This window comes from Pseudomonas sp. xss_2, assembly GCF_043104195.1.
Classification (GTDB): domain Bacteria; phylum Pseudomonadota; class Gammaproteobacteria; order Pseudomonadales; family Pseudomonadaceae; genus Aquipseudomonas; species Aquipseudomonas urmiensis.
Window position 1 is genome coordinate 273,596 of the sequence record NZ_JBICKL010000045.1, and the last position, 40,535, is coordinate 314,130.

Below are 40,535 nucleotides of genomic sequence, written 5' to 3' on the forward strand. Positions count from 1 at the left end.
CAGTACACCGCGCGGGACTCCACCGATCGCCAGGACATTCGCGTTCATTGCAAGAACAAGCGCTATGCCTGCGATATCGAAGCCGATCACTTTGACCTGGCGGGCCTGGACTATCGCTTCAACGACCGCCTGAGCGCGCAATACCAGGTGGCCAAGCTTGAAAACATCTACCGCCAGCACTTCCTCGGTGTGGTTGCCAGCCAGCCGCTGGCGATGGGTAGCCTGTCGGCCGACCTGCGCCTGATCAAGAGTGACGACATCGGTAACGCTCGCGCCGGCGAGATCGATCATCGTGCCTTCAGCGGCATGCTCGGCTACAGCCTGGGTGGCCACAAAGTCAGCGCAGGCTGGCAGCGCATGTATGGCGAAAGTGCCATGCCTTACCTCGATGGCAGCAACCCGTACCTGGTCAACTACGCCCAGGTCAACGACTTCGCTGCCGCCCAGGAGCGCTCCTGGCAGCTGCGCTATGACTATGACTTCAAGGCGCTGGGCGTGCCGGGCTTGAGCTTCTTCACCCGCTACATCAACGGCGACCATATCAAGGTCCCGGGCAGCCGCGACGAGGGCAAGGAATGGGAGCGCGACACCGAGCTCAAGTATCAAGTGCAGAGCGGCACTTTCAAGGACGTCAGCGTGCGCCTGCGTAACTCCACCTATCGTAGCAACTATGAGAAGTGGGCACGCGACATGGACGAAACCCGGGTCATTGTCAGCTACAACTTCTCGATCCTGTAAGTCGCTTTGCCAAAGCCCTGTAGCCAGCGCGACAATGGCCGCAGGTTCCCAGACGGGCAGAGCGATGAAGCAGCTGTTACTGATCGGCATCGGGCCTGGCGATCCACGCCAGGTCACCTACGAGGCTGTGGATGCACTCAAGCGTGCCACGGTGTTCTTCGTGCTCGACAAGGGCACCGACAAAGACGACTTGCTGCACCTGCGCAAGGCCATCCTTGAGCGTTACCGGCCGCAGGGCGGCTACCGCCTGGTGCAGGTCGAAGACCCGCTGCGCGATGGCCAGGCGGCCGATTACGTCGGCGCCGTGCGCGACTGGCACCAGCAGCGCGCGGCACTGTATGCGCGTTTGCTCGACGAGCAGTTGCGGCCCGGTGATGTCGGCGCCTTCCTGCTTTGGGGAGAGCCTGGTTTGTATGACAGCACCCTGCGCATCCTTGACCTGGTGCGTGAACAGGGTGTGCTGCTTGAGCTGCAGGTGATCCCAGGCATCAGCAGTGTCCAGGCCCTTGCCGCGCGCCACCAGATCCCCCTCAATCGCATTGGCGAGCCACTGACGGTGTTGCCTGGTCGGCGCCTGGTCGAACAGGGGCGAATCGACAATGTGGTGGTGATGCTCGATGGTCAGTGCGCGTTCGCCGGATTGGACGATCCACAGCTGCACATTTACTGGGGCGCGTATTTAGGGACGGCGGATGAGATGCTGATCGCCGGGCCGCTGCAGGAGGTCAAGGCGAGGATCGTGCAGGTGCGAGCGCAGGCTCGCCGGCGCAAGGGGTGGATCATGGATACCTACTTGTTGCGCCGGATAATCTAGAGGGATTTTGCCTGTTGCGGCCTGATCGCGAGTAACTGCGCGGCTACACAGTCATCACCCAGATCGCACGCTTAGGGTGCGCCGAGAATCCCTACCACCTTGTCGCGTAGCTGATCGATGCTAAAAGGCTTACCGATCATGTGCATGCCCTCAGGCACGTTGAAGCTGTCGGCATAGCCGCTGGCAAACAACACCGGCAGCAACGGGCGGATTTCCCGCGCTTTGCCCGCCAGCTCTTCGCCGCGCATGTCCGGCAAGCCAACGTCGGTCATCAGCAGGTCCAGGGGCTGGTCGGGGTTCTCGAGAATCCGCAGGGCAGCGGTGGCGGTGTCCGCTTCGATGGCCGTATAGCCCAGCTCGTCGAGCACTTCGACCATCAGCATGCGAACGATGTCGTCGTCTTCGACTACCAGAAGGTGCATTGATCGGGATCCTGTACAAAAGAAGTGTCTCTACTCTGTGCCCAGAGCAGTGGCAGAAGTTCCCCAGCATAACGTTGCTGGTAATTCGATGGAACGATTGACGCACGCTGTTCTCAAATACTGGCTAAATGCCCCTGCCAGATGCGGCAAAGCTGGTTAGACTTTGCGCTTGAACCAGTCAGCGCAGCAGCGGGCACCACGCTACCAAGGGTGTTTCCGCCACATGTATTCAACGGACTTTTTTCGCTCGGGCGTTTTCAGATGATTCAAGCAGCCTCGATGGACCAGCAAAGCTTTCGCAAGCTGTTGAGCCGCAACATCGGCTTGCCTTTGGGGGTGGGCCTGTTAGGCGCCGTGGCTTTCGTCGCGGTGATCAACTACCTGCTCTCGGCCATGCAGTGGGTCGAGCACACCGACCGGGTGATCGGCAATGCCAATGAAACGGTCAAGCTGTCGATCGATATGGAAACCGGCATGCGCGGTTTTCTGATCACCGGTGATGAACGCTTCCTCGATCCTTATGAGGTGGCTAAACCGCGGATCTTCAGCAGCCTGGAAAGCCTGCGCGACATGGTCGCGGACAACCCGACCCAGGTTGAGCGGGTCAATCGGCTGATCGCCCTGCAAAGAGCCTGGAATGATTTTGGCCATGAGATGATTGTCCTGCGTCGCACCCAGGGCGACTACCAACTGGCCCTTGGTAATGGTCGCGGCAAGCGTATCACCGACGAAATTCGTAAAGAATTCGACGCCTTGGTTGCAGCTGAACAGCAGCTGCGCCAGGCGCGTAACGAAACGGTCAACACTGTCACCGTGACCGCCATAAGCGCGTTCGTGCTGTTCATCGTTGCCTTGAGCGGCTTGTTGGCCTACCTGGGCCGTCGTGATCTGTTGGCGCTGTCTGATAGCTATACCGAGAACCTGCAAGCCCAGCAGCGCTCGGCTGAGCGCCTGGAACACCAGGCCTGGTTGCGCAACGGCCAGACGCAGCTGGCCGAACAGGTGCTGGGCCAGCTGACCCTGCCCATGCTCGGGGAAAACATCCTGCGCTTCTTCGCCACTTATCTGGGCAGTGTGGTGGGCGCTCTGTATGTGCGTGACGAGCATGGCCAACTGCTGCGGGTGGCCAGTTATGGCCTTAACGCCGAAGAGCAGGCCCGCACCCAGAACCTCGGCTCGCATGACGGCCTGCTGGGTGAAGCTGTACGCCAGGCGCGCATCGTGCGCCTGGAGCAACTGCCCGAAGACTATTTCCATCTCAGTTCAGGGCTTGGCAGCGGCTTGCCGCGCAGCGCGCTGTTGATGCCCAGCCGCGATGATGGGCAGATCAACGGCGTGCTCGAACTGGGCTTCCTGCGTCCGCTCAGCGAGCGCGACCAGGAGATGCTGGAGCGGGTCGCGGAAAACGTCGGCATGTCGATCGAGAGCGCCCGCTATCGCCAGCGCCTGCAAGAAGTGCTGGCCGAGACGCAGCAGCTCAATGAAGAGTTGCAGGTCCAGCAGGAGGAACTCAAGACCGCCAACGAAGAATTGGAAGAACAATCGCGAGTGCTCAAGGAGTCCCAGGCGCATCTGGAAACCCAGCAAGCCGAGCTTGAACAGACCAACGAGCAACTGTCCGAGCGCACCGACGCCCTGGATCGCAAGAACAGCGAGCTCAACCAGGCCCAGCAAGAGCTGCAAGCGCGCGCCGAAGACCTGCAGCGCTCGAGCAAGTACAAGTCCGAGTTCCTCGCCAACATGTCGCATGAGCTGCGCACGCCGCTCAACAGCTCGCTGATCCTGGCCAAGCTGTTGGCTGAGAATGGCGAAGGCAACCTCAGCGAGGAGCAGGTCAAGTTTGCCGATTCGATCTATTCGGCCGGCAACGACCTGCTCAACCTGATCAATGACATCCTCGACATCGCCAAGGTCGAGGCCGGCAAACTCGAAGTGCGCCCCGAGACCACTCAGGTCGAGCGTCTGGTCGAGGGCCTGCGCGGCATGTTCCAGCCGCTGGCAGCCGACAAGGGCCTGGACTTCCAGGTGCAACTCGAGCATCCGTTGCCGGCGACCCTGTTCACCGACCGCCAGCGCCTGGAGCAGATTCTCAAGAACCTGCTGTCCAACGCCATCAAGTTCACCGAGCGCGGCCAAGTCAGCATGACCATCAGCCAGCAGGCCGGACTAGGCATTGTGTTCGCCGTACGCGACAGCGGCATTGGCATTGCTGCCGATCAACAGCAAGCGATCTTCGGCGCCTTCCACCAGGTCGACGGCACCAGCAACCGCCGCTATGGCGGCACGGGCCTGGGCCTGTCGATCTCGCGCGACTTGGCGCACCTGCTCGGTGGCCAGATCAGTGTCGACAGTAGCCCCGGCCAAGGCAGCGTGTTCAGCCTGATCCTGCCCGAGCGCTATGAATCGGCCGCTGAGCAGGTCGAAGTGCAAACCCTGCGTCCGGCCGTGGATCAACTGCCGCCGGTGCCACAGGTGGCGGCGCCGGCGCCGGTGGCTCGGCATAGCTTTACCGACGATCGTGAGCTTGCGCCCTTTAGCAATCGCTGCATCCTGGTGATCGAAGACGAGCCGAATTTTGCCCGCATCCTGTTCGACCTGGCTCATGAGCTGGGCTACAGCTGCCTGGCCGCCCAGGGCGCCGACGAAGGCTTCCAGCTCGCCGCGCAGTACTTGCCGGACGCGATCCTGCTGGACATGCGCCTGCCCGATCACTCCGGGCTTACCGTGCTGCAGCGTCTGAAGGAACAAGCCAGCACCCGCCACATCCCGGTGCACATCATTTCGGTCGAAGACCGCATCGAAGCGGCCATGCACATGGGCGCAGTCGGCTATGCAGTCAAGCCCACCAGCCGCGAGCAGCTCAAGGAAGTCTTCGCCCGCCTGGAAGCCAAGCTGACGCAGAAACTCAAGCACATCCTGCTGGTCGAAGACGACGACCTGCAACGCGAGAGCATTGCCCGCCTGATCGGCGACGACGATATCGAGATCACCGCCGTGGCCATGGCCCAGGACGCCCTTGAGCTGCTGCGCGAGAACATCTATGACTGCATGATCATCGACCTGAAGCTGCCAGACATGCTCGGCAACGAGCTGCTCAAGCGCATGACCGCCGAAGATATCCGCAGCTTCCCGCCAGTGATCGTCTACACCGGGCGCAACCTCACCCGGGAAGAAGAGACCGACCTGCTCAAGTACTCGCGCTCGATCATCATCAAAGGCGCACGCTCACCTGAGCGTCTGCTCGATGAGGTCACGCTGTTCTTGCACAAGGTCGAATCGCAGCTGTCCAACGAGCGCCAGCGCATGCTCAAGACGGCGCGCAGCCGCGACAAGGTGTTCGAGGGGCGCAAGATCCTCCTGGTCGATGACGATGTACGGAATATCTTCGCCCTGACCAGCGCCCTGGAGCACAAGGGCGCCATCGTCGAGATTGGCCGCAACGGGCGCGAAGCGCTCGAGCAATTGGACAAGCACGACGACATCGACCTGGTGCTGATGGATGTGATGATGCCGGAGATGGACGGCTACGAGGCGACCCGGCTGATCCGCCAGCAACCGCGCTGGCGCAAACTGCCGATCATCGCCGTGACCGCCAAGGCGATGAAGGACGACCAGCAGCGCTGCCTGCAAGCAGGCGCCAATGACTACCTGGCCAAACCGATCGATCTGGACCGACTGTTCTCCCTGATCCGCGTCTGGCTGCCGCAACTGGAGCGAATTTGACTAGCGAGCGCAACACCGACATCGAGATCCGGCTGCTGATCGAGGCGATCTACCTCAAGTACAGCTACGATTTTCGCAATTACTCCGGCGCTTCGATCAAGCGTCGGATCCTTCACGCCCTGCGCCAGTTCGACTGTCGCACGGTGTCGGCGCTGCAAGAGCGGGTGCTGCACGACCCCGGCATGTTCATGCAGTTGCTGCAGTTCCTGACCATTCCGGTCAGCGAGATGTTTCGCGATCCCGGCCATTTCCTTGCCTTGCGTGAGGAAGTGGTGCCGCTGCTGCGCACCTGGCCCTCGATCAAGATCTGGATCGCCGGCTGCAGCACGGGCGAGGAGGTCTACTCCATGGCCATCCTGCTGCGCGAGGAAGGGCTGCTGGAGCGCACCATCCTCTATGCCACCGACATCAATCCGCACTCGCTGGAAAAAGCCAAGCAGGGCATCTACTCGATGCAGAGCATGCACGGTTACGAAGAAAACTACCGCAAGGCGGGCGGGCGGCGCGACTTCAATGAGTACTACACCGCCGCCTACGGCAACGCCATCATGGACAGCAGCCTGCGCGACAACGTCACCTTCGCTGACCACAGCCTGGCCACCGACAGCGTGTTTTCCGAAACCCAGCTGGTGTCGTGCCGCAATGTGCTGATCTATTTCAACAAGGACCTGCAGGATCGCGCCTTGGGCCTGTTTCACGAATCGTTGTGTCACCGCGGCTTTTTGCTGCTCGGAAGCAAAGAGTCGGTAGACTTCTCCGCCTACAGCGACCGTTTCGAGGCGTTGGTCAAGCCTGAACGGATCTTTCGCAAATCATGAACGGCGTCGATGCGGTAGTCATCGGCGCCTCGGCCGGCGGTGTCGCTGCGCTGTTCAAAGTGCTCGGCGGGTTGCCACAGGGCTTTGCCATCCCGGTGCTGTGCGTGCTGCACCTGCCCGACGATCGCCACAGCCAGTTGGCCGAAGTGCTGCAGCGCAAGATTGGCCGCCCGGTGCGTGAGGCGCTAGACAAGGCGACGATCGAGCCGGGGCTGATCTACGTCGCCGGCCCCAGTTATCACCTGTCGGTGGAGGGCGATTTCAGCCTGTCGCTGAGCCAGGAGGCGCCGGTGCATTTCTCCCGCCCGGCGATCGATTTTCTGTTCACCTCCGCGGCTGATGCCTACCGCGCGGGGCTACTTGGCGTGCTCCTGACCGGTGCCAACGAAGACGGCGCCCAGGGCCTTGCCTACATCAAACAATGCGGAGGCCGGACGGTGGTCCAGGACCCAGAAGATGCACAGGTCGCGCTGATGCCGGAGGCCGCGCTGGCCCTGCACAGCCCAGACCATATACTTTCTCTGAGCGGTATCGGGCAGTTGCTCGCCACCCTGGAAGCTCGCGCATGCTAAGCCAAATCATCGCCAAACTGCTGATCGTCGACGACCTGCCGGAAAACCTGCTGGCCCTCGACGCCCTGATCCACGGCGAGGATCGTGAGGTGCATCAGGCGCAATCGGCCGAGCAGGCCTTGTCGCTGCTGCTCGAACATGAGTTCGCCCTGGCCATTCTCGATGTGCAGATGCCGGGCATGAATGGCTTCGAGCTGGCCGAACTGATGCGTGGCACGGAAAAGACCAAGAACATCCCTATCGTTTTCGTCAGCGCCGCCGGGCGCGAAATGAACTACGCCTTCAAAGGCTATGAAAGCGGCGCGGTGGACTTTTTGCACAAGCCGCTCGATACCCTGGCGGTGAAGAGCAAGGTCTCGGTGTTCGTCGACCTGTATCGCCAGCGCAAAGTCCTCGATCGCCAATTGCAGGCGTTGGAGCGCAGCCGCCAGGAGCAAGAGCTGCTGCTCAGCCAACTGCAGGTGGCCCGCGGCGAGCTGGAGCACGCGGTGCGTATGCGCGATGACTTCATGTCGATCGTCTCGCACGAAGTGCGCACCCCGCTCAACGGCCTGATCCTTGAAGCCCAGCTGCGCAAGATGCACCTGGCACGGGGTAATCTGGCCGCGTTCAGCGAGGACAAGCTGCAGGCCATGGTCGAGCGCGACGAGCGGCAGATCAACAGCCTGATCCGCCTGGTCGAAGACATGCTCGACGTCTCGCGCATCCGCACCGGCAAGTTGTCGCTGCGGCCCAAACCGTTCGATCTCGCCCAGTTGGTGCGCGGCCTGCTGGAGAATTTCGGCGCCCAGGCTAGCGCGCTGGACACGCGCATCGAGCTGGAGCAGTGCCAGGCCCTGGCCGGCGAGTGGGATGAATTTCGGATTGAACAAGTGCTGGCCAACCTGTTGTCCAATGCCTTGCGCTACGGGCAACGACGACCGGTCAAGGTGCGGGTGTTCGCCCAGGACGGCATGGCCTGGGTGCAAGTCCAGGACCAGGGCATTGGCATCAGCGCCGCCAACCAGCAGCGGATATTCCAGCAGTTCGAGCGGGTGGCGGCCCAGCAGGCCAGCGGTGGCCTGGGCCTGGGGCTGTATATTTCCGAGCAGATCGTCCAGGCCCATGGCGGGCGCATTCAGGTCGACAGTGAGGAGGGCAAGGGCTCGACATTCAGCGTGCTGCTGCCGCTGCCGGCGCTGTCGCAACAAACCGACCAGGCGCAGGCAACCTCTGCGTAAGCCTGGGGTCAGATGGCCAACTTATTGAATTTCAAGGCGTTGTCATGAGCGAAGATGCACAAGACGTGGTACTGGTGGTCGAGGATGAACCGGCGATTCGGATGATCCTGCGTGATTACCTGTCCGGTGAGGGCTACCACGTGCTGGTGGCCGAGGATGGCCAGCAGGCGTTTGACATTCTGGCGAGAAAACCGCACCTGGATCTGATCGTCACCGACTTTCGCTTGCCGGGCGGCATTTCTGGGGTGCAGATCGCCGAGCCTGCCGTGAAGCTGCGACCGGATCTGAAGGTGATCTTCATCAGCGGTTATCCGGCGGAGATCCTCGAATCCGGCAGCCCGATCGCGCGCAAGGCACCGATTCTGGCCAAGCCGTTTGATCTGGATACCCTGCACGAGCAAATCCAGATGCTGCTGCGCTGATCATTCAAGGCCTCATCGCACGGGGCAAGCCGCTGCCGCCTTGCCCGCGATCAAGCCCCTACCGGCGAGCCGTCACTGCTGGTAATCGCGCCCTTCGCGATCGAGCTGACGGATCAGTGCATCCCAATGGCGCTGGATGCCTTCTCCAAGCCCATCGGAAAAGCGTTTGGACTGCTCGTGCACCTTGGCAATCGCCGCCGCTGAGGCGTGCAGCAACTCGGCATTGCCGCCCGCCTGCGCCGCCACCTGGATGTTGCAGGCACGTTCCAGCCCGTGCAGTTCACGGAACGCGTGCTCGACGCTGATGCCGCCGGTCAGCAGGCCATGATTGCGCAGGATGAGAATGTTGCTCTGACCCAGATTGGCCACCAAGCGTTGCTGCTCGTCCAGATCCAGCGCCACGCCTTCGTAGTCGTGATAGACCACGCGGCTGTAATAGGCCAAGCCATGCTGGGAAATCGGCAGCAAGCCGTGGCGCTGTGCCGACACCGCCGCACCATCGCGGGTATGGGTGTGCAGCACGGCTTTCAGATCCGGGCGAGCGCGGTGGATAGCACTGTGAATGACATAGCCGGCCTGGTTGATGCCCAGCCCCAGCGGATCATCGATGATGCTGCCATCGACGTCGACCTTGACCAGGTTGGAGGCGGTGATCTCGTCGAACAGCAGGCCGAAGGCGTTGATCAAGAAGTGCTCGTCCGGGCCTGGCACGCGGGCCGAGAAGTGCGTGTAGATATGGTCGGTCCAGCGAAACAGCGCCGCCAGGCGATAGGCGGCGGCCAGCTTGACCCGCACCTCCCACTCCTGGCTGCTGACTCGCTGGCGCACCGAGCGGGTGGCATCGGTGACGATAGACAATGAACGCATGACAATCTCCGCTAGAGGGGGTTATGCACTGGCCTGCGCCAGCGCTGCACGACCAACCTGGCCGAGGACTACGTCGTCTTGTGGGGTGTGGATGCGGCTGCACAGCACGTCGCGATAATGCCGCTGCAGCGGGTTACGCCGGGACAGCCCGGGATTGCCAGCGGCTTCGATAGCCAGTTCGACCGCGCTGATGGCGTTGCTGCTGACCAGGTGCTTGATCTGCCCGGCCTGCCGCGCATCGACCCGCCCGGCGGCCGCAGAATCGAGCAGGGTGCGGTTGGCGAACAGCAGCGTGTCGATACGCCCGAGCACTTCCTGGAACCGCGCAAGGCTCGCCAGCGGCGCGCCGAGGTTGCTGGGTGTGCGCGATTGCAGGAACTGCACCAGCCAGTCGCGTGCGGCCTGGGCCACGCCGTCGTACAGCGCCGGCAGCAGCACCGACATCCACAGCTGGCCTTCGCCATCGAGCTCCGGGCGTGGCGCGCTGGCCGGGCTGACGTTGACCGCATGATCAAGTGGGATCAGTACATCGTCGAAGCGCACTTCATGGCTGCAGGTGGCGCGCATGCCCAAGTGATCCCAGTCATCGATGATGCGGATGCCGGGGCTGTCCTTGTGCACCAGGAAGCCGCCGATCAGAGGATCGCTGTCGTCACTGCGTGCCCACACCAGGTACCAGGTCAGGCCGTGGCTGCCGGTGGAGTAGATCTTGCGCCCAGACACTCGCCAGCCTTCAGCGGTGCGCCGCGCCACGGTCGCAGGCAGGCCACCGCGCGTCGGCGTGCCCAGGTCTGGCTCGACCCGAAAGGCATTGATCAGCGCGCCGTTGTCCACGGCATCGCGAGCCACCCGCAGGCGCAGGTGCTCGGGCCAGCGGCCTTGCTCTTGCAAGCGCACGTGTTGCAGATACTGCATCGCCAGGATCAGCGCAGTGGACGGGTCGCCCTTGCCGACGGCGGCAATCACCCGCCGCGCGGTAGCCAAGTCCGCACCGCCGCCGCCCAGGGCACTGGGTACGGTCAGCCCGAGCAGGCGGTATTGGTGCAGCAGGGTGAAATTGTCGTGAGGGAACTGACCACTGCGGTCATAGCGCTCGGCGTTGGCAGCCAGGGCTTGAGTGAGCTCGGCCAAGGCGCGATCGGAAGGTGGGTGACTCATGGGTATTCATCCCTGGAACACGGTAGATTTGTTAAGACCGTATTCGTCTGGATCAGGGCTGTAAAAGTCTTTTTGGATCTATGCTAATTATTTGTTTTGAGAATTTAATTTATCCTGCTTTATGCATTTATTTCATTTGCAGTCTGGAGTGACGCCTTGATCCGCAGCCAAGGGTACAGCGAGGCCTAGCTGCGCAACCGCGCCCCGGCAATTTCGCCAAACAGCTCCACCGGCTCCTGCAAATTGCCCAGGTAGCGCGGATGGAACAGCCACAGATCCACCTGCGGCTTGAAATCACTGACGTTGACCTCCTCCAGTTGATCCCTGTGACGACTGGCCAACAGCAGCGGTTCAGGCACCAGCCCCAGGCCCTGGCCACTGGCGACCAGGCCCAACTGCAAGTCCGTACCAAAGGTCTCCAGGTTGATCGACAGCGACAAACCCTGCTCACTGAGCGCCCGTTGCAGACCTGCGCGGAACCCGCAACCATCAGGGTTGAGCACCCAGCCTCGGGTATAGCAGTCCTTGAGCTTGTAGCTGCGCTTGCTGGCACTGCCCTTGGCTGCCACCACGCGCAGCGGCATGCGCCCGATCGACTGGCTGGCGATGCCTTCGGGGAAGATCTTGCCGGGCGGGAACAGTGCGGCTGCAGCATCGAGCTCGCCGTTTTCCATGCGCGTGATCAAGCTGCTGCCCCAGCCGCTGCTGACCTGGGTGCGCAACACCGGATAGGCCTCGCGAATCTTCGCCAGGGCATCGAGCAAGACCACATCGCCCAAGGTTTGCGGCACGCCCAGGCGCAGGGTGCCGGAGGGGGCGCCATCGTTGGCTACCAGCTCGCGCAGGGCATCGATTTCACGCAGGATCGCCTTGCACTGCTCATACACCCGCAAGCCCATCGGCGTGGGTTTGAGAGGTTTGGTATTGCGGTCGAGCAGGGTGGCGCCCAGGTCTTGCTCGAAGTTCTGCAGGCGCCGCGTGATGGCCGGCTGGGTCAGTTGCAGGGCTTCGGCGGCAAGGTTGGTCGACTGGCAACGGATAACCGCCACGAAGGCGTCCATGTCATCGATTTTCATATTCGGCGCTCACATATTGAGACGGGGAAACATACCTCTCAAGAATAATCTGGGTTGGCCCGCTTGTCACAGTTTGGCTTGCAGCGGGCAAACTCAGCGTTGATCGTGTAGGAGCGGGCTTGCCCCGCGCATCGGACCCTGCTAACGCCCTCTACCCGTGGGCGAACGCCGCCAGCCGCTCACCTTCCAACCGATAACGCACCCACTCATCCTGCGCCTGCGCCCCGAGCGACTGGTAAAAACCAATCGCCGGCTCATTCCAGTCCAGCACGCTCCATTCCAGCCGTCCGCACTGGTTGGCCAGCGCTTCCCGAGCAATAAAGCGCAGTAACTGGCGCCCGGCGCCATCGCCGCGTTGCTCTGGGGTGATGTACAGATCCTCCAGGTAGATGCCGTTGCGCCCCAGCCAGGTCGAGTAGCTGTAGAAGTACACGGCAAAACCAATCGCCTGGCCATCGCGTTCACAGATCAAGCTGCTCACCGTGCTGTCTTCGTCGAACAGGCTGCGCTCGATATCAGCCAGGCTGGCCACCACCTCATGGCGGGCCCGTTCGTAGTCGGCAAGCTCGGTGATGAAGGCCAGGATCTGCGCGGCATCGCTGCGCACGGCGGGGCGGATGGTCAGGCTCATGCTAGGGTTTCCTTGGGTTGGAGATGCTCATCTTACGCGGCAAGGGCAGGGCTTGCCGAGATGTAAAGGTAGCTTGACATGGCGTGCGCGATCGCCTTCAATGTCAAGCACACTTTACATCGAGGGTCCGACCATGGCGCAACGACGCTTCCTGGGCAATTTCATCCTGACGCTGCTGGCTTATGCCGGCTGCGTGCTGGTCAGCAGCCATTACCTGCCGAGTCTGCCTGCGGGCGCTGGCAAAACGGCGTTGGCCCTGCTGCCGGTGCCGGCGATGCTGATGATGGCCTGGGTGGTCATTGAGCACCTGCGCAGCCTGGATGAGCTGGCCCGGCGCATCCAGCTCGAAGCCCTTGGCTTGGCGTTCGTGGGCACCGCGCTGCTGACCTTCAGTTACGGCTTCCTGGAGACGGCAGGCTACCCGCGTTTGTCGATGTTCATGGTCTGGAGCCTGATGGGCTCGCTGTGGGCAATCGGCGCGGTGATTGGGGTGAGACGCTACCGATGAACAATCACATCCGCGCCCTGCGCGGCGAGCAGGGCTGGTCGCAGGCCGAGCTGGCCGAGCGCCTGGGTGTCTCGCGCCAGACTGTCAACGCCATCGAAACCGGCCGTTACGATCCCAGCCTGCCGCTGGCTTTTACCATCGCCAGGGTGTTTGGCCGGAGCATCGAAGAAATCTTCCAGCCAGAACAATCGGTACAGTGATGTGTATCTGCAAAATATAAGGTAACTGTACTGGTGGTTGGCAGGCACTACTCCGCTACTGTGGTTGCACGATAACTACTCCACGCTGCGGAACAACGCCATGCTTGCCTCTCTCGACCTGCTGACTGCCTTTGTGCTTTTTGCCTTCGTTTCCTCGATCACCCCGGGGCCGAACAACACCATGTTGCTTGCCTCGGGGGTGAATTTTGGGGTGCGTCGTTCGATTCCGCACGCCATGGGCATCAGCATCGGCTTCATGGTCATGGTGCTGGCGGTAGGCTTTGGCCTGGGCGAAGTGTTCAAGGCCTGGCCGCCGCTGTACACCATCTTGCGCTACGTCGGTGCTGCATACTTGCTGTATCTGGCCTACAAGATCGCCACTTCTGGGCCGATGTCTGCCAGCGGCAATGGTTCGGCCAAGCCGATGAGCTTCTTGGGCGCGGCGGCGTTCCAGTGGGTCAACCCCAAAGCCTGGGTGATGGCCGTTGGGGCGATTACCACCTACACGCCGGCGCAGGGCTATGTAGTCAATGTGATCGTCATCGCGGCGCTGTTCGCCCTGGTCAACCTGCCCAGCGTCGGGATTTGGGTGATGTTCGGTAGCGCCTTGCGCAACCTGCTGCAAAATCCACGTTGGCTGATGCTGTTCAATGTCCTGATGGCCCTGCTGCTGGTGATTTCGCTGTACCCGCTGCTGTTTGTAGAATCGGCGTTTTCCTGATTCCGATGAGCGCAGCCGCCTGATGCAATTGATCCCTTGGTCCCATGATTGCCCTGAAGGCTTCACCCTGCGCGGTTGGCGCTCGCCCGCCAGTGGCCGGCCACTGCTGCACTTTCTTCACGGTAACGGCTTTTGCAGCCTGGCCTACCAGCCGCTGCTGATGCGTTTGGGCGAGCATTACGACCTGTGGTTGAGCGATGTGCAGGGCCATGGCGACAGTGACCATGGCGGCGCATTTCGTGGCTGGAACCGCACGGCTGCGTTGGCCGTGGAGGCCTTCGAGGCGGGTCGAGGCGAGTATGGCGATGTCCCCAGGTATGCCCTTGGGCACAGTTTTGGCGGGGTGCTGACTGGGTTGATCCTGGCCAATGAGCCGCAGCTGTTCGAACGCGCGGTGTTGCTCGACCCGGTGCTGTTCAGCCGGCGCATGCTCGGAGTAATGGGCGCTGCCGCGCTGGTTGGCCTGCACCGCCGACACGCCTTGGCGCGCAAGGCGGCCACGCGGCGCAGCCACTGGCCTGATCGCGCGGCGGCCCACGCCTCGCTGCAGGGGCGGGGCATCTTCAAAGGCTGGAGCGACGAGGCGTTGCAGGCCTATGTCGAGCATGCCATTGGCGACTGCGGTGAAGCGGTGGTGCTCAAATGCCGGCCTAGCCGCGAAGTGGAGATCTTCAGCTCCTTCCCCGAGCGAATGTGGACCCAGCTGGGCCGAATCCGCACGCCCACGCGGATTCTCTACGGGGAGCAGACCTATCCCTTCGTGCCTCACTCGGTGCGTCGCCTGGCGGCGCTCAATGCGAGCGTGACGGCGCAGCAGATGCCGGGCGGGCATTGCTTCATGCAAGAAGCCCCAGCATTGGCCGCTGAGCAGGTAATGGCTTTTCTCACGCCCTGACCTCGTTCATCGCGTTGTTGTGCTGTGCCGTTGCCGCACTGCTGCTACGTAGTCGCTGAGTCGCTGTCTGCCACGGACCGGGCGATCTTGACCTAGAGTTAGCAGCACGCGGCTGGCCCGATGCAATTATCGGGCGGTTGCCACAACTATTTTCACTGGCGGATGTCCTTTTTTGCGGGCCGGTAATTTCTATCGGGCGCCGGCAGACTTTTTCAGGAGAACAAGGCACATGGCAGCACTGCAGAACAGTACGTTGGAGGCAATTGCCAGCAACCAGTCCCGGCTGATCGGCGATTGGATCGCAGCACTGGAAGCCAATGGCGCCGCCCGCAATATCAAAGAGCAGGACTTGCGTCAGGAAACCCGTGATTTTCTCCAACTGGTAGTCGATGGCCTGCGCAGCGAAAGCGGCGGTAACATTGCCGCAGCAGGTTGGGAAGAAACCCGCCGCTTCCTGGAAAAACTCTCCACCAGCCGTGCCCAGGCGGGCCAGGAGTCGCACCAGACCGCCTATTTCATCTTTGCTCTCAAAGGCCCGCTGTTCACCCTATTGCAAAGTCACTACCGCGAGCAGCCGGCGCTGTTGGCCGAGCAACTGTGGGAAGTCTCCGAGCTGCTCGATGCCTTTGGCCTGCACACCATCCGCACCTATCAGAAAACCCGCGAAGGGGTGATCAAGCGCCAGCAGGAAGAGCTGCTAGAACTGTCCACCCCGGTGGTCAAACTGTGGGATGGCGTCCTCGCCTTGCCGCTGATCGGCACCCTCGACTCGCAACGCAGCCAGACCGTCATGGAGTCACTGCTGCAGCGTATCGTCGACACCGGCTCGGAAATCGCCATCATCGACATCACCGGCGTGCCCACGGTCGATACCCTGGTGGCCCAGCACCTGCTCAAGACCGTTACCGCCATCCGCCTGATGGGCGCCGACTGCATCATCAGCGGCGTGCGTCCGCAGATTGCCCAGACCATCGTTCACCTGGGCCTGGACCTGGGCACGCTGACCACCAAGTCCAACCTCGCCGATGCCCTCAAGCTGGCCCTGACCCGTCTAGGCACCCGCCCAGACGAGCGAGTGTGAGGCGATGGAGCGTATCCCTATCTTGCAGATGGGCGAGTTCCTGCTGGTGACCATCCAGGTGGACATGCACGACCAACTGGCCTTGCGCCTGCAGGACGACCTCACCGCGCGCCTCGACCACACCTCGGCGCGGGGCGTGTTGATCGATATCTCGGCGCTGGACATGGTCGACTCGTTCATCGGCCGGATGATCGCCAGCATCTCCAGCTTGTCGCGGATCATGGACGCCGAAACCGTGCTGGTCGGCATGCAGCCCGCGGTAGCCATTACCCTGGTCGAACTCGGCCTGACCTTGCCGGGGGTGAGCACTGCGCTCAACGTTGACCGCGGGATGAATCTGCTGCGTCAGCGGGTAGGGCGACCATGAGCATTCGCGACAGCGGCAGCCAACCGGTGCGACTGGAGCAGGACGTGGTACTGGCCCGACAACTGGCGCGCAGGATTGCCAGCGACTGCGGCATGCGCCTGGTCGACTTGACCAAGCTGGTCACGGCGGTCAGCGAACTGGCCCGTAACACCGTGGTGTATGGCGGTGGCGGCGATATGGACTGGCAGGTCATCGAGGACGCCGGCAGGGTTGGCTTGCGCCTGGTATTTCGCGATGAAGGCCCCGGTATCGCCGACGTCAAGCTGGCGTTGACCGATGGCTGGACTTCTGGCTCAGGCTTGGGCCTGGGGCTGACCGGCGCGCGCCGGCTGGTCGATGAATTCGAACTCGACACCGCTCCCGGGCAAGGCACCCGGGTAACGATCACCCGATGGACATGAACCTTGCCGCCAGCCTGACCCAGGTCTTGCGCCTGGATGATCACAGCCAGGTGGGCCACGCCCGCCGGGTGGTGCAGAAACTGGCCGAACAGCAGGGTTTTGCCCCTGCCGATGCCGGCCGAGCGGCGCTGGTCGCAACCGAGCTTGCCAGCAATGTGCTCAAACATGCCGGGCGCGGCGAGTTGCACTTGCGGGTGCTGCCTCATGATGGCGGGCACGGTCTTGAGCTGCTGGCAGTGGATCGCGCCAAAGGTTTCGATGTACATGCTTGCCTGGCCGATGGCTACTCGACCGGCGGCACCCAGGGCATTGGTCTGGGCGCGGTCAGTCGCCTGGCACAGGTGTTCGATGTGCATGCCGATGAGCGTGGCGCAGTGGTCTTGGCGCGGCTGTACCGCGAGGGCGCCAGTGGGCCGGATGTGCGGGTCGGGGTCAGCCAGCATTCCCTGCATGACGACCCCGCCTGTGGTGATTCGTGGCACGTGACCCTGGGTAAGCAACGACTGAGCGCACTGCTTATAGATGGTCTGGGTCACGGTGAGGAGGCCGAGCGAGCCGCCAAGGCCGGGGCCCAGGAGTTTGCCAGCAACCCGTTCAGTGAGCCGCAAGGCTTGCTTGGCGAGCTGCACCACGCCATGGCTGGTACCCGCGGCGGCGCGGCGGCCATCGCTCAGTACGATGCCAGCGGCGACAGCCTGGCGTTCATTGGTATCGGCAATATCGGCGCCACCTTGGTGGGCGGCGAACGGCCGCGGGGCCTGGCCTCGCACCCCGGCATCGTCGGGGGTCAATACCGCAAGGGCCAGGTGTTCGACTACGCTCACGTGAAGGGAAATCTGTTGATCATGTTCAGCGACGGCCTGCAATCGCGTTGGAACCTTCAAGCCTACCCCGGCCTGGCCTCGCGCCACCCGGCCGTGATCGCCACCGTGCTGCACCGCGACTTCTGCCGCGGGCGGGACGATGTCACGGTGCTGGTTATCGACCTGGAGACAGTGCATGCCTGAGCCGTCGCCCAACACCACCGCCGAGCAGGCCGCCCTGGTGGCGCGCTTGCAGGCGGAAAACCAGGCCTTGCGCGGCGAGTTGGAAGAAACCAACCAGGGCGTGCTGGCGCTGTATGCCGAGTTGGATATCCAGGCTGAGCAACTGCGCCAGGCATCGGACCTGAAAAGCCGCTTCCTTTCCTACATGAGCCACGAATTCCGCACGCCGCTGGGCTCGATCCTGAGCATTACCAGCCTGCTCGCCGACGAAGTGGACGGGCCGCTGAGCAAAGAGCAGCAGTTGCAGGTGGCGTTCGTCAGCAGCGCTACCCGCGAGCTCAGCGACATGGTCGATGACTTGCTGGACCTGGCCAAGATCGAGGCCGGGCGCATCACCATCTCGCCGGCCTGGTTCGACATGCTCGACCTGTTTGCCGCCTTGCGCGGGATGTTCCGGCCGATCGTCGATACCGGGTCTGTCGATCTGATGTTCGAAGAACCACAGGGCCTGCCCCAGCTGTATACCGACGACAAGAAGCTGACCCAGATTCTGCGTAACTTCATTTCCAATGCCCTGAAGTTCACCACCCGAGGCGAAGTGCGGGTCTCGGCCCAGTTGCATGGCAGCGATCAGATTCGCTTCGCCGTTACCGATACCGGCATCGGCATTGCGCCAGAGCTGCTCGAAGGCCTGTTCGAGGACTTCGCCCAGCTCGACTCGCCACTGCAAAAGCGTCTGCGCGGCACTGGCCTGGGGTTGTCGCTGTGCAAGCGTTTCGCCGCCTTGCTGGGGGGCGAAGTGGGGGTGGACAGCGTGCCAGGGGAGGGTTCGGCGTTTTTTGTGATCATTCCATTGGCCATCGCCCAGGAGAGCGTCGATGAACCCTGACATCCGCCTGCTGATCGTCGACGACAACGCCGCCACGCGTTACGCGCTGCGCCGGCGGCTGGCGCTGCACGACTATCAGGTGCTGGAGGCAGGCACCGGTGGCGACGGCCTGGCGATGATCCGCAACGAGCAGATCGATGCCCTGATTCTCGATGTCAACCTGCCGGACATGAGTGGGTTCGACATCGTGCGCCTGCTGCGCGCCGATCCGGCAACCGTGTTGCTGCCGGTGATCCACGTGTCTGCCGCGTCGATCCAGACCGGCGACATCATCACTGGCCTGGAAGCGGGCGCCGACGCCTACCTGGTGCACCCGGTCGATCCGGACGTGCTGCTGGCGACCCTGCGCACCTTGCTGCGAGTGCGCGACACCGAGCGTGCCCTGCGCGAGAGCGAAGCGCGTTTTCGTGAGATCTTCAGCAATGTTTCGGCGCCGATTGCAGTCTTGGACGCCACACTCAAGGTGCATGAGTGCAACCAGGCCTTCGCCCAGCTGATCCAGGACAACCGCCACCCGGAAACCTTGCGTGAGTGCTTTGCCAGCGATCAGCAAGGCGAATTGGCGCTGTTGCGTCAGCACCTTGCCGATGGCCAGCGCTGGCGTGGCACCTTGGCCATGACCGTGCAAGGCCTGCCGCGGGATACCGAGTGGCAGCTGTCGCCTTATCGCTCCCCCGGCTTGTGCCTGGTGTTCGTCGAAGACGTCACCGAGCACCGCCATCGCGAGCGTTCGCACCTGGCCCGCCTGGATGACGCCAACACCCAGCTGGCCCATGAAGTCGCCCAGCGCGCACGCAGCGAAGCGCAGTTGTTGCAACTACAGAAGATGGATGCGCTGGGCAGCCTCACCGGCGGTATCGCCCATGACTTCAACAACTTGCTCACCGGCATCATCACCAGCCTGGAATTGATCCGCAAACGGGTTGCGGAAAACCGCGTGGAGAAAGTCCCAAGCTACGCCGAGGCCGCCTTGAGCTCGGCAATGAGCGCGGCATCGCTGACCCATCGCTTGCTGGCCTTCGCCCGCCAGCAGCCGCTCGATACCCGGCCAGTAGATGTCAACGAACGGGTGCGCTCGCTGGAGGAGTTGATCACCCGCACCATCGGCGAGCGCATCGAGCTGCAACTGCAGCTCTCCAGCCGCCCGGCGATTGCCCTGGTCGATCCGATCCAGCTGGAGAGCGCAGTGCTCAACCTGGTGATCAATGCCCGTGATGCCTTGGCCAAGGGCGGGCATATCTGGGTCAATACTGCCGCGACCTGGTCGCATGGCGACCCCAACTTGCAGGACGGCCCCTATGTAGCGGTGACGGTGCGCGATGATGGCAGCGGCATCGAGCCGCAATTGCTGGAAAAGGTCTTCGATCCATTTTTCACCACCAAACCGGTCGGACAAGGCACCGGGCTTGGTTTGTCGACCATCTATGGGTTCGCTCGCCAGTCTGGGGGGCATGTGGCGATTCGAAGCCTGCCAGGGCAGGGCACCGAAGTGACCCTGCTGCTGCCGGCCAGTACCCAACAAGCGGCCAGTGCTGATCGCGCACCCCAGGTCGACCAGAAGGGTGCCGGCGAGCATGTGCTGATCGTCGAGGACATGGCTTCGGTGCGCCTGTCGGTGGCCGAGGCGCTGGCCGATGCCGGCTATCGTTGCACCTTGGCCGAGACCATTGAGCAGGCGCTGGACCATTTGCGCGAAGACGCCGGGATCGAACTGTTGCTGACCGATGTCGGCTTGCCGGGGATCAGTGGCCGGGAGTTGGCGGACATGGCCCGCACCTACCGACCGGGGCTGCCGGTGCTGTTCATGACCGGCTACGCCGAGACCGCGTTGGATCGCCAGGCGTTTCTTGGCACGGGGATGGATATGCTGATCAAGCCGTTCCAGATTGGTGAGTTGCTGGACAAGGTGCGGCGTAGCTTGGGGCAGCTGGCCGCAGGTTGAAACGTTGTACTTGCTGGCCTCATCGCGGGGCAAGCCCGCTCCCACGTTGCTTGATTGCCACGTCCTCTGGCGCCTAGCCAAGCGTGGCGCCCATGCTTGGCTCCCAGGTTCTTCGCCTCATGAGCCAAGCGTGGGAGCGGGCTTGCCCCGCGAGAGGTCGCCGATCAGTGTGCCCCAGCGGCCTTGCTCAGATCGCTCTCGCCCCACTCGGTATAGATACAGGCATCGGCCACCGCCCAGCGCACCTTGACCGTTTCCCCTGGCTGCATCGGCATCCCCGCCGCCGACAAGGCCTTGACCGTCATCTCAGTGCCGCCGGCAGTGACCACATGGCACGTCTGGCTCTCACCCAGGAACAACACCTCGGCGACCTTGGCACTGACCTCGTTCCAACCCGCTGGGAGTGGCTCGCGCGCAGCTTGCTCGGCACTCAAGGCCAGGGCTTTTTCCGGCCGCACCATGATCAGCGCGTCCTGTTCGGCGACCAGCCCAGGGGTCAGGCGAATTGCCAGTGCATGGCCCTCGAAGCTGCCCGCGCCATTGCTGCTGGCCTTGATGCGCAGGAAGTTGGAGTTGCCCAGGAACGAGGCGACGAAGGCATTCGGCGGATTCTGGTAAAGGTCATAGCCACTGCCCAGTCCGACGATCTTGCCGTGGCTGAAGATGGCGATGCGCTGTGACAGGCGCATGGCTTCTTCCTGGTCGTGGGTGACGTAGACGATGGTGATGCCCAGCCGGCGATGCAGCTGACGCAGTTCGTCCTGCAGGTCTTCGCGCAGTTTCTTGTCCAGCGCGCCGAGCGGTTCGTCCATCAACAGGATCCGTGGCTCGTAGACCAGCGCCCGGGCGATTGCCACCCGCTGCTGCTGGCCACCGGAAAGCTGAGCAGGGCGGCGATGGGCGAACGGCTCCAGTTGCACCAGCTTGAGCATCGCATCGACCCGCTTGGCGATCTCGCCAGCGCTGAGTTTGCGGATCGCCAAGGGGAAGGCGATGTTGTCGCGCACCGACAGGTGCGGGAACAGCGAATAGCGCTGGAACACCATGCCGATGTCGCGCTTGTGCGGCGGGACGTTGACCAGCGACAGCTGATCGACCAGGATCTCGCCGCTGCTGGGCGTCTCGAAGCCGGCCAGCATCGACAGCGTGGTGGACTTGCCCGAGCCGCTGGAGCCGAGGAAGGTGAGGAACTCGCCATCCTGGATGTCCAGGTTGATGTTGTCCACGGCGGTGAATTCGCCGTAGTGCTTGTTCAGGTTGCGCAAGCTGACCAGGGTCTGGTTGTGCGCGTTGTCTTTGCTCACTGCACTCATTGTTATTGTCTCCGGGGCGTTCAGGCGCTGGCTGGGTTGCGCCGGCGCAGGGCGGCGGCGATGAGCATGACCAGGATCGACAAGCCGATCAGCAGGGTCGAGGCCACCGCAATGACGGGGGTCAGGTCCTGGCGCAGGGTGGTCCACATCTTCACTGGCAGGGTCTGCAAGTTGGGGCTGGCCATCATCACGCTCAGCACCACTTCGTCCCACGACACCAAAAAGGCGAACAGGCCGCCGGCGATCATCCCTGGGCGAATGGCCGGGAAGGTCACCTTGAAGATCGCTTGCAGCCGCGAGGCGCCGCAGATGACCGCGGCGTCTTCGATCGACTGGTCGAACAGCTTGAGCGAGTTGATGATCGAGATGATGGTGAACGGCAGGGCGACGATCACATGGCTGACCACGAAGGCGAACAGCGTGCCGGTGTAGCCAAGCTTGAGAAACAGCGCGTACACCGCCACGGCGATGATCACCAGCGGCACGATCATCGGCAGGGTGAACAGCCCGTAGAGCATCTCCCGGCCAGGAAAGCGCCCGCGTACCAGGGCGAAGGCGGTGGGCAGGCCCAGCGCCACTGCACAGATCGTGGTCAGCACGGCGACCTTGAGGCTGGCCAGGGCGGCCTCCATCCACTCAGGGTTGGAGAAGAACTGGCCGTACCACTTGAAGGTCCAGCCCGGCGGCGGGAATACCAGCCACTGCGACGAGCCGAACGACAGCAGGACGATGAACAGGATCGGCAGCAACAGGAAGGCTGCGATCACCCCGGTGGTCAGGTACAGGCCAACCCGCAGCGGGCGGCCCATGGCATTGGGCGTCAGGAGCATGGCGGCTTACCTCGCGTTACCAACCGGCGATTCCGGTTGCAGCTTCAGGTACAGGTAGAAGAGCACCAGGGTGATCAGTACCAACAGGGCAGCAGCGGCGCTAGCCAGGCCCCAGTTGAGGAACGACTGCACCTGCTGGACGATGAACTCAGGCAGCATCATGTTCTGCGCGCCGCCGAGCAGGGCCGGGGTGACGTAGTAACCGAGCGACATGACGAACACCATCAAGGCACCGGAGAACAGCCCCGAGCGGCACAGCGGCAGGAACACTTTCCAGAAGTTGGTCCAAGGGCTGGCGCCACAGATGGAACCGGCCTGCAGCACCATCGGGTCGATCGCGTGCATGGTCGCCTGCAGCGGCAGGACGATGAACGGGATCATGATGTAGCTCATGCCGATCACCACGCCCGTGAGGTTGTGGACCATTTCCAGCGGCGCATCGATGATCCCCATGGCCATCAGCGCCTTGTTGATCACCCCCGAGGCCTGCAGCAGCACCAGCCATGAGTAGGTGCGCGCGAGCAGGCTGGTCCACATCGACAGCAGTACGATGTTCAGCAGCCAGCGGCCCCAGCCCTTGGGCACCAGGGTGATCGCCCAGGCCAGTGGGAAGCCCAGCAGCACGCTGATCAGGGTCACCAGGCCGGCCACCGAGAAGGTGTTGAACAGCACCCGCGCATAGGCCGAGTTGGCAAAAAGCTGCTCGTAGTTGCCCAGCCCCGGCACTGGCTCCAGCACCCCGCGCAGCAGCAGGCCGATCAGCGGGGCGAAGAAGAACAGGCCAAGGAACAACAGGGCCGGCAGCAGGTTGCGGCTGCCACGCCAGCGTTGGCTCAAGCTCGGACGGTGCATGGCCGCTCCTGATGCGCCGCTGCCGCTGGCGGCACCTTGCGCGTTGTGCAGGGCATTGATGGCGACTTTCATTTGACCAGCCACTCATTCCAGCGGGCAGCGATGGCCTGGCCGTTCTTCGCCCAGTAGGCGAAGTCCAGCGTCACCTGGTCTTGAGCGTAGGCGGTCGGCAGGTTGGAGGCGAGCTCGGGTTTGAGCTGGCTGACGCTGTCCAGGTTGACCGGGGCGTAGGCCGTCAAGTTGGCGAACTCGGCCTGGCCCTTGGCGCTGGCGGCGTTGGCCAGGAACTTCATGGCCGCATCCTTGTTCTTGGCGCCTTTGGGAATGACCAGGAAGTCGGCCATGACCAGGTTCTGCTTCCAGCTCACCCCAACCGGCGCGCCATCTTGCTGCAGGGCGTAGACCCGGCCGTTCCAGAACTGCCCCAGCGACGCCTCACCCGAGGCCAGCAGCTGCTGCGACTGCGCGCCGCCGCCCCACCAGACGATGTCTTTCTTGATGGTGTCGAGCTTGTTGAAGGCCCGGTCGAGGTCCAGTGGGTAGAGCTTGTCGGGCGCCACGCCGTCAGCCAGCAGCGCCAGTTCCAGCACGCCTGGGCTTGGCCATTTGTACAGGGCGCGCTTGCCAGGGTAGGTCTTGGTGTCGAACAGCGCTGACCAGTCCACCGGCTTGTTGGCACCGAGCTTGCCTTCGTTGTAGCCCAGGACGAAGGAGAAGAAGAACGAGCCGACGCCGTGGTCGGAAACGAAGCGCGGGTCGATGCGCTCGCGTTGGATGGTATTGAAGTCCAAAGGTTCGAGCAGGCCCTCGGCGGCGGCACGCAGGGCGAAGTCCGCTTCTACATCGACCACGTCCCATTGCACGTTGCCGCTTTCGACCATGGCCTTGAGTTTGCCGTAGTCGGTGGGCCCGTCTTGCACGACCTTGATGTTGCTGGCTTTGGAGAAGGGCTCGGCCCATGCCTGTTTTTGCGCATCCTGGGTCGTTCCACCCCAGCTGACGAAGTTCAGGCTGTCGGCGGCTTGGCTGGCCTGGCAGGCCAGGGTCAGCAGGCTGGCGGACAGCACTGCGGTTACACGTTTGCTCAACAGCATGGTTACGCCCTCGTTACTTTTGTTATTCGAGGCGGGTCTGTCACCCGCCATGTGTTCGGGGAGCAGCTATTTCAACGATGTCGTGGGGCCGATTGTGAGTTTAGGATGCGGCCGATAATTTAAGGTCTACGGGATATCATATTATGGTATTCCAAGATTTTGGCAAGCACTCTGGGCGACCGGCCATCACCCTGTAATCGCGGGCTCGAACGGGATGCTCTGCACCACTTCCAGCTCATACCCTGCCAGCCCCGCGTACTTGAGCGGTGGCCCCAGGTGACGCAGCTTGCCCACGCCCAGGTCCTGCAGAATCTGCGCCCCGGTGCCGACCTCCGAGTACACCTTCGATTGCCCACGCTGATACGCGCGCACCGGCTGGGTCAGCTGCGGCACCCGCTCCAACAGCGCTTGGGAAGACTCGTGATTGGCCAGGATCACCACCACCCCCGCACCCTCGTCGGCGACCTTCTCCAGCGCCGCCCACAGGGTCCAGTTGGCCGGCCCGGCGTACTCGGCGCCGACCAGGTCACGCAGCGGGTCGATCACATGCACGCGCACCAGGGTTGGCTGTTCGCGACGGATCTCGCCCATCACCATGGCCATGTGCACCCCGCCCTCGATGCGGTCCTCGTAGGTCACCAGGCGGAAGGTGCCATGCACCGTCGGCAGTTCACGTTCGCCGATGCGTTTGATGGTCTGCTCGGTGCTCAACCGGTAGTGGATCAAGTCGGCGATGGTGCCGATCTTGATCCCGTGCTGGGCGGCGAACACCTCCAGGTCCGGGCGGCGGGCCATGCTGCCGTCATCGTTGAGCACCTCGACGATCACCGAGGCCGGGCTGAAACCGGCCAGGCGGGCCAGGTCGCAACCCGCTTCGGTATGCCCGGCACGGGTCAGTACGCCGCCTTCACGGGCGCGCAGGGGGAAGATATGCCCTGGCTGGACCAGGTCCTCAGGCCGCGCGTTGGGCGCCATGGCGGCAGCCACGGTGCGGGCGCGATCGGCCGCCGAGATGCCGGTGGTGACGCCGCTGGCAGCCTCGATCGACACGGTAAAGGCGGTGCTGAAGGCGCTGCCGTTGCTTGGCACCATCTGCTCCAGGCCCAGCCGTTGGCAGTGCTCGTCGGTCAAGGTCAGGCAGATCAGCCCACGCGCCTGGCGGGCCATGAAGTTGATGGCGGCGGCGTCGCAGTGTTCGGCGGCGATCAACAGATCGCCTTCGTTCTCACGGTCTTCGTCATCCACCAGCAGGACCATCTTGCCTTGCCGGTAGTCCTCGAGTAGTTCTTCGATGCTGTTGAAAGCCATGCTGCACGCTCGCTGTGGTGGTTTGATTTTTATGGTATACCATAATACACAAATACCTGAAGACAGGAGAGCAGTGGATGAAGGCCTATTGGATTGCCCATGTCGATGTGACCGACCTTGAGCAGTACCAGCAATACACCCAGCGCGCACCGGCGGCGTTCAAGGCGTATGGCGGACGGTTCCTGGCGCGGGGCGGGCGTAGCGAAGCGCTGGAAGGGCGACCAACGCCGCAGCGCAGTGTGGTCATTGAGTTCGAGTCGTATGAACAGGCGCTGGCCTGCTACCGCTCGGCCGAGTATCAACAGGCCTGCAGCCATCGCCAGGGGGTAGCGACGGCTGAGGTGATCATTGTCGAAGGGGTAGATTGACTCGCTACTCGCATGCCGCTCAGGTGGCTTGCCTGGCGTTGGGGCCAGCGCTGCCAGCTGTGCAGGGATTAGGCAGCTGCCTCGCTGGGGAAAAGCCGGTATAAAGCGTTCACTGTCAACTGGATAGCGACAATGAACCCTTACGAAGACATGCGTATTTTTGCCCAGGTCATGGAAGCCGGCAGCTTCACCGCCGCTGCCGAGCGCCTGGGGCTGTCCAAGCAGTTCGTCAGCCGCCGCGTGATGCAACTCGAAGAGCGCCTGGGCGTGCGCCTGCTCAACCGTTCGACGCGGCGTCTGGATGCCACGCCATTGGGCCAGCAGTACTACCAGTCGGCCTTGCGTTTGCTCAGCGAAGTGCAGCAGGTCGAGCAAGACATCAGCGGCCAGACCCAGGCGTTGCGTGGCACCTTGCGCTTGAGTGCGCCGCTGTCATTCGCCATGAGCCATCTGGGCTGTTTATTGACGGAGTTCTTGCAACTGCATCGGCAACTGGACGTCGAAGTCGATCTGAGTGACCGGGCGGTGGACCTGATTGGCGAGGGCTATGACCTGGCACTGCGCATTGGTAGCTTGGAGGATTCCAGTCTGATTGCGCGGCGGATTGCCGATATCGAACGGGTCTACTGCGCAAGCCCCGATTATCTGGCGAGACGCGGCACGCCAGCAGTGCCTGAAGCGCTGCGTGAGCATGATTGCCTGCCTTATGGGCATGCACGGCAGGTGCAGTGGCAGTTCAAGCATCAGGGCAAGGCCCTGGCCATTGCGGTGACGGGGCGAATGCGCGCGAACAATGGCGAGCTGCTCAGGGATGCGGCGATTGCCGGGATGGGCATTACCTATCTGCCAGCGTTCATCGTCGAGCGGGCATTGGCAGAGGGCAGGTTGGTCGCACTGCTGGAGCCGTGGACACCGCCAGCGCTGCAGCTGTCGGCGGTGTACCCACAGCACCGGCAAGTGGCCCGGCCGGTGCAGGCGTTCGTGGCGTTTCTGCGTGAGCGCTTGGGGCGGCTATAGGTTGCCTGTGCCGGCCTCTTCGCGGGCAAGCCCGCTCCCACAGAGGCCCCGTCGTGCATCGCGCTGTGGCGCGTCAGAGCGGGGTTGTGGGAGCGCGCAGGTGCTGTCTCTATCAGGCTGCCGCTGCCAGCTTGGCGCTGGTCTGCCGACGGCGATAGGCACTGTCGCGGCTGGCCAGCCACCAGTACAGCGGCGAGGTGATCGCCAGGCCCACCAGCCACGACAGATCGGCGCCGTTGATGTGCTCGGCTACCGGCCCGACATACAGCGGCGTGTTCATGAATGGGATCTGCACCACGATGCCCACGGCATAGGCGATCAGTGCCTGCGGGTTGTAGCGCCCGTAGATGCCGCCATCGACCTTGAAGATCGAGTCGATGTCGTAGTCGCCCTTGTGGATCACATAGAAGTCGATCAGGTTGATCGCCGTCCACGGCACCAGCACGACCAGCAGCACCAGGACCATATCGACGAAGTGGCCGATGAAGTCCGCCGAGGCGAACACCGCCACCACGCAGCAGGCGGCCAGGACGATCAGCGACAGCACCGCGCGGCTCTTTGCGGTCGGGATCCAGCGGTAAGCGAAGGTCTGGATCAGGGTGATGATCGACAGCACTGCGCCATACAGGTTGAGGGCGTTGTGGCTGATCACGCTGAGCAGGAACAGCACCAGCATCAACGGGCCAATTGCGCCGGTGGCGAGTTTGACGGCGTCCATGGTGTCCATGCCCGCCGGGATCGCCAGCACCGCCACCGCGCCGAACACGAACGACAGGCTCGAACCCAGGGCCGAGCCCAGGTAGGTGGTCCAGAACGTCGACGACACCTTCACGTCTGCCGGCAGGTAGCGCGAGTAATCCGACACATACGGCGCGAAGGCGATCTGCCACAGCGCCGCCAGCGATACGGTGGCCAGCCAGCCGGCGAGGTTGAAGCCGCCACGGGTGAGGAAATCATCGCTCTGGACATGGCTGAAGATGTAGCCAAAACCGACCACGATGCCGACCCCCAGGACCCAGGTGCCAATGCGGTTGAGCACGTGGATGAAGCGGTAGCCGATGATGCCGATGATGCCCGAGCCCAGCGCACCGATCACGATACCGACCGGCACTGGAACCGACTCGGCGACCCCATGCAGCGACTTGCCGGCCAGGACGATGTTGGAGGCGAAGAAGCCGATGTACATCACCCCAGCGATGACCACCACCAGCAACGCGCCGAGCGAGCCGAACTGGGCGCGGCTCTGGATCATCTGGGGAATGCCCATCTGCGGGCCTTGCGCCGAGTGCAGCGCCATCAGCACGCCTCCGAGCAGATGACCGACCAGGATGGCGACCATGCCCCACACCAGGTTCAGGTGAAACAACTGCACGCCCAGGGCGCCAGTGACGATGGGCAGGGGCGCGATGTTGCCGCCGAACCACAGGGTGAACAGATCCCTTACCTTTCCATGGCGGTCTTGCGGGGGCACGTAGCCGATCGTGTGTTTTTCTATTAGAGGTGCCGAGTTGGCTGCACTGGTCATGACTGACTCCAAGGCAAGGTGGGGCACGGGGGAGTGCCCGGGTGCGTGCCGGCAAGGGGCGACGCGTTCTTGTTGGAGGGATGATGCGGGGTGCGCAGGGATCGAGAAATTAGTAAATATGTGCTCATGAACCTTAAAAAACCTAAGGCTGACAAAAGGTTAAGAGGTCGCTGGCAGCAAGGAACGGGCCACCGGGCTGAAGGCCGCGGGGTTGGGGGCTTCAAGGTGGTTGGCGTCAGCACGCAGTGAGCCGTGTTGGTGCGCACTGCACGCTCAGAGGGCGAGTAAAAAGCGGGTTTGGGCGGGCCTTTCGCTGGCAGTCGACACAAACCGTGCAGCTGCCAACTACATTGGCAACAACCGATCCTGAATCACTTCTTTCATCACCAGCGTCGAGCTCAGCCGCTTGACGTTGGGGATGCTGGTCAACTGCTCGTCATAGAGTTTCTGAAACGCCGGGAGATCACGCGCTACCACATGCAGCAGGTAGTCCGGATCGCCAAACAAGCGCTGCGCCTCGACGATCTGCGGAATCTGCGCCAGCGCCGCTTCAAAGTCCGCCACCGGCTGGCGGGTGACTTCGCGCAAGGTCACGAAGACCAGCGCGGCGAAGTTCAAGCCTAGCGCCGCCGGCGCCAAGCGTGCGTGATAGCCAACAATGGCGCCAGATTCCTCCAGTGCTTTCAAGCGTCGATGGCAGGGCGAGAGGCTCAAGCCGACGCGCTCGGCCAGGTCGGTCACCGACAAGCGACCGTCTTGTTGCAGCTCGGCAAGGATCTTGCGATCGGTTCTGTCCATTTGGGAAGAATCTTCCAGTAATTGTTCGCAGGGAGGGAATATACGAAAGAAAATCCCTCGGCGATATCCGTAATCTTTCTTCATCCAAAGCTGATCTGAAGGAAGACTCAAGTGGCTATCAGTGTGTTGGCGGCGTTCTGGGCCGTATCGTTGCTGTTTGTCATTACCCCGGGTGCCGATTGGGCCTACGCCATCTCGGCGGGTATGCGTGGACGCTGGGTGATGCCTGCGGTAGCTGGCATGCTCTCGGGGCACTTTCTCGCGACACTGGTGGTGGCTGCCGGGGTCGGTAGCCTGATCGCCGGGCATCCGCTGGCACTGTCGCTGCTGACCTTGGCTGGCTCCGCTTACCTGCTGTGGTTGGGCGGTAATCTGCTGTTGCGCCCGGCAGCGCCCGAAGCGGCCCAGGCCGATGAAGCAGGATCGGGGGCACGCTGGGCGCTCAAGGGATTTTGCGTCAGCGGTCTGAACCCCAAAGTGTTCTTGCTGTTTCTGGCCTTGCTGCCACAGTTCACCGATCCATCCTCAACTTGGCCGCTACCGCTGCAGATTCTGCTGCTGGGGTTGGTCCACCTGTTCAGCTCGCTGGTGGTCTACCTGCTGGTCGGCTACGGCGCCAAGGCTGTATTGCGCAGCCGCCCGGCGGCGGCGAGGCTGGTCGGCAGAGTGTCGGGTTCGGCGATGATGGTGATCGGGGTGAGTTTGATAGCTGGGCACCTGATCTAACGGTAGGCGCTGGCGCAGCCTGCGATGGGCTGCAAGGCAGCCCCCTGGGGCGACATCTATCGCTGGCGTATTGGCTGTCGACAACTAACTGTTGAGCCCAGCGGAACGTCTGGCGTTCTCTGATTTCTTATCCATCAGGTAGATGGCACTGTGCCTAGGGCAACCGATGGTCAGGATGAAATGAAATCAGTTTCGGACAACGACGCAAACTCCCCGCATGGCGCGATGCCGAGCTTCTTGCTCGGTGGCGGCACGGTCAGCACGTTGTTGCAGTCGTTGGACTGGGACACCTCGCCATTAGGGGCGCCGGCCGATTGGTCCGCCAGCCTGAAAACGCTCATGGCCACTATTCTTCCGGCCAAGGCGCAGATCGTGTTGTTCTGGGGCGCCGACTACGTAGCGCTGTACAACGAGGCGTATGCGCCGACTATCGGAGCCAAGCACCCACGTGCCCTGGGCCGACCGGGGCAGGAGAACTGGAGCGAGCTGTGGGACGATCTTGAACCGCTGCTGCGCGGGGTGCGCGAAACCGGCGAAACCTTTTCGGCCAATGATCGGCCGTTCTATATCGAACGCCGAGGCTTAGGTGAAACGGCCTACTTCGATGTCTCCTACTCAGCCGTGCGCGAGGCCGATGGCAGCGTTGGCGGCGTGCTCTGTATCGTTACCGAAACCACCGAACGGGTGCAGTTCCAGCGCCGCCAGGCCTTTCTGCTGGAGCTGGGGCAAGCGTTGCCAGGCATGGACGAGCCTGAGGCCATCGAAGCCTACGCGCTGCGCCGGCTGGGCGAGGAGCTTGGCGCCTCACGGGTTTTTTTTGGCGAAGATCTCGGCGATGGTCAGCACCTGCGGGTTGCCCGCGACTGGGTCGATGGCGTGACCTCGCTGACCGGTGAGCAGAACTACCAGGCCTTCGCTGCGCAATTGCACGATCAACTGGCCAGCGGCATGAGCGTGCAGAGCGATTTCCCCGCGGGCACTTCGGCCGATCTGTGCGCCAGCTTGCATGTGCCGGTGCTGCAGGCGAGCGGTTTGGAGGCGATGCTGACGGTGCAATTTCATACCCCTCATGTGTTCGTCGAGGACGAGTGCCTGTTGGTCCAGGAAACCGCCAAGCATGTCTGGAAGGCCATTACCCACGCCCGCGCCGAGCGGGCCTTGCGCGCCAGTGCTGCACACCTGGAGGCGACCTTTGCCGAACTTATGGCGCTCAATGAGAGCCTGGAGGAGCGCGTCGCCAGCATGCTCAGCGAGCGCGAAGCGGCGATGCTGCAACTGCACGAAGTGCGCAAGATGGAAATGATCGGCCAGCTGACCGGTGGCATCGCCCATGACTTCAATAACATGCTCACCCCGATCATCGCTTCGCTTGAGCTGATCCGCCGCCGCCCGGACGATATCGGCCGCTCGACCCGACTGATCGATGGGGCGCTGCAAGCGGCGGATCGCGCGCGCAACCTGGTCGGCCGCCTGCTCAGCTTCGCGCGCCGGCAGACCCTCAAGCCCCAGGCAGTGTCACTGGCCATGCTGGTCGGCGACATGCGCGAGTTGATTGCCCGTTCGCTGGGGCCAACCATCGAGGTGGTGGTGCAGATCGATGCGCGACTGCCCAGCGTGCTGGTCGACCCGCACCAGTTGGAGCTGGCAGTGCTCAACCTGGTGGTCAATGCCCGCGATGCGATGAACAGTGGCGGGCGTCTGCTGATCTCTGCCGGTGGCGCCGACACAGGCCCGCCGCGGCCAGAGGGTGTGGCCGGACAACAGCTGTGGCTGCAAGTGGCTGATAACGGCTGTGGCATGGATGAAGAAGTCCTGGCTCGCTGCTTTGAGCCGTTCTACTCGACCAAGGGTGTCGGCAAGGGGACGGGGCTGGGCCTGCCCATGGTGCAGGGCTTGGCAGGGCAATCGGGTGGCGGTTTTGCCATTCATTCGCGCCCGGGTGAGGGCACCCAGGCGACGCTCTGGCTGCCGCAGGGAGAGCCCCATGTGGTCGACGCGGGCAGCCCAGCTCAAGAGCCGCCACGGGCTCGTGAGGCTACGCGGGTGCTGCTGGTGGATGACGAAGAGATCGTGCGCCATGCCACCGCGCTGCAGTTGCGCGATCTGGGCTATGAGGTGAGCGAGGCCGCCAGCCCGGCGCAGGCACGCGCCTTGATCGCTCAGGGGCTGGTCATGGATGTGCTCGTCACCGACCAGATCATGAGTGACGAGACCGGCGCCCAGTTCGCCCATCAACTGCGCCAGCAGCATCAGGACCTGCCCGTGTTGATCATCACCGGCTACGCCAACCTCTCGCCGCGTGAGCTGTACGGTTTCGAGGTGCTGCGCAAACCCTTTCGCCGCGCAGAGCTGGCTGAAAGCCTGGCGCGGCTGCTGCGGATCAGCGCCTGAGACTCAGGCTGTCCCCAGCACTTTTTCCAGCAGTTGGCACACCTGCTCGGCCGAATAGGGCTTGGCCAGGAACGCGAAGCCCTGATGCCCCCCTTCAGCCATGGCCTCGTTGTAGCCAGAGGTGAGGATCACTGGCGTCTGTGGGCGGCTGCGACGCAGCTCCTTGGCCAAGGCCAGGCCGACCATGCCGGGCATCACTACATCAGAGAACACCGCATCGAACTGTCCTTGGGCGCCACTCAATTGCGCCAGGGCATCCTCGGCGCAAAGCGCCAAACTGACCTGATAGCCATGTTCCTTGAGCATCTGGGTGGTGAAACTGCCGACATCGGCGTTGTCCTCGACCACCAGGATGCGCCGTTTGCTGCTGCCGGCCAGGGCCACAGGGGCACTGCTCGGCAGGGCGGTTTGCGGCGAATCTGCCGCGCTTTCCTGGGGCAGGTACAGGGTAAACGTGGTGCCTTGGCCGGCAACACTGTTCACCTGCACATCACCGCCCGATTGCTTGACGAAGCCGAACACCTGGGACAAGCCAAGCCCCGTCCCTTCGCCCGCAGCCTTGGTGGTGAAGAACGGATCGAAAATGCGCTCAAGCAGTTCAGGAGCAATCCCCACGCCACTGTCGCTCACCGAAATCGCTGCAAAGCGCCCGGGCGCGCCGGGCATGCGTTGGTCGGCAACCAGGCGCAAGTGCAGGGTGCCTTCGCCGGCCATGGCATCGCGGCCATTGATCATCAGGTTGATGAGCGCTGTTTCCAACTGGCCAAGGTCGGCGCGGATGTAGCAGGGCGACTCGGGCAGTTCCAGGCTGACCTGGATGCGCGCGCCGGTGGCGGTATCGAGCATTTCCGCCATGCCTTGCAGCCTTGGCCCGGCGTCGAACACCTGCGGGCTGAGCGCTTGGCGGCGGGCGAAGGCGAGCAGATGACCGGTGAGCTTGGCGCCGCGATCGACGGTGTCGGCCATGGTCTTGAGGTAGCGCTGGCGGCGGTTGTCGTCCAGATCCGGGCGCTGCAGAAAGTGCAGGGATGAGCGGATGATGGTCAGCAGGTTGTTGAAGTCATGGGCAACGCCACCGGTCAGCTGGCCGATGGCTTCCAGCTTCTGGGTCTGGCGCAGTATCGCCTCGGTGTGCAGCAACTGCTCGGTACGCTCCTGCACGCGATGCTCCAGGGTGGCGTTCAGCGCCTCCAGCGCAGCCGCCGTCTCGCGCACTTCGGCGTAGGCCTGGACGCGTTGGATATGCGCCCAGCAGCGCTCGGTCACTTCGCTGATCAACGCTTGTTCATAGCCGGTCCACTGGCGCGGGACTCGGTCATGGATGGCCATTAGCGCGGTCAAGCGACCCTCCTTGATCAGCGGCATGCAGATGGTCGCGGTGATGCCGATGGCCTGGAAGGTTGCCGCTTCCTGCGGTTCGAGCTGATTGAGGTTGTCGTTGATCACCAGCGGCAAGCCGGCGCGCAGTTGCTTGACCGCCAGGGTGCCGAAATCGGCCAGGCGGTATTGGCCGACCAGACGTGGTGAGCCTGGTGCCACCGCGTCACCACAGATAGTGAAACCGTCCTGGTCGGCGTCCATTACCGCGTAGGCGCAACTGGACAGGCGCAGGTGCTCGACCAGCATACCGGTGGTGGTGGCCATGATCCGATCAGGGTCATTGGCATCGGCCAGGGCGCGGCTGAGATTGTCGAGAAAGTTCAGTCGCTGGTTGGCAACTACGGTGGCAGTGGTTTCCGTTACCGTGTCGATCATGCCGACGATCTGCCCATGCTGATCGCGGATGGGGCTGTAGCAGAAGGTGAAATAGGCCCGCTCCGGGCCATCACTGCGGTTGATCAGCAGCGGGAAATTCTCGATGAACACCGCTTCGCCCGCCAGCGCGCGGTCGGCCATCGCCTTGATGTCGCTCCAGGCTTCATGCCACACCTCGCTGAATGGCCGCCCTAGGGCTAAGGGTTTTTCGCCGAGAATCGCGCTGAAGGCATCGTTGTGCAGGGTGATCAGCTCATCGCCCCAGAGCACGGCCTGCGGAAAATGTGAGCCCAGGCACAGTGCTACGGTGGTCTTGAGCACGTCTGGCCAGGACTCGAGCGGGCCGAGCGGGGTGGCTGGCCAGTCGTGGTTGCGGATTCGCTCGGCCATGGATCCGCCGCCTTCCAACCATTTCGCCATGGGGTTTGCTGGTCCTTGCATCAGGGAGTGATAAGGGTGCCCTGAGATTGGCTTGCTGGCGAGAGATTTGTGTTGGCAGCGCTAGCCGTGCACAGATCAGCGAATGAAATGCACCTTGCCGGTATCGTCATTGCCCATGTAGATCCCATACACCCCCGCCTGCCGCTCAAGGATATAGCGCTCGAGGATCTGCCGAATCGCCGGGTAGTAGATCTCATCCCAGGGGATCTCATCAGGTTCGAAGAACTTGTAGGCAAGCGTCTCCGGCCCGAACTGGCCGGTCTCCTGCGTGGCGATGGCGCGAAAGATGATGTACACCTCGCTGATCTTTGCCACGCTGAAGATCGAGTAGGGCGAGACGATTTCGGCATGCACGCCGCTTTCTTCCCACACTTCACGCAGCGCCGCCTGTTCGGTGGTTTCACCCGCTTCCATGAAGCCCGCCGGCAAGGTCCAGGTGCCAGGGCGCGGGGGAATGGCGCGCTGGCACAACAGGTACTTGCCATCGCGTTCGATGATGCAGCCGGCGATGATCTTCGGGTTGATGTAGTGGATGTAACCGCAGCCAGTGCAGTGCAGGCGTTCGTGGGTATCGCCAGTGGGAACGCCCCGGGCAAGCTCTGTGGTGCAGTGCGGGCAATAGCGCGGGGCGTTGGGCATGCTTAGCGGCCTATGCGAGGGTCCTTCAGGACCAGGGGCTCGATGATTTCGCGCACCTTGGCGTTGTCATCCTGCTTCTGGCGCAGGTAGTCCAGCGCGACCTTGGCGGCGGCGCGTACGTGGTCGACCGAGGCTTGGTGCGCCGCTTGCGGGTCGCCGCTCTTGATCGCCGCGACGATCTTTTCCATTTCCTGGTTGCTGGCGCCACGACGATTGGCCTGCGACACCGAGGTGGCGCGCAGGTAGCTGATGCGTGCTTGCAGCTGACGCAGCTGGGTGGCGGCGACGCGGTTGCCGGAACCTTCCAGCAGCACGTCATAGAAGCCTTGCACCGATTCGAGCACTTGCTGCAGCTCGCCTTCTTCCAGTGCCTCGCGGTTCACCTCCAGGGCGCGCTCCAGGGCACGGATGTCCTTGGCCTTGGCATTGAGGGTGAACAGCTGGACGATCAGCCCTTCGAGCACGCAGCGCAGCTCGTAGATGTCGCAGGCGTCTTCCAAGGTAATGATTGCCACGCGCGGCCCTTTGGCGTCGGCGAATTCGACCAGGCCCTCGGATTCCAGGTGGCGCAGGGCTTCACGCACCGAGGTGCGGCTGACGCCGAGGCGGTCGCAGAGGTCGCGCTCGACCAGGCGGTCACCGGGCAGCAGGTGGAAGTTCATGATCGCCCCGCGCAGTTTATCGAGCACGATTTCACGCAGGGTGACTGGGTTGCGGTTGACCTTGAAGCTGTCGTCGAGTGGCTGGCGTTTCATCAGGTGCGCTCTTTATGAGGCTGTTGCGCCAACCCGAAGGGCACCCCCGAACCGGGCGCTGCTCCTTGCGGTGGTTCGAACAGCCCGTTGTTAACGGGTTGACTCCGTGTCGGCTTCGGCGAACGCTTCGCGGGCCAGGCGGAAGCTGTCCACCGCCGCGGGCACGCCGCAGTAAATGCCGACCTGGAGCAGGATCTCGCGAATCTGTTCTCGGCTCAGGCCATTGCGCAGTGCGCCGCGGATATGCAGCTTGAGCTCGTGGGGCCGGTTGAGCGCGGAAATCATGGCCAAGTTTATCATGCTGCGCTCTTTGCGCGACAAGCCATCGCGGCCCCAGACGTGGCCCCAGCAGTACTCGGTGACCAGCTCCTGGAGCGGCTGGGTGAACTCGTCGGCGTTTTCGATCGAGCGCTTGACGTAGTCCTCGCCCAGCACCTGGGTGCGGATCTGCAGGCCTTTCTCGTACTTTTCGTTGCTCATTGTCTAGCTCCGAATCAAAACAGGGGCAGCAACCATTGGTGAGAGGGTAGCGCGACCACTAAAAACAGGGTCATCGGCGGTGGCTTTTTCGCGGGCAAGCCCGCTCCCACAGGTACTTCACAGAACTTGGGACCTGTGCGATCCCTGTGGGAGCGGGCTTGCCCGCGAAAAAGCCACTGCCGACTCAAAGGTCTATCAGCCAAGTGGGGGCAGGGCGCCCAGCTTGCCTTTGTGGTAGACCATCGGCGTCACCGGCTCAGCCGGCAGCACCAGGTTCTTCACCGCGCCGACGATGATCGCGTGGTCACCGCCGTCGTACTCGCGCCACAGCTCGCACTCGATGATCGCCGTAGCCTTGCTCAGTAGCGGATTGCCCAGCTCGCTCAGGTGCCATTGAACGCCTTTGGCCTTGTCCTTGCCCTTGCCGGCAAAGGCATAGGCCTCGGCCGTCTGTTCGGCAGACAGCAAGTGGATGGCGAACTGCTTGCTGTCGCGCAGGATCGGGTAGGTGTCCGAGGCGTAGTTGGGGCAGAACAGCACCAGCGCCGGCTCGATCGACAGCGCGCTGAAGGCGCTGGCGGTGATGCCGACGATGCCGCCGTCGGCGTCCAGGGTGGTTACTACCGTGACCCCGGAGGGGAACGAGCCCATCACGTCTTTGTAGATGCCAGGTTCGATCATCTTGGCAGGCCCTCTTAGCGCATCACGAAAGGATCGGGCATCGGCGCGGTGGACAGATTGATCCACACAGTCTTCAGCTCGGTGTAGGCGAGCACCGAATCGATGCCGCTCTCGCGGCCATAGCCGCTGTTCTTGAAGCCGCCAATCGGCGCCATGGCCGAGACTGCGCGGTAGGTGTTGACCCAGATGATCCCCGAACGTACATCGCGGGCAAGGCGGTGGGCGCGGCCCAGGTCGCGAGTCCAGATGCCGGCGGCCAGGCCAAACTGCGAGTCGTTGGCTATCGCCAAGGCCTCTTGCTCAGTCTTGAAGCGAATGACCGCCGCGACCGGGCCGAACACCTCTTCCTGCATGATCTTCATCGAGTTGCTGTCACACTCGAACAGGGTCGGCTCATAGAACCAGCCTTCACCCTCGACCTCGGCACGCTTGCCGCCCATGCGCAGCTTGGCGCCCTCGGCGTTGGCCGCCGCGACCAGGCCTTCGACCACGGCCAGTTGCTGGGCGGTGGCCATCGGGCCCATTTCGCTGAGCTCGTCCTGCGGGTTGCCGATGCGGATGCGCTTGGCGCGTTCGATCAGCCGCTCGACGAACTCATCGAAGATCTCGTCTTGCACCAGCAACCGTGAGCCGGCCACGCAGCTTTGCCCGGAGGCGGCATAGATGCCGGCTACGGCGCCATTGATGGCGCTGTCCAGGTCGGCGTCGGCGAAGATGATGTTCGGCGACTTGCCGCCCAGCTCCAGCGACAGCTTGGCGAAGTTCTCGGCGCTGCTGCGCACCACGTGACGGGCTGTGGCGGCGCCGCCTGTGAAGGCGATCTTGCGGATCAGCGGGTGGCGGGTGAGGGCAGCGCCGGTGCTTGGGCCGTAACCGGTCACCACGTTGACCACACCCGGCGGGAAGCCGGCTTCCAGGGCCAGGCGGGCCAGCTCGAGGATGGTCGCCGAGGCGTGCTCGGACGGCTTGAGGACGATGGTGTTACCGGCTGCCAGGGCCGGTGCCAGCTTGATCGCGGTCAGGTACAGCGGGCTGTTCCAGGGAATGATCCCGGCAACCACGCCCATTGGCTCGTGCACGGTGTAGGCGAACAGGTCGGGTTTATCCAGCGGCAGGGTGCCGCCTTCGAGCTTGTCGGCCAGGCCTGCGGTGTAGTGGAAGAACTCTGGCAGATAACCGACCTGGCCGCGGGTTTCGCGGATCAGCTTGCCGTTATCGCGGCTTTCCAGCTGGGCCAGGTGCTCTTTGTTTTCGGCAATCAAGTCACCCAGGCGGCGCAGCAGCTTGCCCCGTGCCGTGGCGCTAAGGCCACGCCAGGCTTGGCTGTCGAAGGCGCGCTGGGCCGCTTGTACGGCCAGTTCGACGTCGCCTTCATCGGCATCGGGCAGTTGCGCCCAGGCCTGGGCGGTCGCCGGGTCGAGGCTGTCGAAGGTCTTGCCGCTCTGGGCATCGCGCCATTGGCCGTCGATGCACATCTGGAAACGAACGAGGGTCATGCAACAATCCCCTTGGCGGATTCGGTGAGGGTGCGGGCTTGCCTGAGGAAGTCCAGCAGCATCTTGTTGACTTCGCGCGGCGCTTCTACCGGCATCATATGCCGTTGTTCGGCGAGGACCACGCTGTGCGCACCGGGAATGCGCGCGGCGAGCTGGCGGGTCATGGCCGGGGTCGAACCTTGGTCGAGCTCGCCGGTAGCGATCAGGGTCGGTACCTGGATCGTGCCCAGGTCGTCTGCGCGATACATGTCCTGGGTGGCGAACAGCGAGTATGTGGTGTGGTAACCCTGGGGGTCGTTGCTGGCCAGGACCTGGCGAATCGCCGCGACCTGGGCCGGGTTGGCGGCCTTGTATTCGCGGCTGAACCAGCGGTCCAGGGCGGCATCGACGTTGGCGTCCGGCCCTTGTTCAGCCGCCTGGGCGGCGCGGGCGATAACCCCTGCGCTCTGCTCTGGGGTGCGGTTGAACACGCTATTGAGCACTACCAGCGCGGACAATCGCTGCGGGTAGTTCAGGGCAAAGGCGCGGGCGACCAGGCCACCCATGGAAAAACCGATCACGGTGGCTTGAGTAATCTGCAAATGATCGAGCAATTCGGCCAATTGCGCGGCGTAGCCTTCCAGCGGTGTGTCAGCGGCAGGCAGGTGGCTCTGGCCGTGGCCGAGCATGTCGTAGGCGATGACTCGGTAGTCGTTGGCCAGGCCGACGAACTGCCCACCCCACATTTCCTTGTTCAGGCCCACGCCGTGGATCAGCACCACAGGCTGGCCCTGGCCTTGGCTCAGGTAACTGGTCCCGGCCGGTGTACGTTCAGCTACAGGCTGAATCATGGTGGGGCGCTCCTTGAAGGCCGGGGCTTGCAGGCAATGCCCCAGCGCTTCTGGTTGTTGTTATTGAGCGTTGGCCTTCTCGGCGGCCAGTTCTTCCAGGTCGATATAGCGGTTGCCGATGCGCGGGTGCAGGCGGCCGCCGTCAGCGGCGCCCAGGACCACGACGATTTCGTCGGCGCGCGGTGCGTCTTCGATCTGCATTTCCAGGGTGATGTAGTGCGAGCGCAGGCCTTCGTCGTCCTTTTGCATCATCGGGATCTGGATCGAGGTGCCAGGGCCACCGCGCTTGTTGGTGAAGCTCAGGTAGCTCTTGGCCTGGACCGCTTCGCGGTAGTGGTTGCCAAAGCGCAGGGTGTGGATCACCGCCGAGGCGTGTTCGATTTCGCCGTCGGCGCCGACCACCGCCGCCTTGCCGTAGGCCTCGATCTTGTCGGCACCTCCGATGGCAGCGGTCAGGCGCTCGACCATCAGTGCACCCAGCTCGGAGCAGTTGGCGCGGATTTCCGGCTTCAGATCTTCAACGAACCCGCGGCCAGCCCACGGGTTCTTGATCACCACGGCCAGGCCGACCATGGTCACCGGTTTGTCGGTGGCCTTGCCGCCTTCGATGCGGGTCTCTTCGGAGTAGGTGACGATCTTGCGGATTTCGAAACTCATGGGCAGCTCCTGTGGAGGGTTATCAGGTCTTGTTGTCTGATGGTATACCATAATATTTGTAGTGCAAGAGGTGGTCGGAAATTTCTCTGTCCAGAGGATGAAAGGTCCTTTGTCAGCTTGAGCCTTTT

At 63.0% G+C, this 40,535-nt stretch carries 41 protein-coding genes (1 of these 41 cut by a window edge); 21 read left to right on the top strand and 20 right to left on the bottom strand.

Annotation, left to right across the window (positions count from 1 at the left end):
• Positions 1–738: the 3' portion of an OprD family porin gene (locus ACF8K2_RS09115; RefSeq protein WP_392464442.1), read on the top strand. 552 nt of this gene lie to the left of the window's left edge; 738 of the gene's 1,290 nt are visible here — the last part of the coding sequence; the start codon falls outside the window, past its left edge; it ends in the stop codon at positions 736–738.
• A gap of 64 nt (positions 739–802) precedes the next feature.
• The gene (cobF, locus tag ACF8K2_RS09120; RefSeq protein ID WP_392464444.1) at positions 803–1,552 is read left to right on the top strand and encodes a precorrin-6A synthase (deacetylating); all 750 of its coding nucleotides are present in this window, start codon (positions 803–805) and stop codon (positions 1,550–1,552) included.
• 71 nt (positions 1,553–1,623) lie between these two features.
• On the opposite strand, the gene ACF8K2_RS09125 is transcribed toward cobF, so the two are convergent.
• Complete coding sequence (locus ACF8K2_RS09125; RefSeq protein WP_186553508.1) at positions 1,624–1,974, bottom strand: response regulator; 351 nt, start codon at positions 1,972–1,974, stop codon at positions 1,624–1,626.
• A 261-nt stretch (positions 1,975–2,235) separates the two neighbouring features.
• Between ACF8K2_RS09125 and ACF8K2_RS09130 the strand changes: the two genes are divergently transcribed.
• Genes ACF8K2_RS09130 through ACF8K2_RS09150 form a run of 5 tightly spaced genes read left to right on the top strand, consistent with a single transcriptional unit; the run spans position 2,236 to position 8,729 of the window.
• Positions 2,236–5,697: a response regulator gene (locus ACF8K2_RS09130; RefSeq protein ID WP_392464445.1), complete on the top strand. Its 3,462-nt coding sequence runs from the start codon at positions 2,236–2,238 to the stop codon at positions 5,695–5,697.
• On the top strand, positions 5,694–6,515 hold the full coding sequence (locus tag ACF8K2_RS09135; protein ID WP_186553506.1) for a protein-glutamate O-methyltransferase CheR: 822 nt from the start codon (positions 5,694–5,696) through the stop codon (positions 6,513–6,515). The genes ACF8K2_RS09130 and ACF8K2_RS09135 overlap by 4 nt, the downstream gene beginning before the upstream one ends.
• Positions 6,512–7,087, top strand: a complete 576-nt coding sequence (locus ACF8K2_RS09140) for a chemotaxis protein CheB (RefSeq protein WP_312155066.1) — start codon at positions 6,512–6,514, stop codon at positions 7,085–7,087. The genes ACF8K2_RS09135 and ACF8K2_RS09140 overlap by 4 nt, the downstream gene beginning before the upstream one ends.
• Positions 7,081–8,307 (top strand): ATP-binding protein, encoded by a 1,227-nt coding sequence (locus tag ACF8K2_RS09145; protein ID WP_392464448.1) that lies wholly within the window; start codon positions 7,081–7,083, stop codon positions 8,305–8,307. The genes ACF8K2_RS09140 and ACF8K2_RS09145 overlap by 7 nt, the downstream gene beginning before the upstream one ends.
• A 44-nt stretch (positions 8,308–8,351) precedes the next feature.
• Positions 8,352–8,729, top strand: a complete 378-nt coding sequence (locus tag ACF8K2_RS09150; RefSeq protein ID WP_186553503.1) for a response regulator — start codon at positions 8,352–8,354, stop codon at positions 8,727–8,729.
• A 72-nt stretch (positions 8,730–8,801) separates the two neighbouring features.
• Here ACF8K2_RS09150 and ACF8K2_RS09155 read toward each other — a convergent pair whose 3' ends face one another.
• The 4 genes from ACF8K2_RS09155 to ACF8K2_RS09170 all read right to left on the bottom strand — a co-directional run bounded on the left by ACF8K2_RS09155 (position 8,802) and on the right by ACF8K2_RS09170 (position 12,461).
• On the bottom strand, positions 8,802–9,596 hold the full coding sequence (locus tag ACF8K2_RS09155) for a class II aldolase/adducin family protein (RefSeq protein ID WP_186553502.1): 795 nt from the start codon (positions 9,594–9,596) through the stop codon (positions 8,802–8,804).
• A 21-nt stretch (positions 9,597–9,617) separates the two neighbouring features.
• Positions 9,618–10,754: an acyl-CoA dehydrogenase family protein gene (locus ACF8K2_RS09160; protein ID WP_392464451.1), complete on the bottom strand. Its 1,137-nt coding sequence runs from the start codon at positions 10,752–10,754 to the stop codon at positions 9,618–9,620.
• Positions 10,755–10,939: 185 nt separating this feature from the next.
• A complete protein-coding gene (locus ACF8K2_RS09165) occupies positions 10,940–11,830 on the bottom strand; it encodes a LysR family transcriptional regulator (RefSeq protein ID WP_392464453.1) in 891 nt (296 codons plus the stop codon).
• 151 nt (positions 11,831–11,981) lie between these two features.
• Positions 11,982–12,461, bottom strand: coding sequence for a GNAT family N-acetyltransferase (locus ACF8K2_RS09170; RefSeq protein WP_392464455.1), 480 nt, complete (start codon positions 12,459–12,461; stop codon positions 11,982–11,984).
• A gap of 133 nt (positions 12,462–12,594) precedes the next feature.
• On the opposite strand from ACF8K2_RS09170, the gene ACF8K2_RS09175 reads away from it, so the two are divergent.
• The 10 genes from ACF8K2_RS09175 to ACF8K2_RS09220 all read left to right on the top strand — a co-directional run bounded on the left by ACF8K2_RS09175 (position 12,595) and on the right by ACF8K2_RS09220 (position 20,451).
• A complete protein-coding gene (locus tag ACF8K2_RS09175) occupies positions 12,595–12,969 on the top strand; it encodes a hypothetical protein (RefSeq protein ID WP_392464500.1) in 375 nt (124 codons plus the stop codon).
• Positions 12,966–13,169, top strand: a complete 204-nt coding sequence (locus tag ACF8K2_RS09180) for a helix-turn-helix transcriptional regulator (protein WP_368972065.1) — start codon at positions 12,966–12,968, stop codon at positions 13,167–13,169. Before ACF8K2_RS09175 ends, ACF8K2_RS09180 begins: the two co-directional genes overlap by 4 nt.
• A 100-nt stretch (positions 13,170–13,269) precedes the next feature.
• The gene (locus tag ACF8K2_RS09185) at positions 13,270–13,890 is read left to right on the top strand and encodes a LysE family translocator (protein ID WP_264233640.1); all 621 of its coding nucleotides are present in this window, start codon (positions 13,270–13,272) and stop codon (positions 13,888–13,890) included.
• 22 nt (positions 13,891–13,912) lie between these two features.
• Complete coding sequence (locus ACF8K2_RS09190) at positions 13,913–14,785, top strand: alpha/beta fold hydrolase (RefSeq protein WP_368972064.1); 873 nt, start codon at positions 13,913–13,915, stop codon at positions 14,783–14,785.
• 229 nt (positions 14,786–15,014) lie between these two features.
• Positions 15,015–15,866 carry an STAS domain-containing protein gene (locus tag ACF8K2_RS09195; protein ID WP_368972063.1) on the top strand — a complete coding sequence of 284 codons (852 nt, stop codon included), beginning with the start codon at positions 15,015–15,017 and terminating at the stop codon, positions 15,864–15,866.
• Between the two features lie 4 nt (positions 15,867–15,870).
• On the top strand, positions 15,871–16,233 hold the full coding sequence (locus tag ACF8K2_RS09200; RefSeq protein WP_264233645.1) for an STAS domain-containing protein: 363 nt from the start codon (positions 15,871–15,873) through the stop codon (positions 16,231–16,233).
• Positions 16,230–16,634 (top strand): ATP-binding protein, encoded by a 405-nt coding sequence (locus ACF8K2_RS09205; protein WP_186555236.1) that lies wholly within the window; start codon positions 16,230–16,232, stop codon positions 16,632–16,634. Before ACF8K2_RS09200 ends, ACF8K2_RS09205 begins: the two co-directional genes overlap by 4 nt.
• Positions 16,625–17,641, top strand: a complete 1,017-nt coding sequence (locus tag ACF8K2_RS09210) for an ATP-binding protein (RefSeq protein WP_392464460.1) — start codon at positions 16,625–16,627, stop codon at positions 17,639–17,641. The genes ACF8K2_RS09205 and ACF8K2_RS09210 overlap by 10 nt, the downstream gene beginning before the upstream one ends.
• Positions 17,634–18,509 (top strand): sensor histidine kinase, encoded by an 876-nt coding sequence (locus ACF8K2_RS09215; protein ID WP_392464462.1) that lies wholly within the window; start codon positions 17,634–17,636, stop codon positions 18,507–18,509. The genes ACF8K2_RS09210 and ACF8K2_RS09215 overlap by 8 nt, the downstream gene beginning before the upstream one ends.
• Entirely contained in the window at positions 18,499–20,451 is a 1,953-nt protein-coding gene (locus ACF8K2_RS09220) for a response regulator (protein WP_392464464.1), read from the top strand. Before ACF8K2_RS09215 ends, ACF8K2_RS09220 begins: the two co-directional genes overlap by 11 nt.
• 164 nt (positions 20,452–20,615) lie before the next feature.
• Here ACF8K2_RS09220 and ACF8K2_RS09225 read toward each other — a convergent pair whose 3' ends face one another.
• The 5 genes from ACF8K2_RS09225 to ribBA all read right to left on the bottom strand — a co-directional run bounded on the left by ACF8K2_RS09225 (position 20,616) and on the right by ribBA (position 25,848).
• The gene (locus ACF8K2_RS09225) at positions 20,616–21,764 is read right to left on the bottom strand and encodes an ABC transporter ATP-binding protein (RefSeq protein ID WP_392464466.1); all 1,149 of its coding nucleotides are present in this window, start codon (positions 21,762–21,764) and stop codon (positions 20,616–20,618) included.
• A gap of 20 nt (positions 21,765–21,784) precedes the next feature.
• Positions 21,785–22,594, bottom strand: a complete 810-nt coding sequence (locus tag ACF8K2_RS09230) for an ABC transporter permease (RefSeq protein ID WP_186555240.1) — start codon at positions 22,592–22,594, stop codon at positions 21,785–21,787.
• A gap of 6 nt (positions 22,595–22,600) precedes the next feature.
• Complete coding sequence (locus ACF8K2_RS09235) at positions 22,601–23,518, bottom strand: ABC transporter permease (protein ID WP_392464469.1); 918 nt, start codon at positions 23,516–23,518, stop codon at positions 22,601–22,603.
• Positions 23,515–24,540 (bottom strand): polyamine ABC transporter substrate-binding protein, encoded by a 1,026-nt coding sequence (locus ACF8K2_RS09240; RefSeq protein ID WP_186555242.1) that lies wholly within the window; start codon positions 24,538–24,540, stop codon positions 23,515–23,517. Before ACF8K2_RS09240 ends, ACF8K2_RS09235 begins: the two co-directional genes overlap by 4 nt.
• Before the next feature lie 186 nt (positions 24,541–24,726).
• The gene (gene ribBA, locus ACF8K2_RS09245; protein ID WP_186555243.1) at positions 24,727–25,848 is read right to left on the bottom strand and encodes a bifunctional 3,4-dihydroxy-2-butanone-4-phosphate synthase/GTP cyclohydrolase II; all 1,122 of its coding nucleotides are present in this window, start codon (positions 25,846–25,848) and stop codon (positions 24,727–24,729) included.
• Between the two features lie 77 nt (positions 25,849–25,925).
• Between ribBA and ACF8K2_RS09250 the strand changes: the two genes are divergently transcribed.
• Together ACF8K2_RS09250 and ACF8K2_RS09255 are read left to right on the top strand one after the other, a co-directional pair.
• Complete coding sequence (locus ACF8K2_RS09250; protein WP_392464472.1) at positions 25,926–26,216, top strand: DUF1330 domain-containing protein; 291 nt, start codon at positions 25,926–25,928, stop codon at positions 26,214–26,216.
• A gap of 132 nt (positions 26,217–26,348) precedes the next feature.
• Positions 26,349–27,233: a LysR family transcriptional regulator gene (locus ACF8K2_RS09255; RefSeq protein WP_186555245.1), complete on the top strand. Its 885-nt coding sequence runs from the start codon at positions 26,349–26,351 to the stop codon at positions 27,231–27,233.
• A 112-nt stretch (positions 27,234–27,345) separates the two neighbouring features.
• Here ACF8K2_RS09255 and ACF8K2_RS09260 read toward each other — a convergent pair whose 3' ends face one another.
• Positions 27,346–28,758: a purine-cytosine permease family protein gene (locus ACF8K2_RS09260; protein WP_392464475.1), complete on the bottom strand. Its 1,413-nt coding sequence runs from the start codon at positions 28,756–28,758 to the stop codon at positions 27,346–27,348.
• Between the two features lie 345 nt (positions 28,759–29,103).
• Positions 29,104–29,556, bottom strand: a complete 453-nt coding sequence (locus tag ACF8K2_RS09265) for an Lrp/AsnC family transcriptional regulator (RefSeq protein WP_186555247.1) — start codon at positions 29,554–29,556, stop codon at positions 29,104–29,106.
• Positions 29,557–29,667: 111 nt separating this feature from the next.
• Here ACF8K2_RS09265 and ACF8K2_RS09270 point away from each other — a divergent pair, with 111 nt between their 5' ends.
• Both ACF8K2_RS09270 and ACF8K2_RS09275 read left to right on the top strand, forming a co-directional pair.
• On the top strand, positions 29,668–30,282 hold the full coding sequence (locus ACF8K2_RS09270; RefSeq protein WP_392464478.1) for a LysE family translocator: 615 nt from the start codon (positions 29,668–29,670) through the stop codon (positions 30,280–30,282).
• A gap of 180 nt (positions 30,283–30,462) precedes the next feature.
• Positions 30,463–32,673: an ATP-binding protein gene (locus tag ACF8K2_RS09275; RefSeq protein ID WP_392464480.1), complete on the top strand. Its 2,211-nt coding sequence runs from the start codon at positions 30,463–30,465 to the stop codon at positions 32,671–32,673.
• A 3-nt stretch (positions 32,674–32,676) separates the two neighbouring features.
• Here the strand turns inward: ACF8K2_RS09275 and ACF8K2_RS09280 are convergent, their stop codons facing one another.
• The 8 genes from ACF8K2_RS09280 to ACF8K2_RS09315 all read right to left on the bottom strand — a co-directional run bounded on the left by ACF8K2_RS09280 (position 32,677) and on the right by ACF8K2_RS09315 (position 40,407).
• Positions 32,677–34,848, bottom strand: coding sequence for an ATP-binding protein (locus ACF8K2_RS09280; protein WP_392464482.1), 2,172 nt, complete (start codon positions 34,846–34,848; stop codon positions 32,677–32,679).
• A 96-nt stretch (positions 34,849–34,944) separates the two neighbouring features.
• A complete protein-coding gene (locus ACF8K2_RS09285) occupies positions 34,945–35,508 on the bottom strand; it encodes an NUDIX hydrolase (protein WP_027595373.1) in 564 nt (187 codons plus the stop codon).
• Positions 35,509–35,510: 2 nt separating this feature from the next.
• Positions 35,511–36,263, bottom strand: a complete 753-nt coding sequence (locus ACF8K2_RS09290; protein WP_186555251.1) for a GntR family transcriptional regulator — start codon at positions 36,261–36,263, stop codon at positions 35,511–35,513.
• Positions 36,264–36,353: 90 nt separating this feature from the next.
• The gene (locus ACF8K2_RS09295) at positions 36,354–36,743 is read right to left on the bottom strand and encodes a carboxymuconolactone decarboxylase family protein (RefSeq protein WP_186555252.1); all 390 of its coding nucleotides are present in this window, start codon (positions 36,741–36,743) and stop codon (positions 36,354–36,356) included.
• A 195-nt stretch (positions 36,744–36,938) separates the two neighbouring features.
• On the bottom strand, positions 36,939–37,424 hold the full coding sequence (locus ACF8K2_RS09300; RefSeq protein WP_186555253.1) for a flavin reductase family protein: 486 nt from the start codon (positions 37,422–37,424) through the stop codon (positions 36,939–36,941).
• A 14-nt stretch (positions 37,425–37,438) separates the two neighbouring features.
• On the bottom strand, positions 37,439–38,920 hold the full coding sequence (locus ACF8K2_RS09305; protein WP_392464485.1) for an aldehyde dehydrogenase: 1,482 nt from the start codon (positions 38,918–38,920) through the stop codon (positions 37,439–37,441).
• On the bottom strand, positions 38,917–39,750 hold the full coding sequence (locus ACF8K2_RS09310) for an alpha/beta fold hydrolase (RefSeq protein WP_186555255.1): 834 nt from the start codon (positions 39,748–39,750) through the stop codon (positions 38,917–38,919). Before ACF8K2_RS09310 ends, ACF8K2_RS09305 begins: the two co-directional genes overlap by 4 nt.
• Before the next feature lie 60 nt (positions 39,751–39,810).
• Positions 39,811–40,407, bottom strand: a complete 597-nt coding sequence (locus ACF8K2_RS09315; RefSeq protein ID WP_003256068.1) for an amino acid synthesis family protein — start codon at positions 40,405–40,407, stop codon at positions 39,811–39,813.
• Positions 40,408–40,535: the final 128 nt, after the last annotated feature.

What these genes read in the sequence shown, in the direction of transcription:
- ACF8K2_RS09170 (WP_392464455.1), bottom strand. Translation starts at nt 12,461, where the DNA reads ATGAGCCTGACCATCCGCCCCGCCGTGCGCAGCGATGCCGCGCAGATC.
- ACF8K2_RS09195 (WP_368972063.1), top strand. Translation starts at nt 15,015, where the DNA reads ATGGCAGCACTGCAGAACAGTACGTTGGAGGCAATTGCCAGCAACCAG.
- cobF (WP_392464444.1), top strand. Translation starts at nt 803, where the DNA reads ATGAAGCAGCTGTTACTGATCGGCATCGGGCCTGGCGATCCACGCCAG.
- ACF8K2_RS09260 (WP_392464475.1), bottom strand. Translation starts at nt 28,758, where the DNA reads ATGACCAGTGCAGCCAACTCGGCACCTCTAATAGAAAAACACACGATC.
- ACF8K2_RS09265 (WP_186555247.1), bottom strand. Translation starts at nt 29,556, where the DNA reads ATGGACAGAACCGATCGCAAGATCCTTGCCGAGCTGCAACAAGACGGT.
- ACF8K2_RS09180 (WP_368972065.1), top strand. Translation starts at nt 12,966, where the DNA reads ATGAACAATCACATCCGCGCCCTGCGCGGCGAGCAGGGCTGGTCGCAG.
- ACF8K2_RS09315 (WP_003256068.1), bottom strand. Translation starts at nt 40,407, where the DNA reads ATGAGTTTCGAAATCCGCAAGATCGTCACCTACTCCGAAGAGACCCGC.
- ACF8K2_RS09210 (WP_392464460.1), top strand. Translation starts at nt 16,625, where the DNA reads ATGGACATGAACCTTGCCGCCAGCCTGACCCAGGTCTTGCGCCTGGAT.
- ACF8K2_RS09150 (WP_186553503.1), top strand. Translation starts at nt 8,352, where the DNA reads ATGAGCGAAGATGCACAAGACGTGGTACTGGTGGTCGAGGATGAACCG.
- ACF8K2_RS09250 (WP_392464472.1), top strand. Translation starts at nt 25,926, where the DNA reads ATGAAGGCCTATTGGATTGCCCATGTCGATGTGACCGACCTTGAGCAG.
- ACF8K2_RS09290 (WP_186555251.1), bottom strand. Translation starts at nt 36,263, where the DNA reads ATGAAACGCCAGCCACTCGACGACAGCTTCAAGGTCAACCGCAACCCA.
- ACF8K2_RS09225 (WP_392464466.1), bottom strand. Translation starts at nt 21,764, where the DNA reads ATGAGTGCAGTGAGCAAAGACAACGCGCACAACCAGACCCTGGTCAGC.
- ACF8K2_RS09220 (WP_392464464.1), top strand. Translation starts at nt 18,499, where the DNA reads ATGAACCCTGACATCCGCCTGCTGATCGTCGACGACAACGCCGCCACG.
- ACF8K2_RS09295 (WP_186555252.1), bottom strand. Translation starts at nt 36,743, where the DNA reads ATGAGCAACGAAAAGTACGAGAAAGGCCTGCAGATCCGCACCCAGGTG.
- ACF8K2_RS09205 (WP_186555236.1), top strand. Translation starts at nt 16,230, where the DNA reads ATGAGCATTCGCGACAGCGGCAGCCAACCGGTGCGACTGGAGCAGGAC.
- ACF8K2_RS09215 (WP_392464462.1), top strand. Translation starts at nt 17,634, where the DNA reads ATGCCTGAGCCGTCGCCCAACACCACCGCCGAGCAGGCCGCCCTGGTG.
- ribBA (WP_186555243.1), bottom strand. Translation starts at nt 25,848, where the DNA reads ATGGCTTTCAACAGCATCGAAGAACTACTCGAGGACTACCGGCAAGGC.
- ACF8K2_RS09140 (WP_312155066.1), top strand. Translation starts at nt 6,512, where the DNA reads ATGAACGGCGTCGATGCGGTAGTCATCGGCGCCTCGGCCGGCGGTGTC.
- ACF8K2_RS09235 (WP_392464469.1), bottom strand. Translation starts at nt 23,518, where the DNA reads ATGAAAGTCGCCATCAATGCCCTGCACAACGCGCAAGGTGCCGCCAGC.
- ACF8K2_RS09230 (WP_186555240.1), bottom strand. Translation starts at nt 22,594, where the DNA reads ATGCTCCTGACGCCCAATGCCATGGGCCGCCCGCTGCGGGTTGGCCTG.
- ACF8K2_RS09300 (WP_186555253.1), bottom strand. Translation starts at nt 37,424, where the DNA reads ATGATCGAACCTGGCATCTACAAAGACGTGATGGGCTCGTTCCCCTCC.
- ACF8K2_RS09255 (WP_186555245.1), top strand. Translation starts at nt 26,349, where the DNA reads ATGAACCCTTACGAAGACATGCGTATTTTTGCCCAGGTCATGGAAGCC.
- ACF8K2_RS09240 (WP_186555242.1), bottom strand. Translation starts at nt 24,540, where the DNA reads ATGCTGTTGAGCAAACGTGTAACCGCAGTGCTGTCCGCCAGCCTGCTG.
- ACF8K2_RS09130 (WP_392464445.1), top strand. Translation starts at nt 2,236, where the DNA reads ATGATTCAAGCAGCCTCGATGGACCAGCAAAGCTTTCGCAAGCTGTTG.
- ACF8K2_RS09175 (WP_392464500.1), top strand. Translation starts at nt 12,595, where the DNA reads ATGGCGCAACGACGCTTCCTGGGCAATTTCATCCTGACGCTGCTGGCT.
- ACF8K2_RS09200 (WP_264233645.1), top strand. Translation starts at nt 15,871, where the DNA reads ATGGAGCGTATCCCTATCTTGCAGATGGGCGAGTTCCTGCTGGTGACC.
- ACF8K2_RS09310 (WP_186555255.1), bottom strand. Translation starts at nt 39,750, where the DNA reads ATGATTCAGCCTGTAGCTGAACGTACACCGGCCGGGACCAGTTACCTG.
- ACF8K2_RS09125 (WP_186553508.1), bottom strand. Translation starts at nt 1,974, where the DNA reads ATGCACCTTCTGGTAGTCGAAGACGACGACATCGTTCGCATGCTGATG.
- ACF8K2_RS09165 (WP_392464453.1), bottom strand. Translation starts at nt 11,830, where the DNA reads ATGAAAATCGATGACATGGACGCCTTCGTGGCGGTTATCCGTTGCCAG.
- ACF8K2_RS09305 (WP_392464485.1), bottom strand. Translation starts at nt 38,920, where the DNA reads ATGACCCTCGTTCGTTTCCAGATGTGCATCGACGGCCAATGGCGCGAT.
- ACF8K2_RS09145 (WP_392464448.1), top strand. Translation starts at nt 7,081, where the DNA reads ATGCTAAGCCAAATCATCGCCAAACTGCTGATCGTCGACGACCTGCCG.
- ACF8K2_RS09160 (WP_392464451.1), bottom strand. Translation starts at nt 10,754, where the DNA reads ATGAGTCACCCACCTTCCGATCGCGCCTTGGCCGAGCTCACTCAAGCC.
- ACF8K2_RS09185 (WP_264233640.1), top strand. Translation starts at nt 13,270, where the DNA reads ATGCTTGCCTCTCTCGACCTGCTGACTGCCTTTGTGCTTTTTGCCTTC.
- ACF8K2_RS09155 (WP_186553502.1), bottom strand. Translation starts at nt 9,596, where the DNA reads ATGCGTTCATTGTCTATCGTCACCGATGCCACCCGCTCGGTGCGCCAG.
- ACF8K2_RS09275 (WP_392464480.1), top strand. Translation starts at nt 30,463, where the DNA reads ATGAAATCAGTTTCGGACAACGACGCAAACTCCCCGCATGGCGCGATG.
- ACF8K2_RS09190 (WP_368972064.1), top strand. Translation starts at nt 13,913, where the DNA reads ATGCAATTGATCCCTTGGTCCCATGATTGCCCTGAAGGCTTCACCCTG.
- ACF8K2_RS09280 (WP_392464482.1), bottom strand. Translation starts at nt 34,848, where the DNA reads ATGGCGAAATGGTTGGAAGGCGGCGGATCCATGGCCGAGCGAATCCGC.
- ACF8K2_RS09285 (WP_027595373.1), bottom strand. Translation starts at nt 35,508, where the DNA reads ATGCCCAACGCCCCGCGCTATTGCCCGCACTGCACCACAGAGCTTGCC.